Annotated in this window: 57 protein-coding genes and 2 pseudogenes; 4 read left to right on the forward strand and 55 right to left on the reverse strand. The window is 39.3% G+C overall.

What is annotated here, in order from left to right; translation table 11 throughout:
• Positions 1-146 precede the first annotated feature (146 nt).
• From IEU71_RS02505 to IEU71_RS02615, 23 genes and pseudogenes are all read right to left on the reverse strand, one after another.
• Positions 147-1,175 (reverse strand): annotated as a pseudogene (locus IEU71_RS02505) (CD3337/EF1877 family mobilome membrane protein); the annotation flags it as partial.
• Between the two features lie 158 nt (positions 1,176-1,333).
• Positions 1,334-1,438, reverse strand: coding sequence for a putative holin-like toxin (locus IEU71_RS02510; RefSeq protein ID WP_004903361.1), 105 nt, complete (start codon positions 1,436-1,438; stop codon positions 1,334-1,336).
• A gap of 139 nt (positions 1,439-1,577) precedes the next feature.
• The gene (locus IEU71_RS02515) at positions 1,578-1,946 is read right to left on the reverse strand and encodes a type II toxin-antitoxin system PemK/MazF family toxin (RefSeq protein WP_004914493.1); all 369 of its coding nucleotides are present in this window, start codon (positions 1,944-1,946) and stop codon (positions 1,578-1,580) included.
• The gene (gene mazE / locus IEU71_RS02520; RefSeq protein WP_004914496.1) at positions 1,933-2,169 is read right to left on the reverse strand and encodes a type II toxin-antitoxin system PemI/MazE family antitoxin; all 237 of its coding nucleotides are present in this window, start codon (positions 2,167-2,169) and stop codon (positions 1,933-1,935) included. The genes IEU71_RS02515 and mazE overlap by 14 nt, the downstream gene beginning before the upstream one ends.
• A gap of 72 nt (positions 2,170-2,241) precedes the next feature.
• Positions 2,242-4,764 carry an ATP-binding protein gene (locus IEU71_RS02525; protein WP_004914498.1) on the reverse strand — a complete coding sequence of 841 codons (2,523 nt, stop codon included), beginning with the start codon at positions 4,762-4,764 and terminating at the stop codon, positions 2,242-2,244.
• A 207-nt stretch (positions 4,765-4,971) separates the two neighbouring features.
• Positions 4,972-5,163: a hypothetical protein gene (locus IEU71_RS02530; protein WP_004903368.1), complete on the reverse strand. Its 192-nt coding sequence runs from the start codon at positions 5,161-5,163 to the stop codon at positions 4,972-4,974.
• The gene (locus IEU71_RS02535) at positions 5,163-5,684 is read right to left on the reverse strand and encodes an antirestriction protein ArdA (RefSeq protein WP_004914501.1); all 522 of its coding nucleotides are present in this window, start codon (positions 5,682-5,684) and stop codon (positions 5,163-5,165) included. The genes IEU71_RS02530 and IEU71_RS02535 overlap by 1 nt, the downstream gene beginning before the upstream one ends.
• A gap of 31 nt (positions 5,685-5,715) precedes the next feature.
• Positions 5,716-6,672 carry a serine-rich aggregation substance UasX gene (uasX, locus tag IEU71_RS02540; RefSeq protein WP_004914503.1) on the reverse strand — a complete coding sequence of 319 codons (957 nt, stop codon included), beginning with the start codon at positions 6,670-6,672 and terminating at the stop codon, positions 5,716-5,718.
• A gap of 18 nt (positions 6,673-6,690) precedes the next feature.
• Entirely contained in the window at positions 6,691-6,909 is a 219-nt protein-coding gene (locus tag IEU71_RS02545; protein WP_004914506.1) for a hypothetical protein, read from the reverse strand.
• Between the two features lie 79 nt (positions 6,910-6,988).
• On the reverse strand, positions 6,989-9,121 hold the full coding sequence (locus IEU71_RS02550) for a KxYKxGKxW signal peptide domain-containing protein (RefSeq protein WP_004914508.1): 2,133 nt from the start codon (positions 9,119-9,121) through the stop codon (positions 6,989-6,991).
• Between the two features lie 62 nt (positions 9,122-9,183).
• Complete coding sequence (locus tag IEU71_RS10135) at positions 9,184-9,552, reverse strand: hypothetical protein (RefSeq protein ID WP_004914512.1); 369 nt, start codon at positions 9,550-9,552, stop codon at positions 9,184-9,186.
• Between the two features lie 25 nt (positions 9,553-9,577).
• Positions 9,578-10,027, reverse strand: a complete 450-nt coding sequence (locus IEU71_RS02560; RefSeq protein WP_004914516.1) for a TcpE family conjugal transfer membrane protein — start codon at positions 10,025-10,027, stop codon at positions 9,578-9,580.
• A gap of 1 nt (position 10,028) precedes the next feature.
• Positions 10,029-10,292, reverse strand: coding sequence for a TcpD family membrane protein (locus IEU71_RS02565; protein ID WP_002816178.1), 264 nt, complete (start codon positions 10,290-10,292; stop codon positions 10,029-10,031).
• A 12-nt stretch (positions 10,293-10,304) separates the two neighbouring features.
• Positions 10,305-11,276: a conjugal transfer protein gene (locus IEU71_RS02570; protein ID WP_004914519.1), complete on the reverse strand. Its 972-nt coding sequence runs from the start codon at positions 11,274-11,276 to the stop codon at positions 10,305-10,307.
• 5 nt (positions 11,277-11,281) lie between these two features.
• Entirely contained in the window at positions 11,282-11,581 is a 300-nt protein-coding gene (locus IEU71_RS02575; RefSeq protein WP_004914521.1) for a hypothetical protein, read from the reverse strand.
• Positions 11,582-11,606: 25 nt separating this feature from the next.
• Positions 11,607-12,794 (reverse strand): replication initiation factor domain-containing protein, encoded by a 1,188-nt coding sequence (locus IEU71_RS02580; protein ID WP_004914523.1) that lies wholly within the window; start codon positions 12,792-12,794, stop codon positions 11,607-11,609.
• The gene (locus IEU71_RS02585) at positions 12,775-13,086 is read right to left on the reverse strand and encodes a hypothetical protein (RefSeq protein ID WP_004914526.1); all 312 of its coding nucleotides are present in this window, start codon (positions 13,084-13,086) and stop codon (positions 12,775-12,777) included. The genes IEU71_RS02580 and IEU71_RS02585 overlap by 20 nt, the downstream gene beginning before the upstream one ends.
• A gap of 453 nt (positions 13,087-13,539) precedes the next feature.
• Positions 13,540-14,628 carry a P-loop NTPase family protein gene (locus IEU71_RS02590; RefSeq protein ID WP_004914529.1) on the reverse strand — a complete coding sequence of 363 codons (1,089 nt, stop codon included), beginning with the start codon at positions 14,626-14,628 and terminating at the stop codon, positions 13,540-13,542.
• Complete coding sequence (locus IEU71_RS02595) at positions 14,622-15,068, reverse strand: hypothetical protein (protein ID WP_004914532.1); 447 nt, start codon at positions 15,066-15,068, stop codon at positions 14,622-14,624. Before IEU71_RS02595 ends, IEU71_RS02590 begins: the two co-directional genes overlap by 7 nt.
• Positions 15,069-15,089: 21 nt before the next feature.
• Positions 15,090-15,797, reverse strand: coding sequence for a hypothetical protein (locus tag IEU71_RS02600; RefSeq protein WP_004914535.1), 708 nt, complete (start codon positions 15,795-15,797; stop codon positions 15,090-15,092).
• Between the two features lie 81 nt (positions 15,798-15,878).
• Entirely contained in the window at positions 15,879-16,025 is a 147-nt protein-coding gene (locus tag IEU71_RS02605) for a hypothetical protein (protein ID WP_004914538.1), read from the reverse strand.
• A gap of 520 nt (positions 16,026-16,545) precedes the next feature.
• On the reverse strand, positions 16,546-16,830 hold the full coding sequence (locus IEU71_RS02610) for a hypothetical protein (RefSeq protein WP_004914539.1): 285 nt from the start codon (positions 16,828-16,830) through the stop codon (positions 16,546-16,548).
• A 34-nt stretch (positions 16,831-16,864) separates the two neighbouring features.
• Positions 16,865-17,107 (reverse strand): helix-turn-helix transcriptional regulator, encoded by a 243-nt coding sequence (locus IEU71_RS02615; RefSeq protein ID WP_036067063.1) that lies wholly within the window; start codon positions 17,105-17,107, stop codon positions 16,865-16,867.
• Positions 17,108-17,250: 143 nt separating this feature from the next.
• On the opposite strand from IEU71_RS02615, the gene IEU71_RS02620 reads away from it, so the two are divergent.
• Positions 17,251-17,958, forward strand: coding sequence for a S24 family peptidase (locus IEU71_RS02620; protein ID WP_004914542.1), 708 nt, complete (start codon positions 17,251-17,253; stop codon positions 17,956-17,958).
• Positions 17,959-18,094: 136 nt separating this feature from the next.
• A complete protein-coding gene (locus tag IEU71_RS02625; protein WP_004914544.1) occupies positions 18,095-19,228 on the forward strand; it encodes a tyrosine-type recombinase/integrase in 1,134 nt (377 codons plus the stop codon).
• A 161-nt stretch (positions 19,229-19,389) separates the two neighbouring features.
• On the opposite strand, the gene IEU71_RS02630 is transcribed toward IEU71_RS02625, so the two are convergent.
• The 16 genes from IEU71_RS02630 to IEU71_RS02705 form a co-directional block, all read right to left on the reverse strand.
• Positions 19,390-20,427 carry a lipid II:glycine glycyltransferase FemX gene (locus IEU71_RS02630; protein ID WP_004914548.1) on the reverse strand — a complete coding sequence of 346 codons (1,038 nt, stop codon included), beginning with the start codon at positions 20,425-20,427 and terminating at the stop codon, positions 19,390-19,392.
• Between the two features lie 5 nt (positions 20,428-20,432).
• Positions 20,433-21,083 carry a redox-sensing transcriptional repressor Rex gene (locus IEU71_RS02635; RefSeq protein ID WP_004914549.1) on the reverse strand — a complete coding sequence of 217 codons (651 nt, stop codon included), beginning with the start codon at positions 21,081-21,083 and terminating at the stop codon, positions 20,433-20,435.
• Positions 21,084-21,181: 98 nt separating this feature from the next.
• Complete coding sequence (gene tsaD / locus IEU71_RS02640; protein WP_004914554.1) at positions 21,182-22,198, reverse strand: tRNA (adenosine(37)-N6)-threonylcarbamoyltransferase complex transferase subunit TsaD; 1,017 nt, start codon at positions 22,196-22,198, stop codon at positions 21,182-21,184.
• Positions 22,191-22,604 (reverse strand): ribosomal protein S18-alanine N-acetyltransferase, encoded by a 414-nt coding sequence (gene rimI / locus IEU71_RS02645; RefSeq protein WP_004914557.1) that lies wholly within the window; start codon positions 22,602-22,604, stop codon positions 22,191-22,193. The genes tsaD and rimI (IEU71_RS02645) overlap by 8 nt, the downstream gene beginning before the upstream one ends.
• The gene (gene rimI / locus IEU71_RS02650) at positions 22,579-23,136 is read right to left on the reverse strand and encodes a ribosomal protein S18-alanine N-acetyltransferase (protein ID WP_004914560.1); all 558 of its coding nucleotides are present in this window, start codon (positions 23,134-23,136) and stop codon (positions 22,579-22,581) included. Before rimI (IEU71_RS02650) ends, rimI (IEU71_RS02645) begins: the two co-directional genes overlap by 26 nt.
• Positions 23,120-23,830, reverse strand: a complete 711-nt coding sequence (tsaB, locus tag IEU71_RS02655; RefSeq protein ID WP_004914562.1) for a tRNA (adenosine(37)-N6)-threonylcarbamoyltransferase complex dimerization subunit type 1 TsaB — start codon at positions 23,828-23,830, stop codon at positions 23,120-23,122. The genes rimI (IEU71_RS02650) and tsaB overlap by 17 nt, the downstream gene beginning before the upstream one ends.
• A 50-nt stretch (positions 23,831-23,880) precedes the next feature.
• The gene (gene ptsP / locus IEU71_RS02660) at positions 23,881-25,596 is read right to left on the reverse strand and encodes a phosphoenolpyruvate--protein phosphotransferase (protein WP_004914565.1); all 1,716 of its coding nucleotides are present in this window, start codon (positions 25,594-25,596) and stop codon (positions 23,881-23,883) included.
• Between the two features lie 2 nt (positions 25,597-25,598).
• Positions 25,599-25,868, reverse strand: a complete 270-nt coding sequence (locus IEU71_RS02665; protein ID WP_004914567.1) for a phosphocarrier protein HPr — start codon at positions 25,866-25,868, stop codon at positions 25,599-25,601.
• A 270-nt stretch (positions 25,869-26,138) separates the two neighbouring features.
• Positions 26,139-27,152: an L-threonylcarbamoyladenylate synthase gene (locus IEU71_RS02670; protein ID WP_004914570.1), complete on the reverse strand. Its 1,014-nt coding sequence runs from the start codon at positions 27,150-27,152 to the stop codon at positions 26,139-26,141.
• Positions 27,149-28,141 (reverse strand): peptide chain release factor N(5)-glutamine methyltransferase, encoded by a 993-nt coding sequence (gene prmC / locus IEU71_RS02675; RefSeq protein ID WP_004914573.1) that lies wholly within the window; start codon positions 28,139-28,141, stop codon positions 27,149-27,151. The genes IEU71_RS02670 and prmC overlap by 4 nt, the downstream gene beginning before the upstream one ends.
• Positions 28,138-29,208 (reverse strand): peptide chain release factor 1, encoded by a 1,071-nt coding sequence (gene prfA / locus IEU71_RS02680; protein ID WP_004914576.1) that lies wholly within the window; start codon positions 29,206-29,208, stop codon positions 28,138-28,140. The genes prmC and prfA overlap by 4 nt, the downstream gene beginning before the upstream one ends.
• A gap of 45 nt (positions 29,209-29,253) precedes the next feature.
• The gene (locus tag IEU71_RS02685) at positions 29,254-29,853 is read right to left on the reverse strand and encodes a thymidine kinase (protein WP_004914579.1); all 600 of its coding nucleotides are present in this window, start codon (positions 29,851-29,853) and stop codon (positions 29,254-29,256) included.
• Between the two features lie 87 nt (positions 29,854-29,940).
• Positions 29,941-31,302, reverse strand: coding sequence for an MFS transporter (locus IEU71_RS02690; RefSeq protein WP_004914581.1), 1,362 nt, complete (start codon positions 31,300-31,302; stop codon positions 29,941-29,943).
• Between the two features lie 39 nt (positions 31,303-31,341).
• Positions 31,342-32,265: a WxL domain-containing protein gene (locus IEU71_RS02695; RefSeq protein ID WP_004914584.1), complete on the reverse strand. Its 924-nt coding sequence runs from the start codon at positions 32,263-32,265 to the stop codon at positions 31,342-31,344.
• 219 nt (positions 32,266-32,484) lie between these two features.
• The gene (locus IEU71_RS02700; RefSeq protein WP_004914588.1) at positions 32,485-33,495 is read right to left on the reverse strand and encodes a hypothetical protein; all 1,011 of its coding nucleotides are present in this window, start codon (positions 33,493-33,495) and stop codon (positions 32,485-32,487) included.
• A gap of 33 nt (positions 33,496-33,528) precedes the next feature.
• Positions 33,529-35,532 (reverse strand): hypothetical protein, encoded by a 2,004-nt coding sequence (locus IEU71_RS02705; RefSeq protein WP_004914590.1) that lies wholly within the window; start codon positions 35,530-35,532, stop codon positions 33,529-33,531.
• Positions 35,533-35,720: 188 nt separating this feature from the next.
• On the opposite strand from IEU71_RS02705, the gene IEU71_RS02710 reads away from it, so the two are divergent.
• On the forward strand, positions 35,721-37,076 hold the full coding sequence (locus IEU71_RS02710; RefSeq protein WP_004914594.1) for a Mur ligase family protein: 1,356 nt from the start codon (positions 35,721-35,723) through the stop codon (positions 37,074-37,076).
• Entirely contained in the window at positions 37,076-37,807 is a 732-nt protein-coding gene (locus IEU71_RS02715; protein ID WP_004914597.1) for a type 1 glutamine amidotransferase, read from the forward strand. Before IEU71_RS02710 ends, IEU71_RS02715 begins: the two co-directional genes overlap by 1 nt.
• 54 nt (positions 37,808-37,861) lie before the next feature.
• On the opposite strand, the gene IEU71_RS02720 is transcribed toward IEU71_RS02715, so the two are convergent.
• The 16 genes and pseudogenes from IEU71_RS02720 to IEU71_RS02795 form a co-directional block, all read right to left on the reverse strand.
• Positions 37,862-38,842: a phosphatase PAP2 family protein gene (locus tag IEU71_RS02720; protein ID WP_004914599.1), complete on the reverse strand. Its 981-nt coding sequence runs from the start codon at positions 38,840-38,842 to the stop codon at positions 37,862-37,864.
• 90 nt (positions 38,843-38,932) lie between these two features.
• Entirely contained in the window at positions 38,933-40,345 is a 1,413-nt protein-coding gene (locus IEU71_RS02725; protein ID WP_004914603.1) for a sensor histidine kinase, read from the reverse strand.
• Entirely contained in the window at positions 40,342-41,058 is a 717-nt protein-coding gene (locus IEU71_RS02730; RefSeq protein WP_004914605.1) for a response regulator transcription factor, read from the reverse strand. The genes IEU71_RS02725 and IEU71_RS02730 overlap by 4 nt, the downstream gene beginning before the upstream one ends.
• 98 nt (positions 41,059-41,156) lie before the next feature.
• Positions 41,157-41,315 (reverse strand): hypothetical protein, encoded by a 159-nt coding sequence (locus IEU71_RS02735; RefSeq protein WP_004914608.1) that lies wholly within the window; start codon positions 41,313-41,315, stop codon positions 41,157-41,159.
• A gap of 92 nt (positions 41,316-41,407) precedes the next feature.
• On the reverse strand, positions 41,408-43,252 hold the full coding sequence (gene kimA, locus IEU71_RS02740) for a potassium transporter KimA (RefSeq protein ID WP_004914611.1): 1,845 nt from the start codon (positions 43,250-43,252) through the stop codon (positions 41,408-41,410).
• Positions 43,253-43,369: 117 nt separating this feature from the next.
• The gene (locus tag IEU71_RS02745) at positions 43,370-44,509 is read right to left on the reverse strand and encodes a PTS sugar transporter subunit IIC (RefSeq protein ID WP_004914613.1); all 1,140 of its coding nucleotides are present in this window, start codon (positions 44,507-44,509) and stop codon (positions 43,370-43,372) included.
• A 365-nt stretch (positions 44,510-44,874) separates the two neighbouring features.
• The gene (locus tag IEU71_RS02750; protein ID WP_004914615.1) at positions 44,875-46,002 is read right to left on the reverse strand and encodes a 5-methyltetrahydropteroyltriglutamate--homocysteine S-methyltransferase; all 1,128 of its coding nucleotides are present in this window, start codon (positions 46,000-46,002) and stop codon (positions 44,875-44,877) included.
• A 531-nt stretch (positions 46,003-46,533) separates the two neighbouring features.
• Positions 46,534-47,010 (reverse strand): S-ribosylhomocysteine lyase, encoded by a 477-nt coding sequence (locus tag IEU71_RS02755; protein ID WP_004914617.1) that lies wholly within the window; start codon positions 47,008-47,010, stop codon positions 46,534-46,536.
• Entirely contained in the window at positions 47,010-47,870 is an 861-nt protein-coding gene (locus IEU71_RS02760; RefSeq protein WP_004914618.1) for a MetQ/NlpA family ABC transporter substrate-binding protein, read from the reverse strand. Before IEU71_RS02760 ends, IEU71_RS02755 begins: the two co-directional genes overlap by 1 nt.
• Before the next feature lie 22 nt (positions 47,871-47,892).
• Positions 47,893-49,014: a vitamin B12 independent methionine synthase gene (locus IEU71_RS02765; RefSeq protein ID WP_004914620.1), complete on the reverse strand. Its 1,122-nt coding sequence runs from the start codon at positions 49,012-49,014 to the stop codon at positions 47,893-47,895.
• 20 nt (positions 49,015-49,034) lie between these two features.
• A pseudogene (locus tag IEU71_RS02770) lies at positions 49,035-50,174 on the reverse strand (trans-sulfuration enzyme family protein).
• Positions 50,171-51,277 (reverse strand): trans-sulfuration enzyme family protein, encoded by a 1,107-nt coding sequence (locus IEU71_RS02775; RefSeq protein ID WP_004914624.1) that lies wholly within the window; start codon positions 51,275-51,277, stop codon positions 50,171-50,173. The pseudogene IEU71_RS02770 and the gene IEU71_RS02775 overlap by 4 nt, the downstream one beginning before the upstream one ends.
• A gap of 7 nt (positions 51,278-51,284) precedes the next feature.
• On the reverse strand, positions 51,285-52,157 hold the full coding sequence (locus IEU71_RS02780; RefSeq protein WP_004914626.1) for a homoserine O-acetyltransferase/O-succinyltransferase family protein: 873 nt from the start codon (positions 52,155-52,157) through the stop codon (positions 51,285-51,287).
• A gap of 456 nt (positions 52,158-52,613) precedes the next feature.
• Positions 52,614-53,330: an ABC transporter permease gene (locus IEU71_RS02785; protein WP_004914627.1), complete on the reverse strand. Its 717-nt coding sequence runs from the start codon at positions 53,328-53,330 to the stop codon at positions 52,614-52,616.
• Positions 53,330-54,073 (reverse strand): hypothetical protein, encoded by a 744-nt coding sequence (locus IEU71_RS02790; protein ID WP_004914629.1) that lies wholly within the window; start codon positions 54,071-54,073, stop codon positions 53,330-53,332. Before IEU71_RS02790 ends, IEU71_RS02785 begins: the two co-directional genes overlap by 1 nt.
• Position 54,074: 1 nt before the next feature.
• A complete protein-coding gene (locus tag IEU71_RS02795) occupies positions 54,075-54,836 on the reverse strand; it encodes an ABC transporter ATP-binding protein (RefSeq protein WP_004914631.1) in 762 nt (253 codons plus the stop codon).
• Positions 54,837-55,304: the final 468 nt, after the last annotated feature.

Consider the following 55,304-nt stretch of genomic DNA (forward strand, 5'->3'; position numbering starts at 1 on the left):
ATCGATTGCACATCTAATTTTAGATGTGTCCAAGTATATTCATTGGTTCAACAACGAAAGAATCAGTCTTGCCAATCCAAAAATAAAAGTAGCCTAATCAGTTCAGCCCTAGATAAAAAATAGTCCGAATTATTGACTTATGAGCACACTGCATCATAAGGAATAGCATTAACAATTGATACCACGATTGCAACTAGACTCATACCTGCCTTGTTAAATGAATTACTCTTACTCAATGCCGGAACTTTACTTTTTATTTGTGTAACCGTAGACTGAACCTTATCTTCATTACGATTAGTGTTAGTAGAAATAAACTGATAAGGATTTTGATTTAATTTTTTTATAACATCATTCGCAGTTGCTTTGCCATAATTCATCAAGAAATAAGGGCGTTCAATTGATCGCTCAAAATAACCCACTCTTAACGTGTCACCTGGTTTAACATTATCATTACTATTGCCAATGACCTTTAACATTTGCGCTTGTCCTGCGTCACTAGCACTATTAATTTGATTAAATAACTCATTACCATTGCCATACCAAAGCGTAGCGACTAATAAAATACCAACAAAATTAACCACCATTCGAACCGCTGATGACGTACGCCCACTAGCAAAGTGCATGAACCCCGTAATTGCTAAGACAATAATAGCTAATCCACCAAACAACAACTTACCTTGATCAAAAATAGATTTTACTTTACCTGAAACAGCATTCTGGGCTTGTGTAAAGGCTTTTGATAAATTACCGTCATTTGATAAGGCACTCAATAACTCATCATTGATTTGATAAATCAAGGTATTCAAATACCAAAAGAACTTAGCTAAGCCCATACCCGTATTATTGGCTAAGTCTGTGACACCAATTTTTTCTGAATAGGGTTGCCATGAAAATAGTGAGTCATTCAACTTATTGATGTCTTGTGCGTCACTGGCTTTAAATGAGGTATCTGTGGTATTTGTATCACCCGACTTTTTCTCTGCGTCCTTAACGACTTCGCCAACAGCTTTATCTGCCTGTTTAGTAGCGTCATCAATGGCATTAAGCGTATCTTGATTAACTAACGTGCTACTTGAACTACTGCTATCATCTGCGGACACTTGCGTTTGTGCAAAGCCTAAAACAAACAAAAAAGAAGCCAAAATAATCAGCTTCCGACAAAATTTGATTTGCATGTGTTTTCCTTTCATCATTTCAATCATCATGTTATAATTGGATATAGAAAAAGGAAGTAGCTCGAACTACTCCCTTTAACATCAATAGCCTGCTAAGCAGTGACTATTCCGATTATTTATTTTTTAAGTAACCGCAACTCGGTCAAAAGTTGAAGTGGTTACTTTTTTTGTTGACTTTTAATCAACTCAACAACCAATGCTAGTAAGGCAACTATAAAAGTGCCAAACATAAACATGAGCTGTAAAGCGTCTGAAACAGACACCAGGCTTTTCCTTTCCTAGAGTTCGTGTTTATAGGTTTTACACCATAAGCACCACCTCTTTTCTGTTGAAAGAATAGCCACCACTTAACTTAACTATCGACTGTTCTCTTTTAACATACACGCTACTTTTTAAAGTAAATCATTTAAACATCGCTTGCGCAATTTTTGCTAACTTTCTAGTTGTTCCTGGATCGAGCTCACCGACAACTTCCCCATGACGAGCTTCAAAATCATAACCCAAAATCTGAGTTGCCATGATATAGCCCTTTATTCCACCTTCTTGCACATTTGTCAGAATTGGAAAAGCCAGTGGATTTCTGCTTTTATCCTGTGAAGTTATCGGGAAAACCATCACAAAACTACCAGAAACACGGTTAAAGTCATTCCCACTAATCACAATCACAGGACGCCTAATATTACCTGTTGTCGTGTCATGTCCCCCATACTCTTTACCCGCATGTGGTTCAGCGTCTATAAACGCAATAGACCCCTGTTTAATACTCAACATTTTCTAATCCCTTTGCATAGTCATCTACCAAAATATCTTTATTCTCTTGATATAATTCACCAGTTGCCATTTGCGCAAATGGATTAACATCAATTGGTTCAAATGTGATTGTCCCTAAATTATCAATGGCAACTGTATATTCTTTACCAGTTTCAATTCCAAAGCTTTTAGGAACAGACACAACAGTCGAATGTCCAACTTCTCGCGCTTTAACTTTCATCATTTTGATACCTCCTTACGGGATATATGGAATATACCGTATATATAGTATATGTTTATAAAAAGATTTTGTCAACTAGCGATAAGCTTTTTCAGCTTGTGCCGTGTCACCAGCTTTAACTGTCTGATAGGCACGTTGCATAGCAACCAATGGCTCATCAACCGTTATCTTTTCAACTCGTCCATAAATATCTTTCATGAAACACTGTCCCATGACCATATTGCCTAATTCTTTGATGTTGTCATCATTAACTGGCAAACCAACATGTTGTAAAATATCTGGCTGTTCCTTATCCTCATCAAAGGCAAATAAAACGCCAAAATTATCACTTTTAACATCATGAACTGATTGTGTCACTGGAATTAACAAGTTATTGGCAGAACGTCCAATACGTGCCATTTCATTAAAAATACGACTACCAATATCAGACGTTGTAAACGTCCATGCTTCATCAAATATTTCAACCGTTTTTTCATCATAATCCCGTGTTGCAAACGTCCGACTAAAGACCCCTAACACCGTCATTACAATCATGCTTGCCACCTCAAATTCGGTGTAATCATGTGTCGATTTGTCATGTTGTGGCAGTGTCAATCCTGCTGTTTCAAGAATAGTAATCCGATTTTTTAACTTCAAGCCCTCACTTTCACCATGTGAAAATACTAGAGATAATGAGCTACGAGTAACTTTACCTGATAAAAACTTGGCTAAATGTTTCACATCATCATCTTCATTCTGGGCTAATTCTTCAATGACATCTAACATACCAACCGTTTCACCAGCTTGTCGCTTTTGAATAATTTTATCAATGGCTAGATCTAATTCTGTTTCACGAATTAAGGAACCATAATCACGGTAAATTTGTTTAAAAATTTCTGTCACAGTTGCTTTCAAATTTTCCTGGTTAGATTGCGTTTGTCCTGCTGTACCACTCACATCAATCACAATGAAAGGATCTAAAACACCATAGTTTGTTTTATCAGAAACATCAAGTGTCACAAAACGCACATTATTCAATAATGTATATTCATCTGGATAGTCTTCTTTAAAGGTCTGATCATTTAATACCGCTGAATACCATTTACGCATTTCCTGCTTAGGATCAAAGTAGATTGCTTTGGCATTTGAAAGTTGAATAATTTTCAAAATAATTTTAGTGAGGTAAGACTTTCCTCTACCTGTTTTACCCGTAATCATAATATTAGGGCTGGTTGTGCTAGTCGATCCGTCTAAAATTTCGTTGGTAATCAACGGATTAAAAAAGACCAAACGCTTTGAACTGTCTAATGCGTCCTGGGTACTATTGGCAACTGTTTTTGGCGCACCACGTCCAATATAAAAGCCAATGTTACTACCAACTTGTTGATTGACGGCAAACAACAGCTCACCAATACCCTCACTGGTCAATAATTGCACCCAATAGCGGTTTTGGGACACATCAGAACCCATTAAATCATAATAGAAAAGACGTTTTTGTTCACCGATTGGCTTCACAATATTCACGTCAATACTCCTAAATGATTCTATTAAATTAGCAACACGATCATGTAGGGTTTCAATATCTTCCGCTGATACCGTAAACGTGACTAAGGTGGAAAAGAAATTTTTATTTTCTGAAATATGATCATTTAGCACTTCGGCAATTTCAATCGTTTTATCATCTTTACTAGAAGAAAATCCCTCCGCTTGATAACGCTCTTTCACATTATTATTTGCAGTCTTTAACGATTGACCAGCACGAGTTGCTAAGCCATAGATACCCTCTGACTTATAATAATGGGCTTTCAAATTGATGTCGATTGGATAATTCATATTTTGTACCAAACGAAATAAATGAAAACCAGTGATATTTTCTGGCGTTGTCGATAACACTAATTTGGCAACATAGCGCACATTGTCATCATTAACCAATTTAACGTAGCCACTCACTGCCCCGTCATCAATCACAGTATCACTTAATTTGAAAATATCACGTTCTTGTCCGACTTTTCTAAAATCATGGAGCTGTCCCTGGATAAAATTATTACGCATTAAATGAACTAATTCATCAGTCGTTAAACGTCTTGTATGATCCAAATAGCCAACTTTTTCATAAGCTTGTTTTTCACTAGGTCTAAAGTCATCAAACAGTTTTTCATCAAATGGCTTTTCATAATTAAACCACCCAGCCAGCTCATCTACAAAGTTATTCATAGCATTAGTGGCTTGTTTAATCACTTTACCAGAATTTTGATTATGTAATTTGATACCCAAAACAAATCGCTCAATTGTCTGTGACACACCAGTAGCGGTAATGGCACTAATTTCATCTACAATCATTTGAACGGGTGTCTCACCCATATCTGTTGCTAAAGAGGGTTGTAATTCTTTATAACGATTAACCAAATCCAAATCACGATTATAAAGACGCAATTCAAAATCTTCAAAATCAGCGAGCCGATCAAATAACAGACTCAATTGTGTTTGTCGTTTGGAAATGCCGGCCTCATCATTATCTGAAATACTTAGTGCTTCAATATTGAAATATGCCCAGGCTTCATTGTCGTGGGTTAATAAAATATTATCTTTAACGGCTTTAAATGGTACTGCTAGTTTCATTGATGTCTCCTTGTTTTTTTATTTGTTATGTACCTACAAAGCCTAGGCTTTGTAGTCAATTAATTTCTTAGTAGAGTTATAATATACACAGGCTAGGTAGCCCAATTACTCTCTGAAAATCTCCTATACTAAAATATAATTTTTTTAGTATTATTTTCCTACCTAACTTGTCACTACCATCACACAAGTAGTGGCTTTTTTAATTTCCTAATAAACAATCACTTTTTTTGTATCTTCCAACACAAAACCATTCTTTATGCGCCACCTGATTTGAATTAAGCCATTCGCATCAAAATAGCGCAATTCAAGGGTAGTTTTGAGATACGTCCACTTAATATCAGTGACATTAAGATCATAGAGATAAGCATTATAAATCGCTTTAAATTCTGCAACTAACACTACAACTCTACATAATCGCCATGAGGTAGCTTCGTGAAACCACCACCCAAAATCAGATCATGTCCGTACTTCTTAAAGTCAAAATAGGTCTCAATCTCATCATTGGATAGTTGACCAACACCACCACGCCTTGCGATCACTTCGTTGGCTAAGTCATCTTCATCTTCTGCTTTGATAATTGTTAAATTTTCAACTTGGCTGTCAATCTGATTATCAAGTAAAACTAACCCTTGATCATATAAATCAGCTAAAGTTTGCTCATCAACACCATTTTCAACCGCTCTTTTGGCACTCTCAACCATGTTATTTAGCTTAACAATCGACTCATAAGGATCTATTTTAAATGGTGCTTCATAATCACTGATCATGATTTCTTCGTTACCAGTTCCTGATCCAATCGCGCCTTTTTCGGTTAAAACTTGTGTTACCCGACTAGGTGACACAGGCAAGGTAAACCATTGACCAAGAGACGGTACATTTACAGCGCCAACAAATATTTTAATTTCACTAAACTTAATCATTAAAAAAACACCCCCTTTAGGTGCGAACTCCTCAATTTTTAAAATGTTTGAATATCAATGCGCCTGTCATTGCTAAAACGCCTGAAACAGCACTTAAAATGCCAATTGATGATTTTGTTTGTGTTGCATGTGTTTCTGGTAAGGCTTTGGCAACAGCGTCATCTAGCTTTTGCTTTGCTTCAACTACCTTATCATTGCTAGCGTCCTTATCATTAGCTGTTAACACTTGATTATAAGCTTCAACAGCACGGGCGACACTAAGAACACTAGCGACTTGTGTTGGGACTGAAACAACATTACCAGAGCTATCAGGCGTTACTTCAACTGGTTTAACATGATTGATTTCACCCTGATCATTCTTATCAGGTGTTGTCGGTGTCAAAGGTACTGTGTTGGTGTCGTTTGATGAACTTGATCCACCAGCATTTGAGTTATCTGTCCCACCATTATTTGATGAGCCACCTTGATCACTTGATGAATTTGAACCACCATTGTCTGATGATGAACTTGATTCACCGTTATCTGATGATGAACCACCATTATCAGTTGACGAACTAGAACTACCATTATCTGATGATGAACTTGATCCACCATTGTCTGATGACGAGCCACTATTATCATCTGGCAGTGTTGAACCGTTGTCATTATCATCACCTGGTGTTGGCGTTGGTGTATCAGTGCCACTATTGTCACTTGATGAATTTGAGCTACCATTATCAGATGATGAGCTTGAACCTGTGTCACCACCCGGCAAATTACTATCATCATTATCGCCAAAATCATCACTTGATGATGTCGCACTTGCCACTGGATTAACACTAGCCGTTAAGGCAACTGCCTTGACTTGTGGCAATACATTAGTAGTCGCTTGTACTGATTGTGCTGTACTAGTATCAGTCGCTGTTGTTACAGTATCAGCGTTGACTGCTTGATGACCTAATGCTAAAGCACCAAGCACTGAACCTGCGATTAAAAGTTGTTTCTGCATTTCTTATACTTCCATTTCTTAAAATTTAATATCATTAAACACTGACAAGTCACGATACAATTTCTGTAAATCAGTCTTAAATTGACTCATTGCTTCATCAAATTGCGCCATCGTACGCTCATTTTCAACGCTAGCGACTAAAATTGGTAGCGTGCCAACAGCAGAGTCCACTAAGTCTAATTGTGACTGTAAATAATTGAGACGTTTCTTCACTTCTCGATTTTCAATAACTGACATAACAGTCTCCTTTACAATTTAGCTTCACACCCCATTTGGTTATATTCTGTGATAACGTCACGACCAGCAGTTAATCTAATTAGTTTTGTTTCTTAAACTTTTTACTGATTGCACCAAGCAAACCAAGACTAGCAATAGTTGCCATAAATCCTAACACTGCCCCACTACCTTGCTCATTAGCATTGGTATGTGGCAAAATGCTTGCCGTTTCAACTGCCTTTGGTGTTTCTGGTGTGGCTGTCTTCTCAACTTTCGGTGTCTTCTTAATGTTGTAATAATGCACCTCAACCTTTTGTGGTTGTGGCTTATCAGCATTTGGCATATCCGCAACCGTTACCTTTTTAACACTGGCAACTGGTACAGCAGGTTCTTGTCCCTTTTCAGGTGCCACAACTTGTACATGATGAACCGTTGCTTTTGGTGCCGTAGGCTTCACTGGATCCTGTTCATAAGTAGGTACCTTTGGCGCTACGTTAGTATTCTTAATTTGCGTTGAAACTTGACCATGCGTATTCCAGATCCAGTTATCATCAACAACCAATACCTGTGTCAAAGGACTAGTCTCATTTGGTGAGATTTTGAAAGTCTTGTTAATTTGAGCGGTCTTATTGATTGTCTTTGAAAATGTCGTGTTGCCGTCATGGTAAACCGAAAATAGCTCGTTGCCGTCATTGTCATAGACGTGGAAGTTGATATTTTGGTTAACCGCTTGGTTTTGATAAGCATTAGTATACGTATATGAATACAATTCAATTGATGAAATCGTCACGGTTTCTGTGCCGTCACCATTTGAAACAATCTTCCAATTGATGTTACCTTTCAAAACACCATGACCAATGATATGCACACCGTCGTTCATATCGTGTTCCAACGTAAACTCACCTGTTTTTTGATCAACAGTGGCATTCATAAAGGTTTGATATTGACCAGATGAAGCGTCAGTTTGCGTTTGGGCTGTCATGCTTGTCGTATGGTTAGTCCCATTCATATAGTCTTCAAGCGCTTTTTCATAGACTGCTTTTTTATCAGCATTTGCCTTATCAACTGCTGCCTTTTGTGCTTCATAATCTGCAACTTGCTTTTGATATTCAGCCGTCAATTTAACGAGTGTGGCTTGATCAGCCTTGTCACTAGCGACACCGCTGGCAACTGCTTGTTTATACAAATCAAGGTTATAAGCCATTGTGTCTAACAAATCTTGACCCTCTAATCCAGTCAAATCTTTGTATTTTGGTGAAACCTTTGAGATTTCAACGCTCACATCAAGCCCTGTATTTTTACTTGCCTCAACCTGCTTATCAAGGTCTGATGTTGCATTATTCAAATCAGTTTCGCCCTGTTTAACCGCTTCATCATGATCAGCATTAGCTTTAGCATAATCGGCTTGCTTTTGTTGGTATTCTGCCGTCAACTTAGCCAATGTTTCAGTATCAGCTTTTTCACTTGCCACACCGTCTGCGATTGCTTGCTTATACAGGTTAATGTTATAAGCCATTGCGTCTAACAAATCTTGACCCTCTAATCCAGACAAGTCCTTATATTCAGGTGAAGATTGTGCGACTTCAACGTTGACTTTAATACCAGCTTTTTCACTAGTATCAATTTGACTATCAAGGTCTGACGTTGCCTGGTCTAAATCAGCTTGTCCCTGGGTAGTAGCGTATTTTTGATCCGTTGTTGCCTTGTCATAAGCTTGATCATTAGCTTGTTGCTTTGCCGTAGCGTCTTTAACCGCTTGGTCTTGCTTATTCAAGTCAGATAGCACTTCATCTGTTTTTGATGAAGCGTTGTCATCATTGATTGTGACATCAGTTGTCTGACCAGTCGTCACATCAACGCCAGCCTTTGAAGCTGTATCTGCGTCATCCTTAACAGTATCTTGTGCCTTATCAACACTATCTTTTGCCTGGTCTTGTGTCACATTTGAACCAGCAGTTGTTGGCACAGTGCTTTTTTCAGCAGTTGATGAAACGGTATCAGCCTTAGCCGTATCATCAGTTTTAGTCTGATCAGTTGATGAAGCAGTCAATTGCACTTGCTTATCATCTTGCGCTGTGTCAGACGTTTTTACGGCTTGTGCGTCAGTGTTTGAAACTGTATCAGCGCTTACTTGTGTGGTATTAGCACTCACAGCAACACCAGCTACCGCAACAGCTCCGATTACCCACAACTTACCCGACTTATACAACTTGTATGTTTTTGAATTTTCCATAATGAACTTAAATATAAAGAGCTATATTTTTTATCTCTATCCTTTCTGATTTTCAACGTCAATCACGACTTTTGATTTTTTTGATACGCTTTTAATTGATGTTGATATTGTTTCAACTGCTTACAATAAACTTTAGCTTGATGTCGATTTTGCTTGTTTACTTGCTTCATAGATTTTTGAAAATAACCATTGGCTAATTGCAGTCTTGTCTCAATGTCTGCCGTATCGTCTTGAAGACGATTGATTAAATGCAAACCTCTAAATGTTCGCTGTACTAAAATAAATAAAATGGTCATCACAGTAGCGATTATCATTGCAACGTGACATGATTGACCAAAACTCATAAAGAGTAACAAAATCGGTAATGTAAAACCAACATAAACCAACCATGTCACTGCTATAAAGATTAAATACACTAACTTGTTGACCATTTCTAATCCCAAAGACAACTAATGTTTAGTTGTCTTCTGCCTTTCTAATTTCTTGATTTGACTCTATAATGACTGGCGTGTCCGCCATGTGACTAACTTCAAAATAGCCAGTTGGCAAGACACGATCATGATAATAAACCGTTCGATTAAGTATTCTTTTAATACCAAATGTCGCAATTGAAATAGCATACTGCACTAATCCTAATCCGTCAGGCTTAACTCTGTTTGATAAAGAGACAATCCCAACAGGCATCGCAATATATGCGCCCACATCAACTAATTTACCTAAGTCAGAGTTAGCATGATAAAAGGCTTGCAATGGTACGTGAAAAATAAGATAAATCACCACAACTGAAGCGAAAAATATAACTGCTGGCTTCAAACTAATCCCAACAGGTAGGCTATATTCATCTGAAATTTTGCGAATGACAATATCTTGCTTCAAGGCTTTTTGATAGTTATAAACTTCTGCCATATTAACCAAATATATTTTTAAAGATACCACCAATAGAATTAAGGACAGTATCTGGACTTTTAACAACGAAGTAGACCAAACCACCAACAGCAAGGCTGACTATTATTTGTCCAATTGACCCTTTAATAAAGTGTCTGACAACTAAATACATAATACCCATTGCAATAAACGCTGATACCCAACCAGCTACTTCTGATTGAAGACCCGTAAAGCTAATAGATCCCGTGGGAATTTGAAACATAAAATTTGTTACGATTGCTTTCATCATAACCTCCTCTTAATTTAATAGACCGCCTTGTGTGTGGATCATCTTAACGACATAATAGGTTGATCCCTTTGGCGAAACGGTCAAGGTAATCTGTTCTGAATGTTCAAGCTTTGTTTCTGTATCGGTTAGTGTCAAAAGATACTTAATGCTCATGCTATTCTGAGAACCTGAAACGTTGACTTGATTAATACTCTTAACGGCGTATTGTCCCTCTAGTCCCTCTGGCTCTTTCATGATTAAGGACATATCACTAGCTTTTGAACTCACATACTTCTCACTAAAGGCTTGTACAAACTTTTGAACCTTATCACTGCTTGCCAACGTGGCATTATTGGTATCATCTTGATCAATCTTGCCAACATGTCCGACAATATCTTGTTCGGTTGTGGCATAAGGTAACGCCAAAACAGTGTACTGCCCTGCTTTTTGAGCAAAAGGCAAATTAAAAACGCGAATAATTGTATTTTTATCGTTGCCAACCGTATAGCCAACTTGATACTGTGCAATCTTCACGTCATTTTTGGTAAACGTATTTAATAATCTGGATCCCACATACGTCTCTTTTTGCGAGTCCTGATTATCATAAATTGTGCTACTGATATTAGTGGCAAAATACTTTTTTAAGGCTTTCAAACGTTTTTGCTTATCATCATCATTATCTGACTGCGTGAAATAGGTTTGAAAAAAACCTTGCGCATAACGATTAAGACTAGGTGAATAAACACTTTGTCCCATACTAGCTTTTTCTAGCTTGTCATCATACGTTTTCATCTTAGCAATCAACTTATGATTAGTTTGACTCACATTACTAGCTTTAATAAAAGCAACTGCACCACTCAAACCAACTAACACCAGGGCAATTTTAACAAAACGCCTAATCCATTTGCCCCGTTTTTGGACTTTGGCATAAGGCAATGATTGGTCTGGCTTATCACGAGACTTGACATAACCCTTTTTGATTGACTTTAACTTATCAAACACAAATTTTACATACCCCCAAACCGATCTACTTTTTGCGTAATTTCTTCTACCAAATTGATGACGTTATCCGCCACCTTTGGCAACGACTTATATTGCTTGTTCAATACAGACAAGTTACGACGTAGGCTAGATAAGTCATCACCAATTAAATCACTCCACTTTGGATCATTTTCCATGATTTCCTTAGCTTTGTTCACGGCAGCATACAAATTACCATCTTCAATTTTTGACAATGCCTTGAAGTTAAGGGCTTCGGTTGCAGTAGCGCTAAGTGCTTTTTTGAATTGTGTTCCTTGTTCTGACATCTGTGTGTCCTCCAATTTTTAACTTTTAAAAAGGTAAGTTGACCTTTTCGGCAACTGATAACAATTTCTTTTGACGCGGACTTAATTCTGCGTCATCAATAATTTCATCTATCGTTTCTTGACCAAAATATAGGATCAAGGCTTTTAACGTTGGTGCAACTTGTGTAATAAACCAATCAAGCGAACGCGCCATAGATAAATCGACTGGTTGAGCAACATACTCAACCACACTAGCCTGTTGCAAAAAGGCACGCCATGGCGCCCATTGCTGTAACTTATCGATCTCTTTCTGCGCCATTTTATCAACGGGCACATCATAGAATCTAACGTATTCTTGAAAGTAGGCAAATAATTCGGGTCCGACTTTACGTTTTTCGACAAGGTGCTGGGCTAGTGTTTGCGCACGATCCTGCTTTAATTCAATTTCATAACGATTTTTTATGCCAATTTCTTCATGCGGAATATGTCTTTTAGTTGCCTGTTCCTTGTCTTTTTCATAAAAACGAAAGAAAACTTGACCACTTCGGGAACCAAAATACATGGTTGCACCACCTGATTGACCATTACCAATAAAGGTTGGCTCACTTCTAAATTTTTGCGTGTAGCGTTTTGCTTCAACAATCTTGTAGAGATCAAAAATGTTAAAAATTCGTTCCATATCGTTAAAAGCATAATCAATTCGTGTCACATGACCACCGTTATCCAAAGCAAAGCTTAGAAAACCAAAAATATTTCTATCTTGTTGCATGAGCATATTTTCCAAGATACGTATGCCTTGCCCTGATACTGTGATCAAACTTTCTGGCGCGTCTTTTTTGCCATACACCGTGATAAATGCTTGACCTGCAAAAGCGTAGGTAATTGAATAGCCAAAACGTCCGCCGTCACGTCGAATAAATAAGTCATATCCTGACTGTAAAAGCGTTTTTACTAGCCATTCCGCAGTACGCATTTTAAACGAAATACTTAGATAATCCAGCCATAAGCTCATGCCGTCTGCATTCAACAACACTCTCAGCGTATGCCGTTGATCTGCATTTAATAATCTGGCAATCACCTCATCACTACGTTCAATTTTATTGATGTAAGTGGGGCGCGACACGTTCAAAAATAAAGCCATTTGCGCCTGGGTTAATTCGAGTTCTTGTCGAAACGCAACCAAATCAACACCCGTGGTTGTTTCATAATCTAACTTAAAATATTTCTCTGACATGTTTTACATGTTTGTAAATAACGTCCCAAATCTGCATACGATCCATTTTTTCATCAACAGACTTTGTAGCAAACGTCATGTACCAATCACCCTCTCCTTTCTGATAGACCTGTTCTGGATCCACAATAGCCCCCAATGCAAGTGCTGGGGGTAATTTATCACCTGCAACTTGATATACCCGCGTATCAATGACGTGATCGTCTAGAAAATGACCAAATAAAAACGCATAACCTGTATTATGCGTTGTGCCATATAATTCATTTGGTAGAATACCAAGATATTGATATAACAATTATCGTTTAAATAACCTCTTTTCTACTTTCATTAGATTAAATCTAATAATTAAGCGTATTTTTCATATTGATTTGTCATTATTACAGACGTTTTTACACGAATATTAAATCGCTGTAAATCAACGCCCCGTAAGAATGAGGGCTTTTTGCCTGTTGGCTTTTCTGTAAATTTACCCCCCCTATTAGTAATTTGGGGGGTTGGCGAATTTTACAACTGCTTGTACGTTATCCAGCGCACAATCGGCTACAAAGACACAACGGCACGTAATCCCCTTTTCTAACGCCACCAGTCGCGCACCAGCAGAGCTGGGCGCTTCCTTTTCCACAGCAGAGCTGTTCCATGGCTGAAAAGGGTCAACGTGCCGTAAGTGCTTTGCTTAACGCCTCATGCACCCCGACTGCCTACAATCACTAAATCAAATTAGACCTGCCAAATAACTAATAGGGACTAACTAAAAGTTCAATTCTACATATTTAGCGCTTTTACTATCCAAAAATTCCTTAATCTCACCCATTGGCTCAATTGGAACAGCTGGATATTGCTGACCTAATTCATCAAAATATTTAAACGGGACAAAGTCTTTAGGAATAACAGGCGCAAAAAATGATCTGGCTTGCCCTGGTGTCATTGCTAAATAACCCCACCCCTTTAAATTCTTTGAGAGTTCCTTAAACTGCACTTCGTCAACATCATCAGGGAACATCATAGACAGTCCACTAGATTTCATCTTACCAAGTGCCACACGGAACTGGAATTGATCACGAGACGCACTCCCAATCGTATCAGCCGTTGGTTTCTGCATAGCAATCGCTACAAAGTAACCTAATTGACGACCTAACATCGTAATTTGTCCCAAAATTTGTTGGATCGCTTCACTTTCGTTATATTTCAAACCCGAAACAAACGCACCAAATTCATCAAAAACAAAAAAATGTGGTTTCAACCCATACTTACGATAGTTCCCAACATTTTCTTCTAAATTATCATTCAATAGATCATGATATTCACGACCACGCTTAATCATTTCCAAATAAAAACGATAAAACGATTTTAAAATACGATCACGACCATAAGTCACACGATATTTTAGTGAAGCGGTTTTACCAAGCACTGATAAATCAGTCTCTTTTGGATCCGCAACATCAACAATCGCACCACTTTTAATCAGACCATTCAGCAAACTAAACAAAAAGAATGATTTACCAGAACCAGTATCACCAGAAATAAGTGCCTGAGGATATTTTTCATAATCCCAAACCACCCCTTTCATAATTTCAATCGTATGATCTGTTATGGTCATGTCAGACAACCCTAAACGTAATCCCAACGGATTAGAAATAAAGTCAAATGACTTAAACCCAAAAATATCATTTGTTCCCACACCGTCCGCAAACAACATAGCCGACATAGGTTGTGAAATACGTCGATCACGAAAACGATCTTGATACTTTTGTCCGTCCATTGGCAAATAGATTGAAAAACCAACCTTGCCATTATTCTTTAAACTGACTTTTGGCAGCTTAATTTTTTGTTTTACCAATGCCAACCACCTTTCTCACCACCCAACTTGAAACTCAAACGGTGTTCTTTTTCATCAACTTCCTTGACCAAATAATATTGATTAGCAATTAGCCAATTGGATAGCCTTTCTAAGCGAAAAACAGTCGCCCAAAAACCTTGAAATTGATAAGTCTTCCAATACCAATAACTAGCACCAAGCACTAAGACCACCATAGCAATCAAAGTTAAATAAAGACCTGGTAACAAACTATTTACAAAAGCCAACCAATCAACCTGTGTAACCAATGCTTTGGTGAAGCTGACTAACCCTTTACTAGGTGGCATGGTAGCAAGTAACCGAAAAACAATCGTGATTGAAAATACGACCACTGGCACAAGACCAATCGCAATAAAAACATCACGTCTTAAATGCCTGTGCCAATAATGAACACGGAAACCACGGGGAAATAACTGACTCATTGATTAACCCCTTTCCTGCCATTACTTAGTTTTTGCTTCAACAGGCTTAGCAGTTGTTTGTGGCTTATTAGCAGCAGTTGCCTTTGAAATACCACTAGCAGAGAAGAACAAAACATCTTGATCTGGATCATCATTGGTTGAACCGTCAAATAATGACACAACTAAATTTTCAAATTCAACCTTATCAAATGGCTTAAAAGCACCCTCTGGGAATACTTCAACAGGTACACGAACTGTTAATGCCTTACCATTTTCATCACTCACACGCACATCTTTGGCAATCAAATCACCAACACGGGAACCACGATCTTGTTGTTCTTGATACGTCAAAGTCTCAAAAACATCACGAGTGGCACCATACATAAATGAACCTGTAAAGAAATCGGTATCAACAACAGGGAAATACTCACCCTTAACCACAACCATAGTCCGGGCTGACTCATTCGCCCAGGTAGTCGCTACTGTTTCATTCTCTTTCTTAATAACAGCAGTCAAACCAGAAACCTTAGTACGTGAACCACCAATTGGCACCAAATCTAGTGTCATATTTTCAAACTTCACAACATCTTTTGGCTTCAATCCCTCTGGCAACTTACCAACTGGTGTAACAGTCAAGGCATCAGCGTCAGAACCTTCAATCAAAAACTGTGGTCGTCCATTATCAGGCGTTCCTAAATACAAAAACTTCAAGTTACCCTTTTCAGGTAACAACTTCAACATTTTACTCATAAAAACCAAAACTCGCTTTCTTAATCAAAATAAAAAGAACACTCTAGATTAAACAATCAAAATGTTCTTAACAACACTACATTAAATTTTAGTCTCAACAGACACATGGAACTCATACTTACCAGCCAATGGCTTTAAATCAGCTAACAATTCGGCATGTTCCCTTGATGTCATGAGACGTTGATAGTCACTACGTACGACGAGAACAATTTTTTTGTAATCATCCATCACTGTCGTCCTTTCTTTCACTAAATTCCATCATCAAAAAACTTATTATCTTATAAAAATTAAAATCAAAAATGTAACTATACTTTGATCCATAGCTACAAATCGTACGCTCCACACCCACACTGCTTCATGGCACACTAAATAAACCTAAAATCGAATAAAACTTTATTCTCGGACACCATTGATATTCTATTTATCTCATTGTCCTTGGATCCCCTGACATCAACCAGACGATTACGGTGTTTTAATAGTGCAACGTCAGAACTCAAATCAAAGTAACGCTGCGACCCGAAATCAATCGACCCTCCGTAACTATCGCTACAATTTCAACAATAACTTGCCATGTTTAACCCTACTTTTTAACTAATTATTGTTTTTTCCATCAAAAACCGTTATGCTAAAGGTGCAAACTTTTAAACGAATGATGGTAACCTTTGTAACTTGATATTCAATTATTGGGGGACACTTATGTGTCCTTTTTTATTTCACAATTAAACTTATATTCTGCTGGTTACAAAATTTATTGATAATACTCAATGTGATCTGCTAACCATTTTTTTACCGCTGCCTTCGGATAGACAGTTGATTTTACACCGGTTGCTGCATCCTCTATCTCAATGTGCGGCAATCGATATCTAATACGAGAAAAATACGTTCTACCAAGACCAGTTTCTGCTGCAGCTTGGCCATCAGATTTCCATACAATCACATCATTTTGACGATGAAGCTTGTCAAGTTCTGTTAATTGTTGAGAAAACAATTTTTCCATATTTTCTATTACATCATTCAATTCAACTTCAGCCATAAAACACCTTGCTATCTCCATGGATTACTACGTCCTAACTCTCTATATGATGTATGGCTGGGTCTTTGTTACGACTAAACTGATTTCCAGAACAAAAAATAAGCTCATCATAACTAACATTAAAATATGTCTCGATATTCCTAAGTACAGCTGTACTGGGAACAGTTTTCCCCTGTTCATAATTTTGCCAAGTTCGTTTTGAAATACCAACAATTCGAGCCATTTCATGTTGGTTTAGATTAAAGTTAGCTCGAAGAGCTTTCAACGTTACCTTCATGTCTCCTCCTTTCTGAACAACTTTATTCTATTACGGTTAAATCGTAATGTCAATAGAAAATAATGAATTCGGCTAGTTCAGTTTGATTCATTTACGGTTCTGCCGTATAATATCAATATAAAATAACTTGAAAGGTCAACGTTATGAGCTCATTAGGCAATAAAAAAATTATGGCGCAAAATATTTCTCGACTAATGAAATCAAAGGGTGTGACACGCAACAAAATGTCCGACGATTTATCAATTAGTTACACAACACTGACTGACTGGATAAAAGGCAATACTTATCCGCGAATTGATAAAATTGAAATGATGTCAAACTATTTTGGTGTGCCAAAATCAACCCTGATCGAATCCGAAAATTCGTTAACTATTAGTGATAAGGTAACCGCCATTTTAGCCAACCTTTCTATTAGTCGCCAAAAAAAGGTGTTAGCTTATAGTGAGCATCAATACAAAATACAAAATAGCCAGCCACAAATTTTTGATCATCCAAAACAAGAGATTGAACTTTACGGTGCCGTCTCTGCTGGCACAGGAGAATATTTAAGCGACGAGTATCGAGAAACCATCTCATATGACGGTATCATACCTGATCATGATTATGCAGTTATCGTCAATGGGGATTCAATGTTACCTTTATTTGAAGACAAGCAGATAATTTTTGTCAAAAAAAGAACCGATATTCGCTCAGGACAAATTGTTATTGCAAACTATGATCAGCAAGCTTATGTCAAAAAGTTTGTTAGTGATGATAGTGGCGCACGGTTTGTTTCACTCAATAAAAAATATGATGATATGCCCATTAATGCCAACCATGAAACATCAATTTTTGGAGTGGTTGTTCTTTAAAAACAAAAGCTTAAAAATATTCTAATATTATCTTTAATTTATCTCGATATTAGTCCACATGGTCATGACTATAAACTGCCCTACTTCCTAGTTAAACACCTTGCTATCGTTTAAAATACAGGAAGGATAACAAAAAATGAGGTACACATATAAGAAAGAACGACGAGACCCACAAATACAAAGCTATATAACTACACAAGGCAAAAAATGGCGAATTAAATTTTCAATTACCGTACGCAACCAAAAGAAATTCATTGAAAAAAACGGTTTTAGATCTTTTGACGAAGCTAGGGCAGCTAAACAAGATCTCTTAAATCAAGTTTCAACAAATTTTAATAACAAAAACATCACCGTATACGAATATTTCAACCAATACTGCCAGGAAAAAATTGACAATGGTTCTTGGCGTTATACAACATATAAACAAAGTACTTATATGTTTGAAAGAAACGTATTTCCTACGTGGGGAAAATTTAAATTAAAGGACGTAACACGTCTAGACTATCAATCATGGATTACTAAGTACGCAAAAACAAAAAGATATTCAAAAAATTACATGCGCTTACTTAACGGTCTTGTTGCAGGAGTATTCACTGATGCAGTTCTAAATGATGTAATAAGCAAAAGTCCTATACAAAAAATAAAAGTATCTGGCTCGCCCTCCAGGGACACTTCGATTACACGTTCAGAATTTAACACTGTCTTCAATTTCATTAAAGATTCAGAAAGATTAACACTCCAACAAAGAACAATGGCTTTGTTAACACTTATTGGACTACGTCACGAAGAGATTATGGGGATAAGAGTTAAGTATGTCAAACAAAACATGCTAGGCATTTTTGAAACTATCAATATACATGGACAAGTTTCCACACCAAAAACCTCCTCATCAAATCGTTGGGTCCCAATGCCGCCGATTATTGAAGAACACCTACAGCGATGCATTCAACAGTCGAAGTTGGTATATGCATCTAACAACTTGATTATGTCAAAAAATGATCTGATATTTGTCAATCATTTAGCAAAACAAGTACGATATTCTGAGCTAGCAACAATATTCAAAATCATAAGTCGCGAAACGAATATACATGTTTGGCCACACAAAATGAGACATGCATTTTCAACCATAGCTTTCGGTATACCCGGATTGAATCCTAAAGACATCGCAAACATTCTGGGCCATTCAAAAATTGATATGTCATTGTATTATAATAACGGTACTAAAGAAGGTCAAACAGACGCAATGGAAAAAATAATAAGCCTCTTCTAGCTCCCAACTTTTCCCCAACTATGTATGAAATATATATGCAATTTAGTCAGTATATTAAATTAAAAACGTGATAAAGTCGCAGTATTATACAGTATATATGCTGTTTGCTTAAAACTTTATTATTATACCAAAAAAGCGCCCACCGGCGCTAATTTTTATAATTAATCAAATTGTTTGAGGTAATCCTTATAACCTTCTTCGTCAACGACCCAGTCGAGTTCACCGATATATTCAGCGTTGGGATCGTGGTAAGCAAATTCATGTTTGAACTTATAGAGACCATCAGAAACATCAAATTCACCAATGCCACCAAAATCATATTCGATTTTGCCAAGTGACAGTCCCCATTTCAGCATCTCATATTGAATGGCGGCTGGTGCGTTATGTTTACCAAATTCGCGATAAGAGCCAGCATACATATACCAAATCTCATCACCATAAGCAAATCCTAAGCCACCAGCAATCACTTGCCCTTCAAAATGAGCCAAGTAGACTCGGAACAAGCCTGTCCCTGCCCATAATTTTTGCATACGAAGGAAGTAATCTAATGGTCTGTGTGTGATACCATGATTTTTTGCCATTGCCACGTAGGTATCAAATAGTGCTCGAATATCCTCTTCACTATCACCAAATGTAATTGTCACACCATCACGAAATGCACGTCGAATATCATTACGAAGTTTAGGCTTGAAGTGCAACATCAATTCATCTTCATTGGTAATAGGCGTAGCACCTTCACCGCGACCATCATAGTATAAGACGACATTCTTACGTGGCTGAATATTACCATGCATGTGTGTAACTTGCGTATTACGTGTCTGGAAGCCTGCCTCAAGATATTTTTGATTCAACTCATCCGAATACTGTACTTCAGGATCCATTCTCAACAAGAAGACATTATCCGGTAATGCTGCTAAAGCTTCCTTAATCAAATCCTTAATTAAATCAACATCTTCAATATCGGCAACAGGTCCACGGCCAGCATAAGCTAAAACTTTTCCGGGAACAGCCTCAACTGTTAATACTGACATAACCGCATCAATTTGACCGTCTGTTTCATGATAAACATAAACGTGGTTCCAGTTTGCTTTCAATTCACCCCATAGTGGATCCTGTGTGACTTGTCCTCTTGGATTTTCACGCACAAACTTTTGATATGCTGAGACTTTTTCTTGATCATCTAAATTTAAAATTGTCATTTAACTTATAATCCTGTCGTAATTGAACCGTAATTTTCAATGAAATACACCAAAGTTTGCAATTCATTGGTTAAGTCAACGTTTTGAACACGTACGTTGGCAGGTACCGTGACACGCAAAGGCGTAAAATTCAAAATTCCCTTAACACCGGCACTCACTAATTGATCTGTAATATCTTGGGCAACACCTTGTGGCACAGTCAAGATCGCAATGTTAATACGTTGCGCACTAATCTGTTCCTTCAATTCACTCATTTTATAAATTGGTACACCAGCTAAAATAGTGCCTGTTCGCTTTTCATCGGCATCAAAAGCAGCTGAAATACGCATATTTGACGATTGATGGAAGTTAAAGTTAAGCAAGGCTTGTCCCAAATTTCCAGCACCGATTAGTGCGACGTTGATCAAACTATCTTGGTCCAAAACATTGGCAAAGAAATCCAATAGCGCTTTAACTTCGTAGCCATAACCTCTTTTACCTAGAGCACCAAAATAAGAAAAATCACGACGAATTGTCGCCGCATCGAACTTAATAGCATCACTTAATTCTGATGATGAAATACGATCTGTACCAGCATCATGTAAGAAAGTTAGATAACGAAAATAAATTGGTAACCGCTTAGCGGTTGCGCGTGGTATTTTTGGTTGTTGCGTCATAATATATCTCCAGTAATTTCACTTGTGAACTTTTGCATAGTAATTGTACCATATATTTAAGGGTTTTGCGAAAAGATAGTGAAACATTCACAATGATGTCACGATTGTAATAGTTCAAAATCCAATCCCGGATCCGTATTAAGGTCCAAATCCGCATAGATATTTTGTTTATAATTCCAGTAACCAGCAGCACCAATCATCGCAGCATTATCGCCAGTATACGCCACTGGAACTGGAATAAATACTGTATCATTGAAATCATTTAAAAGTGTTGTCAACGCTTCACGCAACTGGGAATTAGCAGCAACACCACCAGCTAAAACAAAGCTCTTAACTGGATAATGACGTAATGCACGCTCAGTACGACCGATTAACGCATCCACAACAGCATTTTGAAAACTCGTTGCCAAATCATCTTGGTTAATCGTTTCTTGCTTTTGTTCGGCATGGTGAACATAATTAATGACCGCACTCTTTAATCCTGAAAAACTAAAATCATAGTTGTCTTCATGAGCCATAGCCGTTGGAAATTTAATAGTTGCTTTACCACGATGTGCCATTTCATCAATGGTTTTACCAGCTGGATAAGGGAGTTTTAATAACCGTCCGACTTTGTCAAAGCTTTCACCAGCGGCGTCATCTCTTGTTTCACCTAATACTTCAAATTTATTTTCAGTTTTCATTAGGACTAATTCAGTATGACCACCAGATACCATCAGAGCCATAGCTGGATATATGATTGGTTGATTAAAATTTGCCGCAGAAATGTGTCCCGCTAGATGATTAACAGGTATGATTGGCAGGTCATGCGCCAAGGCAAATGTCTTAGCACCCATCAATCCGACCAGTAGTGAACCAACTAATCCGGGCCCATAGGTCACCGCAACCGCATCTAATTCAGATGGGGTGACCTGAGCTTGTTTCAAGGCATCATCAAGTACTCTGGTGATCCATTCAATGTGATGTCGACTTGCTACTTCAGGTACAATGCCACCAAACCGTTGATGGGAATTGATTTGCGTTGCAACACTATTGCTTAAAACAATGTGTCCATCTTCCACCACTGCTACACTGGTTTCATCAGCACTCGATTCAAATGCAATTATTTTAGTCAATTTTTCGCTCCATCATAATGGCATCAGCACCATTTTTGTAATATTTTTCTCGACGATAATAAGGTTGAAAACCAAATTTGCGGTACAGTGCCTGTGCTGCCGTATTGGTATTAGCTACTTCCAATAGTACGCGCTTCGTGTTAGGCAACGCAAAAACCGCCATCAGTAATGCTTGTCCAATACCTTGATGCTGAAATTTCGGCGAAACACCTAAACTACCAACTTCAACCTCATCTAAAATTTGTGTTGCACCAAGAAAACCACCTGTCGTCACAAAATAAATAGAACGTGGACTACGCAGTTCATGCTCAAATACTTCTTTTGGCCAAGGTGACGGTGCAAAAGACTCATTTGCTAATTGCCAAATGTCATCAAGATCTTCAATTGTTGCCCGTCTGATTATCAAAATTTAGTGTCATTGAGACCGCATCTTCGTGGTCACCAAGATAATAACCTTTCTTAATTTCCGTTTGCTCATAACCCAATTTACGATATAATGTCTGCGCATTGGTGTTAGAGCGACGTGCTTCTAATGTCATCGTTGACATATGCATGTTGTGTGCAAATTCATGAATTGACTCGAGCAGCATCGTACCAATACCGTGTTTCTGCCAGACTGGTACAACAGCGATATTAGTAATGTGCATATCGTCAATGTCTGAACGATACGCTGCGCCCGCAAAAGCAATAATTTGCCCACGACGCTCTACGACTAAATATAAACGAATATGTGGCCGAGATAATTCACTCATAAAATCACGCAATAGCCACGGTGCAACGCCCTCATAAACCGCTTCTTCTATTTTGATTAAGATGTCAATGTCTTTTAGTGTCGCTCGGCGCAAAGCAAAAGATATACCATTAATTTCGACCTGTCTTGCCTCAAATTTTGGTAAATTAAACGGTAAATGCTGTTGTCGTTTAAACTTCAAAAACATAATTTTCTGGTTTATCCTCACCGGGATGGGCTGCAAGCCAATTCAATTCGGCTTGCGTTTTCCGTAAATAATTGGGATTGAAATCAGCAATATGAGACGTTGGTGTTGCGGCGATACCTAATTTGATAATGCTTTTACCCTCAGGTAAACTATCTTCTGGCGTCAATACTGACGCACGATCACCAAATTGTTCGTGAATTTGGTCAAGAAATGGCGTCGTATCACCCATGAATAAAATATTATCTGACTGCGTCTTCAAGAAAGCAAATAGGTTGCTGATTGGCTGATGAGACTCTGGAAAAATTGACTTTTCTTCTTGATAGACACCAGCAAAAACATTTTGATTACGTGCGTCAAAAAGAGGCACAACGAGACCATCAAACGAAATTTGTGATGCTAAAACAGCTAGACTAGAAACACCAACTAATTCGGTATTTAATGTATCTGCCAAAACTTTCGCCACAGTAACACCAATTCGTAATCCTGTAAATGAACCTGGTCCTTGTGCCACAACAATACGATCAATATTTTGCAACTGCCATTTTTGACTTGCCAAAGCAGACTTAATAGCTGGCAATAACTGAATCGAATGATTTCGCGCTATATTGGTCGTAAAGACCTGTTTAATTTGTTCATCTTCTGCCAAACTCACTGTCAGTGGTTGGTTACTTGTATCAAATGCTAAAATCTTCATAAGTTTAATTTTATCACAAAAAAGCTGCCATAAGGCAGCCGTTCAAAACATTATTGTGTGACTTCTTTAACGAGTGCAATCACTTCGTCATTGGTTTCAGCATCTAACGCTTGCTTAGCCAATTCAGCCATCTTTGTTGTATCTAATTTTTTCATCAACGAACGCGTCTGCAAAACTGACGGTGCGCTCATAGAGAATTCATCCAAGCCCATACCCATCAAAATAGGAACAGCGATTGGATCGCCAGCCATCTCACCACACATCGCAACAAACTTACCTTCGTTGTGAGCAGCAGCAATAACGTTATTAATCAAACGCAAAATTGATGGATTATAAGGTTGGTAAAGGTAGGCAACCCGATCATTACCACGATCAGCAGCCATTGTATAACCAATCAAATCATTGGTACCAATTGAGAAAAAGTCAACTTCTTTAGCAAATTTATCCGCTAACATGGCAGCTGCCGGGATTTCAATCATGATACCAAGCTTAATGTCACCAACTTTAACACCGGATTCTTCAAGCTTAGTTCGTTCTTCAATATAGATTTTCTTGGCGGCACGGAATTCACCAAGTGTCGCAATCATTGGAAACATAATCCACAAGTTACCAAAGGCTGACGCTCTTAGTAACGCACGTAATTGTGTTCTAAATATTTCAGTTTGATCCAATGAAATGCGGATGGCACGATAGCCTAAGAAAGGATTTTCTTCTTCTGGCAATTGCCAATAGCTCAAATGCTTGTCACCGCCAATATCCATTGTTCTAACAGTAACCGGCTTGTCACCCATTTTTTCAACAACAGCTTTATAGGCTTCAAACTGTTCATCTTCAGTTGGCAAATGGTCTGATTCCATATAAAGGAATTCAGTACGATAAAGCCCAATACCTTCAGAACCATTATCTAAGACCGCAGCCATATCCTTTGGTGAACCAATATTAGCACCGACGACAAACTCTTTACCATCCGCGGAAACAGATTGTTCATCTTTAAGCTTTGCCCACTCAGCGCGTTGTGCGAGATAGTCATCAGCCTTTTTTTGATACGTTGCTAATGTGTCGTCGTCTGGATTGGCAATCACATCCCCAGTCAAACCATCAACAATGACTAAGTCGCCAGCAGAAATTTCCTTTGTTGCAACATCAGAACCAACAACAGCAGGAATCTCTAATGTACGCGCCATGATTGAAGCATGCGCTGTACGACCACCTAAATCAGTTAAAATACCCTTAACAAATTGGCGATCTAACTGTGCTGTGTCAGATGGTGTCAAATCCTTTGAGACTAGCACCACTTCTTCATCAATCAGCGCAGGATTAGGTAGTGAAACATTCAATAAATGCGACATAATTCGCTTTGTCACATCACGAATATCTGCTGCACGTTCTTGCATGTACTCATTGTCTGTCATTGCTTCGAACATGCCAATATACATATCCGTCACTTCTTTAACAGCAGCTTCAGCGTTCACCTTATCATCAGCAATCTTTTGCTTGATTGCCCCAGACATTTCAGGATCAGCTAACACCATCAAATGCGCTTCAAAAACTTGCGCTTCAGAAGCACCAAGATTTTTTTCAGCTTTTGATTTAATTAAAGTTACATCTTCACTAGAAGCCTTCAAAGCATCGTCGACACGTGCTTGTTCAGCCGTCACATCATTAATTGTTTTTTTGTCAAAAGACAAATCAGGATCAACTAACAAGTAGGCTTTGGCAATTGCCACACCATTACTTGCCGCGATTCCTTTGAAGTTCTTAGTCATTGTTATTCTGCGAGTCCTTCTGTGCCCATTGCTTCTACGATAGCTGCCATAGCAGCTTCTTCATCATCACCTTCAGTTTTGATTGTAACATCAGCACCTTGGCCAACACCCAATGACATTACACCCATGATTGACTTCAAGTTAACATCCTTACCTTGATATGACAAAGTAACATCAGAAGCAAACTTTGAAGCTGCTTGTACTAACAAAGTTGCTGGACGTGCGTGAATACCAGTTTCTGCTACGATATGAAAATCTTTTGATTGTGCCATGATTAATTTCTCCTTTTTAGCTGTTAATCAGCTTCTGAATATAGTTTATCAAAGCGCTTACAAAATATCAAGTAAAAAAAAGCACAAATCGCCGTTGTATCAAGCCATGACGCTGAAAACGCCTATCTAACAACGTTTTAAATGTAAACGTTTACATTTTGTTCACAATTTATTTTCTGTAAATTGAAAATATAGGTGTCATCTTGACACTGAACTTGATAACAATACTATCAATTATAAAAAGAAAAACGTCTTTACGACGTTTTTCTTTTACACACTAAACTCTTGATTTCCTGCCGCCTTACCCAGCCGATTGTTAAATGCCTTACCAATGCCAATTGGTGACATTTTTTCAACATAGATAGTGGCAACTGTGGCTTCATCGTCATAATAACGTAAACCAGCAAATAGTTGTTCTGTGGCTGTTTCTAATGACTCGCCAAGTGACCACGTTTTTTCTTTGGGAATTGCCATTGCTGCAATCGTTGCATCTTGTGCCATCACAACATCATTTTTTTGCAACACTTCTTTTAAGGTCAGTGCATCTAATCGGTCAAACATCACTACATTTTTATCTGGGGCATAGTGACGATATTTCATACCTGGTGCTTTTGGTGTGACATCGCTAGCAACTGATTTCGTGCTGGTTGCGTCAACAACCCTCACACCTAACACTGCTTCTAATTGTTGCTGTGTCACCGCACCAGGACGAAGAATTGTGGGTGTCGTTGCTGACATATCAATAACTGTCGATTCAACACCCACAGTTGTTGGACCATCATCCACAATTCCTGCAATTTTGCCCTGCATATCATGCCATACGTGTTGCGCCGTTGTAGGTGATGGCTTGCCAGAAATATTAGCGCTTGGTCCGACAATTGGTACACCAGCCACGCGTATTAATTGACGCGCAGCATCATTATCTGGTAGTCGAAAGGCCACTGTCTGCAAGCCGCCGGTGACGATCATCTCAACACGTCCAGGCTTGATAGGCAAAATAATGGTCAGAGAACCCGGCCAGAATGCTGCCATCAAAGTCTTAGCAGCTTCAGAAATCACCACAAACTCATCTAATTGTGATTCATCAGCAACAGTCATAATCAAAGGGTTATCACTCGGACGTCCCTTTGCCGTAAATACCTTTTGTACTGCTGCCTCGTTTGTTGCATCAGCACCCAAACCATAGACCGTCTCTGTTGGAAATGCGACAACCTCACCTTGTTGTAATAATGCACTTGCTTCAGCTAATGACTGCTTATCTGTTTTAAAAATTGTTGTTTTCATTTCTCCACTCGAATCATGCGGTCAAGTCCCGCAAAGTCTTGCCGCAATGTTATTTTGGCGTTGGGTAACGCCGCTTTCATCAAATTAACTACCGCTGGTCCTTGTTGATAACCGATTTCGAAGTACGCGCGTCCGTGTTCTGTTAAATGTTCATCTAACCCAGCAGCGATTCGTTCATAAATGTCCAAACCATCATGATCCGCAAATAACGCTGTATGTGGCTCAAATGTCAACACACTCGCATCCATCTCGTGCTTATCTTGGGTCGCAATATAAGGCGGATTACTGACAATAATGTCAAACACTAGTCCATCTAATTGACCATACACATCACTTTTGGCAAAGTGTAAAAATGACAATTCGAAGCGTTGCGCATTAGCTTGCGCAATAGTCAGTGCACCGTCAGAAATATCTGTTGCAAAGCCACGCACACGCTGATTTTCCAACATTAATGTTTCAATAATAGCACCGCTACCAGTACCAATATCTAACACAGAGACCGGTTGAACGCCCGATCCAGCATCTTTTAGAATCCAATCGACTAACTCTTCGGTTTCCGGTCTGGGAACCAACACCCGTTCATCCACTAAAAACTCACGACCAAAGAAAGGGGCATGACCCAAAATGTATTGTGGCGGCCTATTCTTTACCAATTCAGAGACCCACTTGGGCCAAACAGTCGCTAACGCTGCCGGCATTTGTCGACTCATGTTAGCGCGCAACATGCCATAGTTAATGTTAAACGCACCACTTAACAAAAAGTCCAGATTATCTTTCGCATCTTGTTCAGACATTCCAGCTTGGCGCAATTCAATTAACGCCCACTTTTTGGCCTCAATTAATGAAATTTTGACATGACTTAAGTCAGTTGGCTTTTTAATATCATCCCATTCAAACCATTTTGGTGCATTTAGCTTGTCCGATTGATTGTTGGCTTGTGGCTTGGATGAACCAAATTGTGGTGGCGTATCAAAATGCTTATCTGTCATTTGTTTAATTCCGCCAGTTTAGCCGTCTGATCAGCAATAACAAGGGCGTCAATAACTTCACCCAAATCACCGTTCATGATTCGGTCGAGTTTATTCAATGTTAACCCAATGCGGTGATCAGTAACACGATTTTGCGGATAATTATAAGTGCGAATCCGTTCAGAGCGATCTCCCGTTCCCACTGCAGATTTACGTTTCTCAGCATATTCTGCTTCATTTTGTTGCGCATAAAAATCATAGACACGACTCGCTAACAACTTTCGCGCTTTATCACGGTTTTTAATTTGTGTGCGTTCTTCTTGCATTTTAACCATAATACCCGTAGGTTTATGGATTAAACGCACTGCTGTTGAAACTTTATTGACGTTTTGACCACCGGCACCACCTGAACGGAAGAACTCTTCTTCCAAATCGGATTCGTTTAGCTCAAAATCAATATCTTCAAATTCGGGCATCACACCAACCGTTGCTATTGAGGTATGGACACGTCCTTGTGTTTCTGTTGCAGGGACACGTTGCACACGATGCGCACCACTTTCAAACTTTAACTTTGAATAGACGCTGTCGCCTGTAATCATTACCGCAACTTCCTTGTAACCACCAACTTCTGTTGTGGACTCATCAATAATACTCAATGACCAATTTTGCCGTTCAGCATAGCGACGATACATATCTAACAAATCGGCTGCAAATAAAGATGATTCGTCACCACCAGCAGCACCACGAATTTCCATGATAATATTTTTGTCATCATTAGGATCTTGAGGTAGCATCAAAACCTTGAGTTTATCTTCTAGTTCTTCTTGTTCTGGCTTGAGACTATTCAAATCTTCTTTGGCTAATGGCGCCATTTCAGGATCATCTAGTAAATCCTGCGCATCTTGAATATCTTGGATAACTTGCTGATAACGATGATAGACCTCAACTGTTTCACGGATACTACCCGCTTCTTTTGATAGTGCCATATAGTGCTGTCCGTCATTCATTACCTCGGGATCGGCGAGTTGTTCATTTAATTCGTCATAACGATCAACGACGGTTTGTAATTGTTGAAATATTGGATTCATATTTTCCTCCGTTATTATGTACGAGAATAATTAGTTCTCATCAAATTAATGCGATAGTAGTTGGTCAATTTTGTCTTGATCGGGGTGATACCAGTGAAAGCGGCAAGTTGGAATATACGCTTCATCACCACCGATAAACACTTGTGCCCCTTCACGTTGCGGTTTGCCATCAACAATTCGCAGTTGTGTCGTCGCTTTTTTGCCACAAAAAGAGCAAATTGTTTTCATTTCTTCTAATTTGTCAGCCATTTCGATCAAGCGCTTGGAACCAGCAAACAATTGATTGAACGCGTCTTGTTTCAGTCCAAAGGCCATGACCGGTATATGTAGCGTGTCAACCGCATAAGCCAATTGGTCGACTTGTTCTGGCTGCAAAAACTGTGCTTCATCTACCAATACTGCGGCTAAATTATCATCTTTGGCCGCTTTAATCACTTCGTACAAATTTTCTGTTTCGTGTACGGCCATGGCGTCGCGCGACATCCCAATACGACTAGCAATTTTGCCAACACCGTCACGTGTATCAACACTGGGGGTCATTAACAACACCTTGCGTCCCTGCGATTCATAATTGTGCGCCACTTTCAAAATTTCAATTGACTTGCCCGAGCTCATTGCGCCATATTCAAAAAATAATTGTGCCAAACCACTACCTCTTCTCAAACCAAACTATTTCAATTATACCAAATTACAACAACAAAAAAGCACGACAATGTCGTACTTTTTCACACATTATATCAAGTGTTCATGTGCTGCTTTTTGTATAGCTTGCTTTTGCCAAACCATGATTAGAATTAATAATACAAATGCCAAACTTGCCGCCGAGTAAAGCACTGTATTACTAGCCGTCCATCCAAAATGAGCCACTAAAATACCAATTAGTGCCGTCGCCGCCACTTCACCAACTAAATATTGGAAAAATCCCATAAATCCTGTTGATGACCCAACAGCAAACTTTGGAACTGCTTCGTTAACCATTAAACCAACCAAAGTCAACGGTGCATATATCAAAGTACTCATCAAGATTAATACAACGACAATTACCGCATGATTAGTTGCGGTGAAATAGACCGTCAAGCAACCAATTAGTGCCAAGACTGAAACGATACATACCAACGCACGTTTGCCCTTCAAGAAATCTGACACTGCACCTAAAATAATCACACCCGGTACGGCTGCTAATTCAAAGATACCAACCAACCACTTTGCCCATGAGGCATCAAAACCTTTAAATTGGTGTAAGTAACTTGGTATCCAAGACATCACACCGTACCGCACTAAGTAAAGTGACATTGACGTCAACGTAATTGCCCAGACAATTTTATTATTTAAAATATAGTGTCGGAAAACAAACCAAATTGATTGTTGCGTGGTGTCGCCTTCAACTGTCTCACCGTCTTGTAGGACAGTCACTTCACCTGTATATTCAGCAATCGAAGGCAGTCCAACGGTTGCTGGCCGATCGGCGCCTAAAATCGCAATTAAAATCGCAATCACGGCAGAAACAGCTGATGCTGTGTAAAAGATAGCAGCTATTGAGTGTGAAAACATCAAAATCGAAAACTCAACAATTGCCACACAAGCAAAGGCACCCGCATTATGGACGGAAGACCAAACAGCATAAACCGTCCCACGCCATTTTTTACCCCACCATAATTGAATGAGTTTTTGTGCAGCAGGTGCACCCATTCCCTGTGTCACAGAAATCAAAATCATCAGAAACATCATGACATAAAGATTTCGAGTTGAACCTAGGAATAAATTCAAAATTGCTGAGCCCATTAATCCTGCTGCTAAATAATAACGTGGATTCGATTTGTCACTCAACGCACCCATAAACAACTTGGAAATACCATATCCTACACCGAAACAGGCTAATACTAAACCAATATCTGCGGTCGTAAAATGATAAGCTTTCATAATATCATTTTGCTCAGTGGTAAAAATCAAGCGAATAATATAGTAGCCTATATAACCCACCACAGCTGAAAATAGTACGCCTACTTGGCGCCACTTATAGGTGGCTGCAATTTTTTCTTGTGGTACTTTTTGGGTGGCATCTGGTGCCGCCATTAAAAACTTAAATGGATTCATCTCTTTTCTCGCATTCGTTATTTATAAGTCACTACCGCTTCAAGTACCTGTTGGTGTGTCTCCCATTGTCCACGTATATTCAGCTTGATATGACTTCGCTTTAAGCGTGATATTCTTTGGAATTTCTAGGTAAAAACCGTTATTAACACGATCACCTTGTGAAAACAATGAACTACCAACAATATTGCCTGCCGTTGCCCAGTTACCACTATCAGGATTATCAGTCTGCCCTTTGAGTGACCCATACTCATAGGTGATCGTACCAAAAGTAGCTGCTGACATACCACTAGCCATGGTTGTAACACTATCATTTAGCGTGGTCGCGGGACCAGCCCCAAAATCACCATGCCAACTTGATTTAAATTGTGTTGCATGACCAGTATCCCCAGCAGCCACCATATTACCCGAAATCGTATAGTCAAATCCTGCATCTGCTTTAAGCAAAATACCCGGTTGAATATCAGAAGATGTCTGATCGTCATCATCTATATAAGTACCTGTAAACGGTTGTGACATTCTGATTGAAACATTCAGTTGTGAGGCGGCCACTTTCCCTGCGCGTTGATCAACCAATTGCACAAACGGACGTAAATACTTAGTTTGATATCCTGTGCCTGTCGCAATTTGATTTGCATTGACCAGTGGCTTAACATGGTATGAACTACCTGTGTCAGTAGCAATGCTTTCGTTTCGAAGATCAACCGCATTGATTTCTCCAAAATTGTAAACCGGCAAGTGAGAGATACCGAAGCCTTCCCCACCAACTAATGTCATCTCTGAATCGTTGACTGTGGCGCCCATATCACCCCAATCTGGATTGGTATTTGTTGTGGATAGCGTGTTGTTGTTTTCAACATCAAATGTAAAACCGTTTGAAATCGAACCATAGTCATCGGCATAAACACTTATTGGGGCCAACATCATGGCCGCTAAACACGTCATTAAGATTTTAGCCTTTATCATGTTTTCTCCTATTACACTACTTGTTTTCTTTCACTAGTCAGTGAGCTGTTAAAAACGCAACGCTATACACATTTATGATTTTTTTGATTGTCCCCCCCCGCTTACTTCAATTTTGAATCAGGCGTCTTAGCCATGACGTCGCCTGTTTTAGAATACGTTAAAATTGTGATCATTTTGCGAGGAATTATCGACTAAATTCGGAATATTCTACCCACCACATTAATCAATGTCCGGCACGTCACCAAGTTGCCATAATAGCACTGGTCCATCGTCATCATCATAATTGAACTTAGCCGGTGAATAATCAGTACGCCAACTATTCAGCGTTAAATACCATCCGTGTCCATTTGTTGTTTGATTCCACAGCGTGTCTAAACGCACGCTAGATTGCCCATTATTCCATTGGGGAGCCGTGGCAACTGTTAGGCTGTCACCAGCACTTGACAAGATTGAAGTGTTGTCTTGTTCATCAACGTATGCTAGTTGTAGCCCAGTATCTGTAAAAACGCCCGTGGACTCTAATTGTGCAGTCATTTGCCATGGTTTATTGTGATTCACAGAGCCATCATCTACGGTTAAATAACCATAATTTCGACTCAAATCAAGTGGTGACACATTAAACATGCCATTTTTACCCCGTTTTAATGGGTCAAAGCGCATCATTTCAATCGTGTCACTGATAAATGGCATTGCGGCATCTGGAGCAATATTGCGATACGTTACTGCCTCAGCCGTATAATCATGATAAACATGAGTAATACGTGTTGATTCAATTAACTCGCCATCACGCTGCGTTTTTACCCAAAATTCAATTTCCATATTAGCCGTAATTGGTTTGTCAGGATGGTCATTATTGTACGCCGCCATATCAAAGGTCCAATTCTTACCTTCACCATTTTCAGAGTTGGCTGCTTTAGTCAATGTCACCAACGGTGCATACTGCTCCGAGCTGTCTTCGGCGTTAAGTATCACCTCGTCAGCAGCAATTGCTGTTTTAAAAGTAATGTCTGACATACCAACAATAACCATTGAAGCTAAATCATATACTGGTGGGGCATAGGTTGGCGTTTTACGCACATTAGTTTCATAAGTCTGACCACCAGCGCTCACACTGATAGCATTATTACCTATTTGGTACTTAACGTGACTTGTAGCTACCCCTTCAGGAACAGAATCATCCATACTTTTCTTACTTTCAAAAACAAAGATACCATTATTATCAGTTACCACAGTATCATCAACTACCCCCGGTGAATTGGGTGACTACCACGTGACAGTAATGCCGTCGTTTTCATTTTCTGTTGCGAAATTAGCCATTCCACTGCACTCACTATCTGGTGTGGTAAATACAGGGACTAATTTTGATGTCGCTGATATTTGGCCACGAATGAAGTGATCAGCATCACTAACAGCGTTAGCCTGATCAGCTGCGTTGGGTATTCCCGCTCGTTTTGCTTCAGTATCGGCATCAGTTAACGGTGCATAGTCCAAAAAGTTCATTTTATGTGATGTGATTTCAAGGACATGGTGTTGTCCTCTGACCATCAAATTTTGTTCAACAGATTCGGTTGCCCCAGTTAATTGGTAATCACCATTTTTCGTTGTACCGTTATTACTCTGTGAAATTTGCTTGATATCGATGTTACCCCAATTACTAGCATCAGCAGGTGGGTTATTCGTCAAATAACTGCCACTGTTGAAACTGGAAATATTCTGATAAAAACTCACATTAGAATCAGTAATATCGGCTTTGAAATTGGCATTAAACGCGCCACTAGAAGCACTACGGCAATATCCGGCCCAAGTACCAGTGTTCGAACTTGATCCTGCATCTGCTATCAAAACATATCTAGGAGAATCAATATTTAATTCAATCCCACGGCAATTACGCGTTTGGGCATAAGAAACAAAAGTTTGCCCATAGCCCGTAGCTGTTTTGAGATAAAAAGTTGCATTTTTTCTAATGTTGATTCGACCTAAATGCTTATCACCAAAAGCTTGAATAACACCTAATGCTGACCTTTGCCCAGAACCTGGAGCAGCTGTTTTGGTTCCCTGGATGGCTAATATGCCTCCAGAGTTTACATTAATATTAATGGTTTTTTCAGGCGCATTGGGACCACGACTCGACTTGAACACAAAAGCGGCATCTTTGGCAGACATGACGAGTTGTCCTTTTATCGTGATTGCTGTAAATTCACCAGCAATCACACCTGTTTTAGCCGCCAACAGATTGGCTTCACCACAGCTATCATTTAATCGCGACAAATATACTTTTGCGCCTTGGTCAATGTCAACATCACCAGCAGAAGCATTGGTGTTATCAAAATACTCATTACTGGGTGTTCCAATGTTGGCTAAATTTGCATAAGTACTCCAAGTTGCTGCTATAAAAGATAAATTAGCATTTTGAAGACTTCGTGAATATAAATCTAAATTGTCATGAATACCTTTATAACGAACAGTCGATTCAGCATGAATACTTAAACCGACAAGTTGTGTACCACGAGTTGTCATTGATAAATGATTCTGAAGTGTAATCCGCATGCCTGGCACAACAAAGGCCGACATAGCATTCCCAGCAAGCTGGGTCTCATTGTTGTCTAATTCACATATCACATTGGATAGTGTTAATGTTCCGACTTCATTGCTATTACTCTCCGATGTATTACGATAAAGAATGCTGTTTTTGACATCGGATAATCTCTGAGTGTTTGGCAAACTATTATCACCACTAGTTGATTTAAAATTAATATCGTGAATACTAATATTAGGACTAACATTACCTGTGCCATCAACTTGCAAGCCATAAACAGTGTCATTAACAAATGTTATCGTCTTGTTAGTCGGGTATGTTGAATTGCTCGTAATCTCGATATTGTTTTGACGTGGCTGGGTCGCCGTACTTTGTGTATAATCAAAACTTTCTGTCACAATAATTTTTTGCGTATCAGGATTGTTCCAAGCCGCTACAAAACTTTCAGAATCAGACACTTCTACAATACCCGCTGCTTTTTGCAGGGGTACTTTTTCAGAATTTGTTGACCTATGTTCTGACGCTTTTGATTTTGTTTTATTTTCCGACTCAAAAGTTACTGATGGCACCGCAGCAGCTTCTTGTGAAGTCGTTTCTGGTTCATCTATCGTTTCTTCAGCCCTACTTGTAGCAGCTTGTGGATTCTCGATAGTGTCTGCCCGAACAGACATCAGCGGTAGCAAACTGTTCACAATCAGTAACGTCATCAAAAATAATTGCCTAATTTTCACAGCGCTCCTCCTTAGCTTCTAACCTTACTTCTATTTTACAGGGTGAATATGCCAAAAGTTCGGGGGGGTGTGAAGAAAAATCAAACAGTTTGTGAAGAAGTTGTGTCCAACGGCATCGACCCCTTTCACAAACCACGTCATCACCGCTTGGGATATGTTAAAATGATATTTATGAAAGTGGGGATATTATGACACTTAAAAATTCATTAGCCAAAGCGACAGCAAAATCAGCATATTGGCTGTTACATGATGTTTTACATCGTGGGGGTACAAGTTTGCCCGGCAAGCTCGCCGTGGCAATCGACCCAGATATTTTAAAAAGTATTCAACAAGACTTTGATTTGGTGATTGTAACTGGTACAAACGGGAAAACCCTGACAACAGCACTTATCACTCGTGTTTTAGAAGCTGGCGGTCATCAAGTGATTACCAATCCATCTGGTTCTAACATGATTCAAGGCATCACGGGCACACTGGTAACAAGTCGTGTGACATCAAACAATGGCAAGAAACCAATCGCGGTGTTAGAAGTTGATGAAGCCAATGTCGAAAAAGTCTCAAGCGCCATCAAACCGAGAATGTTTGTATTGACTAACATTTTTCGTGATCAAATGGACCGTTATGGTGAAATTTATACGACCTACGACAAAATTGTCGCAGGTATCAGAAATGCCCCACAAGCGGTTGTTTTGTCAAACGGCGATTCACCCATTTTCACGCGTGGTGATTTTCCAAATGAGCGTCTTTACTTCGGATTTAACCACGTGTCGCCTGAAGATTATCAACCAAGTAAAGCACCCACTAACACTGATGGCATTCTGTCACCAACTGATGATTCAGTGCTACACTACGATTTCATCACTTATGCTAATTTAGGCAAATATTTCAGCGTAACCGATCAATTTGCACGACCTAACTTGCGCTATCAAGTCACCGCCGTCACCAAATTGACACCAAAATATTCTGAATTTAGTATTGACAATACCCCTTTACGAATTGAAATTGGTGGCTTGTATAATATCTATAATGCGCTGGCTGCATTTGCCGTTGGTCGAGAATTTGAAGTGCCAGCCAATGCTATCAAAGCAGCTTTTGAATCCAATGCACAAATTTTTGGTCGCCAAGAAGCTATTAATGTTGACGGCAAGGACGTCACAATTGTCCTAATCAAAAATCCAGTTGGCACTAACTCAGTCATTGATATGATGCTGACGGAAAACGATGATTTTTCACTATTGGCACTACTTAACGCAAACTATGCTGATGGTATTGACACAAGTTGGATCTGGGATGCTGAGTTTGAAAAATTGCATGCATCACATTTACAAGCTATCGCAACTGGTGGTGAGCGTTACCGAGACATGCAAGTTCGTCTCAAAATGGCTGGATTTGCTGACCAAAGTGTCTACGAGGATTTGACAAAAGTTGTTGATGCTATCAAGTCACTACCGACACAAAAGGTTTACATTGCAGCAACTTATACTGCAATGTTACAATTACGCGAACAATTGCGTAGCGCTGGTTATATTAAAGGAGGATTCTAATGGCTGATTATACGATTGCCGTAGCCCATCTTTATGGCGACTTAATGAATACCTACGGCGACTATGGCAACATTATCGCATTGACCTATTACGCCAAACAAATTGGTGTCGATGTTGATTATCAATTGGTGTCATTAGGGGATGATTTTGACGCTGATCAATATGATTTTGTTCTCTTCGGTGGTGGACAAGATTACGAAGAAACCATTGTTGCTCATGATTTACAAGACAAAGCAACTGAAGTGAAGCAATACATTGAAAATGACGGACCGTTATTGGCCGTTTGTGGTGGTTTCCAATTACTAGGTCACTATATGATGATGGCTGACGGTACAAAAGTCGACGGTATTGGTGTCATGGATCACTACACAACCAATATGCACGATCCAAAACTAACCGTACGCAATAATGAGCGTTTAACAGGTAATATTGTCATTAAAAATAACGAAACCGGCGAAGAATATCATGGCTTCGAAAACCACCAAGGCCGCACCTTCTTAGGTGAAAGTGAACGCGCTTTAGGGACAATTGTCTCTGGTAATGGTAATAATGGTATGGATCAAACAGAAGGTGTGATTTATCGTAACGTTTACGGTTCCTACTTCCACGGGCCAATTTTTACCCGTAATGGCAACTTGGCAAAACGTGTTTTAACCACTGCGTTAACGCGTAAATATCCAAGCATTGATTGGCAATCAAAACTCAATGCGATTCCAACCGAAACATTTTAAAGCACACAAAAAGCGGCAATCATTGATTACCGCTTTTTGTGTGCTTTAAACTTGTTATTTTGTCGGTTCAACAAAGTGTGCAGCTAACAAGCGACTTGCCATGAAAATAATCAAGCCAACAATGATACTTGAAACTGTTACATCGCTCAACCAGTGGGCGCCAATGCGCACACGGCTCATTGCGGTCAAAATCCCCATCGCAATCCCAAATATCGTCATTTTCTTTTGGGCACTAATGTTACCACGAGGAACAAAGAAAACCAAATATAAGAACAACCACCCAGACATGGTGTGACCTGAAGGAAATGAGTTATGACCGTTGATGCCGTTTAAATGATACCATGGGGTAAATTCACTCATTGTATTGCCAGCAACTGTCGTCATTTCATAAGGTCGAAAGCGCCCCCATAATGACTTCATTTCACCAATCGTGGTTTGCGCGATGAAAACAACAGCGATACCGACCAAAGCTGCTGTTATCAAATAGCGTATGTCTGCATCACTCTTACTTTGTAACCAGTTATAAAATAATACTGAGAGCACAGCTGTTAAGATGACTGCGAGGCCCCAGCGCAAAACTTCAGGATAATTCTTTACCGCAGCGGTGTTGTTTGCAACGCCCATTGGAATACCCTTAGACAAATTATTCAGCATTGAATAGGTATAACTCAACATATCTTGCAAAATAGCTAACATTTGATTAAACGCAAATGCTAGTGCACCAATTGTCATCACATAACGCAAAACGTCATCTTGTATGCGTCGCCAGATGGTCCACGCAATAATTTCAAATGCAGCAAACAAAACAATATTTGCCCCTTGATCGGCATAGTTTTGGAAAATATTACCAAAAACTGAATTTTGGTTCATAACTAAATTAGTGACATTTTTATCAAAAAAAGTCGCTACCAAAAGGCTTACCACCCCGAGACCCAATAAAACTGTGAATACTTTGTTCTCACTTGACGTCGTTTGAAAATCCGTATCTGTCGCGTCAAATGCCTTAATGTTGGCATCATTGCCTGTTAATTGCATAGCTCAATCTCCTCATATCTGATAATTTCAGTATAAAGGGTTGATGTTATATTTTCGTCAATATCGTGTAAATATCCACTTGGTGCAAGATTAATTGGCTGTTTGTTGGTCTGGAATTGTAACTGTGATTGTTGTACCAACTTTTGGCGTCGAATCGATCGCAATATCACCATCATGCAATGTAATAATTTGTTTCACAATAGCCATACCGATGCCTGACTCGCCTTTAGTTGACATACGTGATGGATCTACTTTGTAATAACGTTCAAAAACGTTATCAACTTGTTCAGCTGTCATGCCAATCCCTGTATCTGCCACCTTAAAAATTGTCGCATTATGTTGGCGCCCCACTGAAACTTTAATCTGTCCTTTTTGTGTAAATTGAATGGCATTATTAATCAAATTAAATAATACCTGTGTGAGTCGATCCTGATCTCCAAAAACCGTGGCTTGTTGGTCACCCGAAACTGCAATAGTTGTCTCTTCATGTGCTGCCTTACTGGCTAATTGGTTACTTAAATCACTAATCATTTTATAAGCATCAATTTTTTGTTTCCGTAATACAATTTTATTAGCCCTTAACTTTTCATAATCAAGATTTTCTTCCACTAAACGAATGAGACGTTGGGTTTCTTTTTGCATCAGTGCGTAAGCGCGTGACTTCTCCTCTTCTAGAAAAACATCATAAGCTAGTCCTTCTAACAGACCAGACATAGTGGTTAGCGGTGTCCGCATTTCATGTGAGGCATTAGCCATAAACTGCTTGCGTCGTTCCTCTTGCTCAATAATTTCATCACTTTGGGCACGCAATGCTAATGATAAATTATTGATATCCCTAGCTAAATGTCCGAGTTCGTCTTTACCAGTTCGTGTTAGCTTTAGTTCATAGTTACCTTCAGTCATTTGCTCTGTTGCTTGTTGCATATCAGTAATCACGTGTGACCATCGCCATGAAATAACGGCTGCTAATGACATCGCTAGCGTTCCACCTATCACCATAGCGGCAACCATTTCTTCTAACAACATGGTTGATTGCGCACTGCGTCCTACAATTTGACGTGAAACACGGACAACGCCAAGCTTTTCCCCGCCATACATCCAGCCACGATACACTGATAACTGTTCACCCGTGCGTGTTCGCTTAATCCGCGCGTCACCAGAAAAAGTTTCCTGCCAAAGTGTTTCACTAATCTTTTTGGGCCCAGTACTACCATACACACGTTTGTGGGTTTTATTATCATAAATTGATACTTCAACACCTTGGTCAGACATGACTTTTCTAGCGGTTTTAAATGCACTGGGATCAACGTTTAATTTTTTTTCATTATCCTCTTCAGTATCAACGACCAACGAAAAAAAAGTCGTCGCATAATTATTAAGATTACTGTATGTTTGCTCATAAACAGAGTGAAACATAAACTGCGCAAATAAAAAACCAACAATGACAATCATCGTCATAAGTATGGCGAGAAAAGCAAGCATTTGTTGGTGCATAATTTTCATTCTGGTTCAACTCCTGAGTCATCGAACTTATAGCCGACTCCCCAAACGGTCTGAATGACTTGAGGACCGGCCTTTTCAATTTTTTGGCGTAACTTTTTCACATGGGCATCGACGGTACGTTCATCCCCAAAGTATTCATAATCCCAAACCATTTGCAACAGTTGAGATCTCGAAAACACTTGTCGTGGCTTAAGAGCCAATGTTTTGAGCAATTCAAATTCTTTGGGGGTCAACGCATTAACTGGCTTACCATCCAAGAATGCCTCACGTGTATTCGAATTAAGTTGGAAATGTTCTGTCGTCACATCAAATTTTTCGTGAGATGGTTGTGTATTGATAGCAGCCTTTTCCCCACGACGAGCAATAGCCTTAATACGGGCAATTAATGTAATCGGACTAAATGGTTTGGTCACATAATCATCTGCGCCCATTTCAAGTCCCAACACCTGATCTGATTCACTATCTCTGGCAGTCAGCATGATTAATGGTACGTTGTCGTTCATTTCACGTATTTTTGAAGCCACCTGCATGCCACCCAATCCCGGCAAATTGAGGTCCAATGTAATTAAATCAAATGCGAAGGGATCTTCAGCAAATAAGGCAACCGCTTGATTACCATCATAGCTGTACGTTGCTTGCCATCCTTCCTTTTTGAAAAACATGCTCATCATCTCGGATACAGATTTATTGTCTTCAATCATTAATATTTTCATCGAAATTATCCTTAATTATTATCTTATATCTAAGATTATACGTCATGATACCATTTTATGCACGTACATTCACACATGAACACCTATTTTTGTAATAATTATGATTTTTTTTGGTCAGTTTCTTCATGCTTTTGTGTTTTCACTTTTTTAACTTCACGATGATACCATCGCATAATCATGACTAAACCAACGGTTGAGATGGTCATTGCAATGACAACCCAAATAAAAAAGAGTGTCCACTTTGTTTCCATTGACATGTTTACTGCCTCCTATTAATGGTAAAAATTGTGTCTAAATTGCACATTTATGTACGTGATGTATCAGTGTATAGACACTGATACATGTCACATTACTCAGTTAAATGATAATAATATGTTGAAACAGAAATATCATCTCGTGAAGCAAATGCTGTGCGTAAACGCAGAGAATTTTGGTTATGCAAAACGTTTTGCCAAGGTTTCTTAGGCACAAATTGTGGCACCAAAACAGTGACTGAATGATTGCGCTTTTTGGCTTGCTTTGCCACTGCATCAACGAAGCTCAACGCCGGTTTGACGATGGAACGATATGACGAATGAATATCAACATATCTTACATCTGGAAAGTCCAGCTTAAATTGCGTTGAAGTTTCTAACTCTTTTTTAGGATTAACATCAAAACTGACGTGCATGGCAACAACATAATCGCCAATTGACTGTGCATAATCAATCGCCTCAGTCGTCACCTTAGTGATGTTTGAAACCAATACAATTACAGTTGCGCCATCGTAATGATGGCGAACGGCATTATCATTTTTGGCATACTGTAACCGGAGCTGTTTGCCAATACTCAAATAATGATGTTTTATTTTGAGAAAAGTAAACATCACCAACGGCATAATCAGCAAGTATGGCCAAACATGCTCAATTCTAGTTGCAAACAATGTTATCACCAAAACAGCCGAAATAAAAGCACCAACGAAGTTAATGACTGCTTTCAAAACCCAACTTTTAGGTTTTTTATGCCACCAGTGAATAATCATGCCTGATTGTGACAACGTAAACGGCACAAAGACACCAACAGCATATAGTGGAATCAAGGCATCTGTCGAACCATGAAAAATAAGCAATAAGATGATTGCCCCAAAAGACAACGACAAAATACCATTTGAATATCCCAAACGATCACCTTTATCCATATAAAGATGTGGCAAATATTTATCACGTGCCAAGTTCAACGCCAACATTGGGAAAGCTGAAAATCCAGTATTAGCCGCAACAGCTAAAATCATCGCTGTTGCTAACTGAACAATATAGAAGCCGATATTTTGTCCGCCAAAAGTCGTCATTGCAATCTGTGACAACACCGTTGAATGTGCATTAGGGCGAATGCCGTACCAATAACTTAGAAAAGTAATACCACCAAAGAATGCCGCCAGAATCAATGCCATTAAGGCTAATGTTGACGCCGCGTGCTTCTCTTTTGGCGCCTTAAAATTAGGCACAGCATTGGAAATTGCTTCAACTCCGGTTAAAGAAGATGAACCGCTTGAAAAAGCGCGCATGAACAAGACAAATGATAAACCACTAAAGCTAGTCCCAATTTTAGCAGCAGCATGATAAGGCAACTGACCAGTAGCTGCTTGAAAAACACCCCAAGCAATCATAATCGCCAAAACCGTTATAAAAAAATAGACTGGAATCATTAAGAAATTAGCACTCTCGCGAAGACCTCGCAGATTCATACCAGTTAAAAGTAAGACAACGATAATCGACAATGGCACCGTAAATGGTAAAATCGCTGGCACGGCAGCCGTAATCGCATCTGCTGCCGCCGAAGCTGAAACGGCCACCGTTAGCATATAGTCAACTAACAGTGAACCACCAGCTACTAAACCTGCTTTGGACCCCCAATTTTCACTCGCAACGGCATACGCACCGCCACCCGATGGGTAAGCGTGAATGATTTGACGATAACTCATCACAATAGCCGCTAACAAGACCAAAACAAGTAATGCGATTGGCACCTGAAGCCACAATGCAACTGCGCCCGCAGCCAATAAGGCTGTTGTAATTGACTCTGTTCCATAGGCAACTGATGATAAAGCATCTGATGAAAGTAATGCCAAGGCTTTGGTCTTGGACAAAGATTGTCCACCCTCGTCCAACGTTTTCAATGGCTTGCCAATCAAGATGCGTTTGATATTTTGAAACATATCATAATCTCTCAATACATTTATTTATTACTCAACATATTCTACGCTATTTTTATATATTAAAAAAGCCGTCAATATGACGACTTTGTAACAAAAGACGAACGTAATTAATTACTGTTAAACAACTTCAAGGTGCAAATCATTTTGCTTCGTGTGTCCTGTTTTACGTAAGAAATAATAAAATGCTAATGACGCAACAACTGGTACAACAATGCCAAAGACTGCCACTAACAACAATCCACGTGGATCGCTTGACGCTAAGGCGATGGGTGCGATAAAGCCATTCAACCCTAAACCAGCAATGGCAAATGGTACTTTCAATCCAAAGACACCAACAGCTACCATCGCAGAAACGCCAGCAATCAAAGCTGGACCAAACATCAATAGTGGACTCTTAAGCAAGTTTGGAAATTGCACTTTTGGTGTGACAATTGTTTGTGCAAAATTGGCACCCAAATCATTTTGCTTCCAACCCATTGCAGTATAAACAACAAATCCTGCAGTAGTACCGATCAAAGCAGCACCACCCGATAGTGGATCAAGCATGACAGCAATTGCCAATGCCGCCGAAGAAGCAGGTGTCATCAAAAATAGGAACCAAACAACTGATACGACAAACGCACCCAAGAATGGATTGATTTTCATTGTTGAAGCAAGTGATTCTGATACCCAGTTCAAGAATGGCGTTGTCACAGATGCAGTAGCCAAACCAAAGAATGTTCCCGCCAATACTGCACCAAATGGTACTAACATCATGTCCAAAGGTGTTTTACCTGTCAACCAGTTACCGACAAGCACTGCCATTAAAGCAGCCAACACCGCAGAAATAGGTTGTCCAGAAGTCATTACTAGTGAACCAGCGGCCTGATCGGCAGCCCATCCCGTAGCTGTATGAGTAGCAGGTGCAACTGCCGACGTAAAGTAAACTGCGTTAGATCCAACAGTGGCTGCAATTAAAGCAGCACCAGTTGTGAGCAAATTTGAACGCATCGCAATTGCGATACCTACACCCAAAGCAGGTGCCAACATTTTTTGACCCATCAATCCAGCCTGTACTAATGGTGTGAAATGGAATGCGTTACCAAGCGATGCCATTAATAATCCCATACCCAACACAGCAAGAATTGCATGTGAAATGCCTTGTGAGACGTCATAGACGACTTCTCGAGTCGTTCGTGGCGTGGCTTTGCGGTCACTTAATTTTTCAGTTTTGTCAGTCGCATTTGATGATTGCGTTTTTGATAGTGTTGCGTCCATAATAATTCCCCTTCGGGCCCGTTGCCCTTGCTCCATTTTTACTCATAAGCTGCGCATCTTATGAAAAAACTCTAAGAAAAAAGGAGCGCTAGATATACTAGCGCTCCTTTAAGTTATACGAATCTAGTCGACAACTTCACGCCAGCCTTTTTATCAAAGGCCAGCATCACAAAGTGAACCAACCTTGAAGTCAAATAATAATGACGACAATGTTGATTTGAATGCTTTGTGTGAAGTTGTTTACACTGAGACGTTGCATGTAACATTTTTCCTTTAAGTTAATAAAATCATTATGACACCATTGTTTTAAAATGTCAATAGTCTAATTTAAAAAAGATAAATTTAATTTTTAGGCAATAAACTACTTATCCCCAAACTTCATCTAAAATTTCTTTTACCAATTGTAGCTTAGCCCATTGTTGTGCATCAGTCAAAATGTTGCCTTCTTCGGTTGAAGCAAAACCACACTGCGTTGATAACCAAAGGCGATCCAATGGCAAATATTTGGTTGCCTCGTGTATTCTAGCAATGATTGTCGCCTTGTCTTCAAGTTCACCTGTTTTGGTGGTGATTAGTCCCAATACGACTTGCTTATCACCAGACACTTTTGCCAACGGTTCAAAACCACCAGCACGTTCCGAGTCATATTCTAAGAAATAATTAGTGACGTTTTCTTGACCAAATAATTGATCTGCTACATCATCGTAACCACCACTTGTTGCCCAGTCAGAGTGATAATTACCACGACAAACGTGTGTATTAATGGTTAAATCGTCAGGTAAATCAGCAATCGCCCCATTGTTCAAATCAAGATATAACTTTTTCAAATCATTGATATCAAAACCAGTTGCAGCATAAACATCCTTAAACTTTGGATCAACTAGTAATCCCCAAGTACAGTCGTCAAGTTGAATGGTGCGCGCCCCAGCATCGTACAAAGCTAATATTTCTTCATGATAAACACGTTTAATATCATCAAACAAAGCTTCATCACTATCATAATACTTAGCAATACGTTCCACGTTCACACCACGACTCAGCTCACCATAGAATTGTGATGGTGAGGGAATCGTAATTTTAGCCGCCACACCAGCTTCATCTGCCAAAGCTTTGACGAATTTAAAATGTTGAATAAATGGATGCGTCTCTGCATTAAACCCTAACTTACCAGTCAAACGAGCTGAATCATCACGTGTTTCTTCATGTGCAAAGAAATAGCCCTCACCGTAGTTAAAACGTTCGACACCTTCAAATCCCCAAAAATTATCCAAGTGCCAATACGAGCGACGGAACTCACCATCTGTGACGACGTCTAAACCTGCCTCAACTTCTTTGTTCACTAGTTCTGTGATTGCCGAATTTTCGACACCTTCGAGTTCTTCAGCAGTTATATTTCCAGCGGCGAATGATTGTCGCGCCTGCTTTAATGCTTCTGGTCGTAGAAATGAACCAACATGTTGGAATCCAATTTTTTGTAATTTTTGTGTTGTCATTATTATTCTCCTGTTGTTATCATGCAATATTTTTCAACTTCAAATTGTCAATTATTTACCCACTCATTTGGGCACCACTTCCTCGTAAAAACACGGCCGTTGCAACTTTGTCTGCATATAAATACTGTATTTTTTGGTATCTAATTGTCATCGCAACTTCCTTTCAAAATGCGCTAGTCATCTAACCATCAAAAAACCGCAGTCTAAAATAATAGACTGCGGGACGACTTATCGTGTTACCACCCGGTGTTTATGTGCTGCTCACGCGAGCACACCTCAACATCAATCATTAATTGCTGAAATACAATTAAGAATTGGCGCGGCTATAACGGGCGCACCCGGACACTGCTTGCGTTCATACCTAATGACCACTCACATTATCAATCACTCCAAGACCATATTCGAATTTTCTCACAATTCACTCTCACCAAACGTGAACTCTCTTTATGTGATAGAATACTACTTATCTTTTCTACGTTAGAAATAATATATCTTATTTTAATTAGTTTGTCAACTTATTTTCATTTAATTCTAAACAACTTTGCGTTCAAAAGCATCACTTGAAATGCCTTGTGCCAAAATAATTTTAGCCCATTCTTTAGCAGAATGAAGGCTATGATCTTTAAAGTTACCACAGCTTTCAATTTCAGCAGCTGGTATTTCGGTTACTTCGTCACTGACAATTTTTTCCAAAACTTTTTTGAATACCTTAGCTAATGTTTCAGAATCATAGTTCACCCATGAAATAACATGGAAGCCGGTACGGCAACCAAATGGTGAAATATCAATAATGCCATCAATTTCATCACGTACTAGACCTGCAAAAAGATGCTCTAAAGTATGTAATCCACCGGTTTCAATGGCTGTTTCGTTAGGTTGCGTGAGGCGCAAATCATAGTTAGTAATACTGCCACCATTGGGACCGGCTTGTGTTTCAATCACACGCACATAAGGCGCTTTAACTTTTGTATGATCTAAGGTAAAACTTTCAACAACTGTTTCTGACATTATTTCACTCCTTTAAAATACGATAGTGGTTTGACCACTTCTGTTTTTGTACCGTGATACTTGTCGGTGATGTATTTTTGCGATGCCTTATCACGGTATAATGTTAACAACTTTTGATACGTTTTATTGTCTTTATTTTTAGCTGCTGTTGCCAAAATATTGACGTTAGCGCGGGTGTGATTATTGATATGTTCGTAATAAATCGCATCTTTTAAAACATTTAATCCTGCAGCTTGTGAAACCGAATTAGATATCAATACAGCATCAACGCCATTGTCATGTAGTAGCCGCCCACCAGTTGTATCATCAATTTCTTTAAATTTAAAATGGTGCGAGTTAGCCGTTACTTTTTCCAAACCATCTAGAGCCCCAAAGTCAGATGCAATCTTAATCAAACCAGCATCAGCTAATAATTTTAGACCGCGCGCCTCATCTGCTTGATCCTTGGCAATCGCAATCGTTGCCCCATCCGGAATATCTTTTACCGATTTATATTTACTAGAATAAATACCCAATGGTTCCAGATAAGTTGTCCCAATGGCAACTAGTTTTCCATCTTTACTGTCTTGATTAAATGCTTGAAAGTAGCTATATGACTGAAAAGCGTTAACATCTACTTGCCCCTCCGCTGTTGCTTTGTTAAGCGTTAAACCATCTGTAAATTCTTTGACTTTGATGTTTAATTTTAAGCGTTTGGCAGCGTCGCTTTTTGCTAAATGGCGCCAAATATCGGCGTCACTGGTGACAGAACCAATTGTAATGGTGTTAGTTGATGCCTTTTTTGAGGCGTTTGCATATGTCACACCACCCACAATAATGACCAAAACGACCAAGATCACAAACCAAGTTTTTTTGCCCATACCATCTCCTTATTTAGTCTAATTAAGCTAATTCAGCATCCGCAATACGCTTAACCAAGTCAAGTTTGCGCCACTGATCAGGAATTGTCAAAATATTTCCTTCTTCGGTGGACGAAAAACCACATTGTGTTGACAATGCTAATTGTTTTTTGGGCACAAAGGTTGCGGCTTCATTAATTCGCGCCACCACATCATCAACATTTTCTAGATCCGCAGATTTAGACGTCAACAAACCCAGCACAATTTCCACATTGTCTCGTCCGTTATAAATCGTCGTCAGTGGTTCAAAATCACCGGAACGATCGTTATCATATTCCAAGAAAAAAGCGTCATAGTTTAGTTGACCCAAATATTTCGCCACTGGTTCATAGCCGCCCTCAAACAAATAAGTTGATTTAAAGTTACCGCGACAAATGTGCGTCGACAATTTAAGGTCCTCTGGCAACCCAGCTAATGCCTTGTTGATCACATAGACATCATCTTCAGCTGTCTTCACAAATTGTGCATGTTGCTCAGGGTTTTCTGCACTCGCATTAAGTTGTGCGATTAAATACGCCCAAGTTGTATCATCGAGTTGAATATAACGTGCACCCAAATCATAAAAATGTTGCAATGTGTCATGATAGGCTTGTGCCAAATCATCTAAAAAGGCTTCCCATGTATCATAATACTTTGACCACAAATCAGAACGGTGATCACGATTGATGATTAAACTAGGTGATGGAATCGTTTGTTTAGGTTCCACACCGTCTGGCACGATTGATTTCAAATATTGAAAATCTTTAAAGAATGGATGATCCAAATTAGCATGAACCTTACCATTGATACGTACGTTAGTAGACCGCGTTTTTTCACCATGAAATTTGTATGAATCTTCTTGATCATAAAATTCAAAACCACCCAATTGACCTAAGAAATCCAAATGCCACCATGAACGATTAAATTCACCGTCCGTCACTGCCAATAGACCAGCTTCTACTTGCTTAGCCACTAACTTTTTGATTTCTGCCTGTTGTACCTCACGCAATGCATCAGCTGTGATTTCACCATCAGCGTACTGTTCACGTGCCTCTTTCAAGTTATTAGGACGTAAATACGAACCCACTTGGTCAAAATGATAGTTTAATTTTCCTGCAGTTGTCATGTTTTCTCTCCTTCTTATGTTCAAATTGTTGCTAATCCAGCGTCTAAATCACTAATTAAATCAGCCATATCCTCTAATCCCACTGAAAATCTCAGTAATCCAGGACTTATACCAGTCTTTATCAATTCTGTTTGATTGAGTTCAGCGTGGCTCATTTTAGGTGGATAACTGATGATACTTTCCACAGCTCCCAAACTGACTGAGAATGCGGGTATTTTAAGTGCGGAAACGAGTCGTCTGGCATTGGCTTCACTACCAACATCAAAACTCAATACAGCGCCACCATTTTTTGCTTGTGCTAAGTGAACATCGTGCCCGGGATGTGTTGCCAGGCCGGGATATAGTACGTTCACGATTTTAGGATGTTGTGCTAAATGTTCAGCAATTTCTTGTGCAGAATGAGCAGCATGCGACATTCGAACACCTAATGTTTTGATGCCTCGTAATAATAACCATGTATCCAAAACACCAAGGGTTGCACCAACAGCATTTTGAATAAAGTAAATCTTATCAGCTAATTGCTGGTCATTGACCGCGACTGCTCCTGCCAAAATATCTGAATGTCCTGCCAAAAATTTGGTTGCTGAGTGGACAACGATATCTACGCCTAAATCTAATGGCTTTTGCAGAAATGGTGACATAAATGTATTATCAGCAATTGTGATTAACCCGTGTGCTTTAGCAATGGCTACTACTGCTTTAATATCCGTAATATGCAAAATGGGATTGGATGGCGTTTCAATATACAGCGCTTTGGTTTCTGGCGTAATAGCCGCTTCAATAGCCGATTCATCAGCAAAATCGACAAAGTTATGTGTAATCCCCCAACGTGGTAAAATTTCTTCCAACACGCGGAATGTTCCACCGTATACATGCTGACTTACAACTAAATGATCCCCAGCCGATAAGGTAAATAACACACTGCTGATTGCTGCCATCCCAGTGCTAAACAAATAACCATATTGACCATGCTCTAGTGTTGCAATAGCTTGTTCGCCTGCCTCGCGCGTTGGATTGCCGGATCGTGCGTAGTCATATTCACCAAACTGATCAAATTATGGTTGATCAAATGTCGAACTTAATTGAATAGGCGTGTTAATCGCGCCAGATATAGGATCGTGCACAGTTGCTGCTTGAATAATATCTGTCCATTCGCTCATTGCCTTGCCCCCTGTATTGCATTTACCAAATCATCTAAAATATCATGCTTTTCCTCAAGACCTGCACTGACACGCACAAGATGATCCGTAATTCCGAGTTTTTCTCGTTGTTCTGCTGTCATATCATGATGTGTTTGAACAGATGGTATTGTAATCAACGTTTCAGGCCCACCTAGACTTTCAGCAAATGAACAAATATTTAGCCCTTGCAAAAAACGATCAACATCATAATCCTCTGACAAATAAAAGCTCACCATACCGCCTAATCCTGCATACAAAACACGTTCTACCCCTGAAACATTAGCTAATTTTTCAGCTAGGAAATGGCCATTTTCATTATGCCTTGCCATTCTCAAATGTAAGGTCTTCAAGCTTCTTAACAATAACCAAGCACTAAACGAATCTAGCACCTGCCCACGTGTGACTAATGTATCTTCAATTTTTTGGGCCAAATCATCTCGCCCAGCAACGACAACACCAGCTAAAATATCATTATGCCCGCCTAAATACTTTGTAGCAGAATGAACGACAATATCAGCGCCGAGTAGTATCGGGTTTTGGAAAATAGGCGTTAGAAATGTGTTGTCTACCGCGACTAATATATCCGGACGCACCGCTTTGACCGTTTCACATAACCAATGAATATCAATGACTTTCATAGTCGGATTGGAAGGTGTCTCAATCCAAATTAACTTGGTCTCTGGTTTAATGAGTCTCAAAATGTCATCCCCATCGGTCCAGTCGTCATAGGTCACACCACTCTGGTCAACTAAACTATCAAAGTAACGGTATGTCCCCCCATACAAATCATCTGACGTAATAAAATGATCACCATTTCTAATTAAAGCAGCAAACACTAAGTCAATTGCTGCCATGCCGGAACTTGTAGCAAATGCTTGCCGGCCATGCTCTAACTCGGCTAATTGTTCTTCCAAAATACTTCTGGTTGGTGTATTCATTCGGGCGTAGTCAAATCCTGTTGATTCTCCTAAACCCGGATGCCGATAAGCCGTTGAAAAATACAGTGGACTAACAACTGCTCCTGTTTTAATATCGTAGGTGCCATTACCACCTTGTGCTAATAAAGTGTCTATATTTGTCATAAGTTTCTCAATTCAATGCTGATATTAGGTTAATTGCTGTTATTTTGTGCGTGTTTGCCACAATCAGTTGACCCCGATTTTTAAAAAATTGGTTTGCCGTTTGTTGCCAACTGTTGACTGGATAGCCATCGACAAAATAATTTTCCGGTGCAAGTATCGTGTTATCAATTACTAAGTCGCGTTCATATTCATCGGCCAACGTTGTTGTATCATATTCTAGATGACCGGTAATATACGTCGAGTTCACCCCTTCGTCTCGGAGAATAAACGCACCCAATTCGTTATCGTCAGCTACTTTTAGACGTCGTGGTACGCCTAATGCCGGTACAGTAAAGTATCGCGATTGCGGCATTTTCAGCACTTCTAACCCAAAAGATAATTTACTTCGCGTTACATGGCTAGGTCGATAAACCCCTGACACTTTGTTTTTAATCGCTTTGACTGGAAAATTTCTTTCAGCATAACCTGCCGCATAAGTCGCCCAACAAGCAAACAAACTTTCCGTAACACTCGTTTTTCGCCACTGCAACAAATGCTGAAATTCTTCCCAATAGTCTATTTGCTCAAACTTGATTTGATCAACAGGCGCGCCAGTTACGATCAACCCATCATATTGTTGGTGCCAAATATCCTCTAATGTCAAATAATTATCAGCAACTTCAATTGCACTATGACGCAAATTATGAGTGGCTGGTACCGCAAACGTAACACGTACGTTGATCGATAGTAAGTTTAACAGCCGGACAAATTGTTTTTCTGTTTGTAAGCGATTGGGCATCAGATTAACTAATAGAATCGTTATTGTTGGTTGTAGTAATTTGTATGAACCAATCATCGTCTGCTGCTGTTTTAATAAACCATTTTCTAAAATAACACTCATAACTTACCTCCTTAATTTGACAATTTAGCAAAATAACACAAAAAAACCGCAATCTATTAATAATAGATTGCGGGACGTTAAAAACGTGTTACCACCCGGTGTTCATGTAGGTTCTCGCACCCACACCTCCAAACGTACGCCGCTACTCTTTCGTCGAGAACATCTGTGAAAGTCTTTGGTAATACGTTGTCTGGTAACGGGTGACACCCGATTTCAACTTACTGCGTTGCACATATGAGTGGACGCTTGCTCGTATCCGTGAAAACTCCAAGACCATTTTCCCAGAATCAACCTTATCTGCTTTCACCAACGACAGACTCTCTTTTTAAGGCATTTTATGGTACTTATCTCTTCAACGTTTATGTTGCTTTTAACTATAACTTTATATCCACAGAATGTCAACAGTTTTGTCATAATTAAATTTAAAAATATCACAATAACCACATAAAAATTATATCACTGAATCATGGCATACCGTTTAACACGTTTAATTTGATAATGATACATGGTGATTCCTATCAGTAACCAGATTCCTGCGACAACACTATCAAGGAATAGACTCCCTGATCCAGTTAGAAACCATTGCATTGTCTGTGAAAATGGTAAGCACTGCGTGAGAAAGTCTAACCATTTAGGATAAAGTGATACTGGTACAATAACACCACTGAGTAAAATAAGAACAGTCCCTAAAATGTTTGCCGTCAAATAAGGATCGTCGTGCTGCCACGACACTATAACCGAAACAAAAGCAATGATACTACCATAAAGCAGGAGCAGTGGTAGCACCAGAACAGCTCGACTCAACCATGACACATCTCGCGTCACAATTGTCACTAAAAATAGGGTAATGATTACCTGCCCTAACGCAACAATCCAGACTGCACTAAATTTACTAGTCCAATATTTTACTGAATAAGGTGATACTACCGCCATCTCCAAGGCAACTCCGTGAACCTGATCGTTAACAAAAAGCGATGATAAACTGCCTAGTAGTGTGCCAACAGCTGTCATTAAGCTGATGGCCACCACTGACTTAATAGCCGAGATTGAACTAAATTGGGCACGCAATAATCCAACCATTAGGATTTCGAGAACAGGTGCAATCACAAAACTAACAACAAACGTTCGCCAATTTCTGAAATAAGGTAATGAAAGCAAGTCTATTTTTAACATTAGACCACCACCATATCACCAGTAACACGTAGTCGTTGTAAAGATATTTTCAACAGAAAATGTGCCAAAAATAGCCATACTAGACTGAGTATCAACATTTGTAACACATCAAAACCAGTAACCAATTTAGGTTGTAAAATCAGTTTCACAGGCGTTGCCATAGGTAAAAACAACCGTAACACTTCAACTACCATTTGATAGCGTTGGGGAACAGTGTAGATACCAGCCCCAATCAAAATCGGTACTAATAAAAGGCTTTCATACAACATGGCATTTGGTGTTAATACAAATAAGCCAGCTACCACAAAATCTAGTAATATGACGCTTAACCATAGCGTTATAACACCCAACCCTAGCATCCAACTAATACCTGTGGTATTAATGCCCAACACCAAACTCACAAGCCAAGCAACAGGAAATGCTAACAAACCAAAACACGCTGCTGGGATTATCAGAGTCGCCAAACTCACCGCTTCTCCTTTGCTGGTATCAAGAACGTAAGCCAGAGTACCTTGCGCACGTTGGTATGGTATAACACCTGCTGCAGATGTACCAGCCGCCCAAGTACCAATAATACCTGCTCGCAACCAAATCGTTTGGTTGCCCAAATCATGAACAGCGTTTGCAGCGACATATTGCATCAATACGTAGCCAATCGTAGTCACAAAAACAATCGTACGAAAATAGCTGTTTTGAGCAAACAACTTCAAATGAAACCAAGTCAGCGTCATAAAGTCAATCATGTTAACGCCTCAATTCTGGCGCAAGCGCCAAGTAGGACTCTTCAAGCGTTGCTGGCCGATCAACTTTGGTAACACCTGATAAGGCAACCACACTTGCCACCGTCCCATCATGAAGAATTTTACCTCCGCCGATTAGCAAAACACGATCTGCTAAATCCTCAACCTCAGTCATTGTATGACTTGTCAGCAAAATTGTTTTACCTTGATCTGCTAATCCGCGTACCAAGCGCCGTATTTCATGAGAGATTTCCACATCCAACCCGCTGGTTGGTTCGTCAAGCAAAATAACATTCGTGGCCTTCAATAAAGCACGAGCGATGTGCATTCTCTGTCGCATGCCACGCGAAAATTGTGCTAACTTTTTGTCACTAACATTGGCGAGCTCAACATTTCGTAGTGCTTGATATATGCGACTACGTCTTTCGCGACGTGGAATGCCAAACAATGTTGCAAAAAAGTTCAAATTATCATAGGCTGTCGCCCGTGCATAAAAGCCTAATTCACCACCAAAAACCGTAGCAATATTGGTAGCCATCAATTTTTGATGGGTTAATATGTTCACACCATCCACCAATACATCACCACTTGTTGGTGTCAGATAACCAGAAATCATTTTAACAGTAGTCGTTTTACCAGCACCATTTGGCCCTAGTAACGCCACTATTTGACCTGATTCGATCTTAAAAGAAACATCATCAACGGCCACAAATTCACTTACCTCGTTAAATGTTCTTCTTAAGTGACGTACCTCAATTGTTGTCATGACGTACCTCCACCAAGCAAGAAACATGATATTGTTTTATTCTATTCAATTTTTTATCCTTGTACTCTAAATAAGTAGGTCAACGTATCGAACAACCTACATGCAATCTAGTGCACAATTTTGAAAGTTATGCTTGCAGAAATTGTGCACACTCAACATCAAAATTATTATTCATAGCAATCATTGCGCTACCTCCAAACACGGGTTAGGCGATGACAAATATCATCGCAGCCAGTTTAAAAACGTTTTTATATCAAATGATATCACGTTTTTATTATACAGTTATGAGATTACATGTCAATAAAATTATAATCATCCACCTTATTCATCCCCGAAAAATGTGCTATAATGCTGACAAGTATTAGAAAGACAAACTATGTTAAAAGTCAAAAAAAACAACTAAATGTAGAATAATAATTTGGTTGAACGACAAATAAACGTTTTAAATTACTATTTTAAAACGTTCCC

Source organism: Leuconostoc falkenbergense, from assembly GCF_014634805.1.
GTDB classification, from domain to species: Bacteria; Bacillota; Bacilli; order Lactobacillales; family Lactobacillaceae; genus Leuconostoc; species Leuconostoc falkenbergense.

Excerpts from the sequence above, each read along its gene's own strand:
- IEU71_RS02745 (WP_004914613.1), bottom strand. The coding sequence starts at position 44,509 with ATGGACGCAACACTATCAAAAACGCAATCATCAAATGCGACTGACAAA.
- rimI (WP_004914560.1), bottom strand. The coding sequence starts at position 23,136 with ATGTTTTTGAAGTTTAAACGACAACAGCATTTACCGTTTAATTTACCA.
- IEU71_RS02550 (WP_004914508.1), bottom strand. The coding sequence starts at position 9,121 with ATGGAAAATTCAAAAACATACAAGTTGTATAAGTCGGGTAAGTTGTGG.
- IEU71_RS02795 (WP_004914631.1), bottom strand. The coding sequence starts at position 54,836 with ATGACAACAATTGAGGTACGTCACTTAAGAAGAACATTTAACGAGGTA.
- kimA (WP_004914611.1), bottom strand. The coding sequence starts at position 43,252 with ATGTTTCAAAATATCAAACGCATCTTGATTGGCAAGCCATTGAAAACG.
- IEU71_RS02665 (WP_004914567.1), bottom strand. The coding sequence starts at position 25,868 with ATGGCACAATCAAAAGATTTTCATATCGTAGCAGAAACTGGTATTCAC.
- prmC (WP_004914573.1), bottom strand. The coding sequence starts at position 28,141 with ATGACAGATAAGCATTTTGATACGCCACCACAATTTGGTTCATCCAAG.
- IEU71_RS02595 (WP_004914532.1), bottom strand. The coding sequence starts at position 15,068 with ATGAGTCAGTTATTTCCCCGTGGTTTCCGTGTTCATTATTGGCACAGG.
- prfA (WP_004914576.1), bottom strand. The coding sequence starts at position 29,208 with ATGAATCCAATATTTCAACAATTACAAACCGTCGTTGATCGTTATGAC.
- IEU71_RS02545 (WP_004914506.1), bottom strand. The coding sequence starts at position 6,909 with ATGTCAGTTATTGAAAATCGAGAAGTGAAGAAACGTCTCAATTATTTA.
- IEU71_RS02760 (WP_004914618.1), bottom strand. The coding sequence starts at position 47,870 with ATGGGCAAAAAAACTTGGTTTGTGATCTTGGTCGTTTTGGTCATTATT.
- IEU71_RS10135 (WP_004914512.1), bottom strand. The coding sequence starts at position 9,552 with ATGGTCAACAAGTTAGTGTATTTAATCTTTATAGCAGTGACATGGTTG.
- IEU71_RS02780 (WP_004914626.1), bottom strand. The coding sequence starts at position 52,157 with ATGAGTGTTATTTTAGAAAATGGTTTATTAAAACAGCAGCAGACGATG.
- uasX (WP_004914503.1), bottom strand. The coding sequence starts at position 6,672 with ATGCAGAAACAACTTTTAATCGCAGGTTCAGTGCTTGGTGCTTTAGCA.
- ptsP (WP_004914565.1), bottom strand. The coding sequence starts at position 25,596 with ATGACTAAGAACTTCAAAGGAATCGCGGCAAGTAATGGTGTGGCAATT.
- IEU71_RS02785 (WP_004914627.1), bottom strand. The coding sequence starts at position 53,330 with ATGTTAAAAATAGACTTGCTTTCATTACCTTATTTCAGAAATTGGCGA.
- IEU71_RS02690 (WP_004914581.1), bottom strand. The coding sequence starts at position 31,302 with ATGAATCCATTTAAGTTTTTAATGGCGGCACCAGATGCCACCCAAAAA.
- IEU71_RS02710 (WP_004914594.1), top strand. The coding sequence starts at position 35,721 with ATGACACTTAAAAATTCATTAGCCAAAGCGACAGCAAAATCAGCATAT.
- IEU71_RS02670 (WP_004914570.1), bottom strand. The coding sequence starts at position 27,152 with ATGAAAACAACAATTTTTAAAACAGATAAGCAGTCATTAGCTGAAGCA.
- IEU71_RS02695 (WP_004914584.1), bottom strand. The coding sequence starts at position 32,265 with ATGATAAAGGCTAAAATCTTAATGACGTGTTTAGCGGCCATGATGTTG.
- IEU71_RS02720 (WP_004914599.1), bottom strand. The coding sequence starts at position 38,842 with ATGCAATTAACAGGCAATGATGCCAACATTAAGGCATTTGACGCGACA.
- IEU71_RS02565 (WP_002816178.1), bottom strand. The coding sequence starts at position 10,292 with ATGAAAGCAATCGTAACAAATTTTATGTTTCAAATTCCCACGGGATCT.
- IEU71_RS02525 (WP_004914498.1), bottom strand. The coding sequence starts at position 4,764 with ATGAAACTAGCAGTACCATTTAAAGCCGTTAAAGATAATATTTTATTA.
- IEU71_RS02755 (WP_004914617.1), bottom strand. The coding sequence starts at position 47,010 with ATGTCAGAAACAGTTGTTGAAAGTTTTACCTTAGATCATACAAAAGTT.
- IEU71_RS02735 (WP_004914608.1), bottom strand. The coding sequence starts at position 41,315 with ATGTCAATGGAAACAAAGTGGACACTCTTTTTTATTTGGGTTGTCATT.
- IEU71_RS02615 (WP_036067063.1), bottom strand. The coding sequence starts at position 17,107 with ATGAAGGTAACGTTGAAAGCTCTTCGAGCTAACTTTAATCTAAACCAA.
- IEU71_RS02775 (WP_004914624.1), bottom strand. The coding sequence starts at position 51,277 with ATGACAAATATAGACACTTTATTAGCACAAGGTGGTAATGGCACCTAC.
- IEU71_RS02635 (WP_004914549.1), bottom strand. The coding sequence starts at position 21,083 with ATGACGCAACAACCAAAAATACCACGCGCAACCGCTAAGCGGTTACCA.
- mazE (WP_004914496.1), bottom strand. The coding sequence starts at position 2,169 with ATGATGAAAGTTAAAGCGCGAGAAGTTGGACATTCGACTGTTGTGTCT.
- IEU71_RS02765 (WP_004914620.1), bottom strand. The coding sequence starts at position 49,014 with ATGACAACTGCAGGAAAATTAAACTATCATTTTGACCAAGTGGGTTCG.
- IEU71_RS02605 (WP_004914538.1), bottom strand. The coding sequence starts at position 16,025 with ATGGATGATTACAAAAAAATTGTTCTCGTCGTACGTAGTGACTATCAA.
- IEU71_RS02630 (WP_004914548.1), bottom strand. The coding sequence starts at position 20,427 with ATGACAATTTTAAATTTAGATGATCAAGAAAAAGTCTCAGCATATCAA.
- IEU71_RS02715 (WP_004914597.1), top strand. The coding sequence starts at position 37,076 with ATGGCTGATTATACGATTGCCGTAGCCCATCTTTATGGCGACTTAATG.
- IEU71_RS02600 (WP_004914535.1), bottom strand. The coding sequence starts at position 15,797 with ATGAGTAAAATGTTGAAGTTGTTACCTGAAAAGGGTAACTTGAAGTTT.
- tsaB (WP_004914562.1), bottom strand. The coding sequence starts at position 23,830 with ATGAAGATTTTAGCATTTGATACAAGTAACCAACCACTGACAGTGAGT.
- IEU71_RS02790 (WP_004914629.1), bottom strand. The coding sequence starts at position 54,073 with ATGATTGACTTTATGACGCTGACTTGGTTTCATTTGAAGTTGTTTGCT.
- IEU71_RS02730 (WP_004914605.1), bottom strand. The coding sequence starts at position 41,058 with ATGAAAATATTAATGATTGAAGACAATAAATCTGTATCCGAGATGATG.
- IEU71_RS02725 (WP_004914603.1), bottom strand. The coding sequence starts at position 40,345 with ATGAAAATTATGCACCAACAAATGCTTGCTTTTCTCGCCATACTTATG.
- IEU71_RS02750 (WP_004914615.1), bottom strand. The coding sequence starts at position 46,002 with ATGACAACACAAAAATTACAAAAAATTGGATTCCAACATGTTGGTTCA.
- IEU71_RS02575 (WP_004914521.1), bottom strand. The coding sequence starts at position 11,581 with ATGTCAGAACAAGGAACACAATTCAAAAAAGCACTTAGCGCTACTGCA.
- IEU71_RS02620 (WP_004914542.1), top strand. The coding sequence starts at position 17,251 with ATGAGCTCATTAGGCAATAAAAAAATTATGGCGCAAAATATTTCTCGA.
- IEU71_RS02580 (WP_004914523.1), bottom strand. The coding sequence starts at position 12,794 with ATGTCAGAGAAATATTTTAAGTTAGATTATGAAACAACCACGGGTGTT.
- IEU71_RS02610 (WP_004914539.1), bottom strand. The coding sequence starts at position 16,830 with ATGGCTGAAGTTGAATTGAATGATGTAATAGAAAATATGGAAAAATTG.
- IEU71_RS02625 (WP_004914544.1), top strand. The coding sequence starts at position 18,095 with ATGAGGTACACATATAAGAAAGAACGACGAGACCCACAAATACAAAGC.
- IEU71_RS02515 (WP_004914493.1), bottom strand. The coding sequence starts at position 1,946 with ATGTTGAGTATTAAACAGGGGTCTATTGCGTTTATAGACGCTGAACCA.
- IEU71_RS02535 (WP_004914501.1), bottom strand. The coding sequence starts at position 5,684 with ATGATTAAGTTTAGTGAAATTAAAATATTTGTTGGCGCTGTAAATGTA.
- IEU71_RS02560 (WP_004914516.1), bottom strand. The coding sequence starts at position 10,027 with ATGGCAGAAGTTTATAACTATCAAAAAGCCTTGAAGCAAGATATTGTC.